This is a genomic window from Yersinia enterocolitica subsp. enterocolitica (genome assembly GCF_901472495.1).
GTDB lineage: Bacteria > Pseudomonadota > Gammaproteobacteria > Enterobacterales > Enterobacteriaceae > Yersinia > Yersinia enterocolitica.
In genome coordinates, this window is record NZ_LR590469.1 from 1 (window position 1) to 57,671 (window position 57,671).

Sequence of the window (57,671 nt, forward strand, 5' to 3'; positions counted from 1 at the left end):
TTTATGCGAGTAAGCTACATGATTGACGATATTGATGTATCTGTGGTTATTCCTGTCTATAACGCTGAGCGTTTTATTCGTACTGCTATTAGCTCGGTTTTATCTCAGGAATATGTAAATATTGAAGTGATAATAATTGATGATGGCTCTACTGATTCTAGCGGTAAAATAATACAATCAATAAATGATGACAGAATAAAATATTTCAAAAAAGAAAATGGAGGAATTGTATCTGCTCTTAATTTTGCGATACCTAAAGTTCATGCAAATATAATTGCTAGAATGGATGCTGACGATATAATGGAACCATTAAGGTTAAGAAAACAACTTGACTATATGGCAAGGTATAACTTAGACGTTGTTGGTGGGAATATTAAGTTAATCGATGAAAATGACCGTATTATTGGAAGAAAAAAATTCCCGACTAATCACTTCGATATAATATCATCATTACCTTTATTAACCCTCTTTGTCATCCTGCAACCATGATTAGGACGGCCGTATTAAAAAAAGCTAATGGGTATAGTTTAGGCACCGATGGAGCAGAGGATTTTGATTTATGGTGTAGATTATCGAGAGTATGTACTTTTGGGAGCGTCCCTGAGGATTTACTTTCCTATAGATTAACATCTAACAGTATATCTCAAACATTACATTTACATCGAATATCTTTATGTACTAATTCTATTAGAAAAATATTCCTAACGCTCCAATAGTTTTTTTATTCGTTTTCTTTGTATCTTTCAAAATCACTTGCTGTCCTTATTTATGCAGCTAAATATGCTTATATTACGAAATTTAAATCTTTCTATTATATGATTTCTGGATTTATCAGAGCATTAAATTTCTCATTTAAAATACATAAGGGAAAAAATGAGTGTTAACGTTCTTGTACAAGGGGGATTAGGTAATCAATTATTTCAGGTGGCATGGGCTTACTATTTGAAGGATAAGCTAAAGTTCGATGTTAATTTAAATGTGCATCTTTTTTATCAACAAAGGCAGCATTCTTCTGTCAGCTTTTTCTCCTTGCTGGAGAATTAGAAACTATTCCTATTTCAGAAGAAAGAATACTTACTTTTAATGATGACCTACTATCTAAAATTATTAGATTTTCACTAAGAAAAATGAAGATTAATCATGTGCCCAAATATTTTGATATATGATTATGATGCTTTAAGTAGTTTAGACGATTGTTTGAAGATACCAATGCCTAATTATCACTATGGATATTTTCAATTTCCAGATGCTGCGCTATATTCTTCGGATTTTTTGAGAGTTAGCATAGCGAATAAACATGGCAATCTCATGGGAGATATTTGGTAATAATATATCTGATCATGTTGGTATTCATATCCGCAGAGGTGATTTTGTTACATCCAGCAGCAAGTTACATGTTGCTAGTGATATTGAATATATAAGTAATGCAATTGAAAAGTTTCCGGGTAGACGTTTTATGGTTTTTTCAGATGATATTGATTGGTGTAAAAAACATTTACCGAAAATTAGTTCAATTGATTATTTTTCTGGGAAATCAGCAATCGAAGATTTTATTGGATTGATGTGTTGCCAAGATTATATCTTGAGTGGAAGTACTTTTAGTTGGTGGGCCGCCATTCTTAATGGAAATAAATCAACTAAAGTTATTATTCCAAATTCAGATGCCCAGTTTTATGTCTGAGCAATCTAATAAAAAAATCGGTTGGAATTATGAACGAGTGTAAAAGTGTTTGTATTATACAAAACTCAATAAAGACCGTTGTTGTGTTTAGGCTATCATATATTAAACAGTTACTATCTCGTGGGCATAAAGTATACTGTATTGCACCTAACGATGACAATGAGTCAGTTGATTGTCTAAAGAAATATGGTGTTATAGTTATTACTACGGATAATGAACGTCTTTTATATAGATATTTTTTTATTAACCTATCATTGCTGTGGGTTTTATTCAAAGAGAAGTTTAAATTAACTGTGTCTTGTCATTTTCTTGTTACATTTATTTTCTCTATCCCATCAATTTTCTTTGCAAGAAAGACTGTTTGTTTTATTGAAGGTATCGGGACTTTTTTTACAAAAAATAAAGGTTTTCTCAATATATTGAGATTATTGCTGACAAGAGGTGTTGGTAAAAGAATCTTCATGAACAAATATGAGAAGAATTTACTTGGTTGTGATGGTGATTTAGTGCTAGGTGGTATCGGCGTTGACATTGAGAGTTTTTGTTATAGCTATAAAATAAAAAAATGCTCGAGAAAAATAGAACTACTCTATGTTGGACGTTTAGTTGAAGATAAAGGTATTTTTTATATTATCGAGCTAATCAAGCATTTAAAGTTGGCTGGTGTAGACTTTACTCTTAATGTTGTTGGTGATACTTACCCTGCTAACCCATCCTCTCTGACAGAAGATGATATAGCTAATTTAAAAGCTGAGTTTGAGGAAGACATAATTTTTCATGGCTATTTGTCTGATCTTCGTCATATTTATGCAAAAACTGATGTTTTGCTTCTTTTGTCTAAACATGAAGGTTTTCCTGTCGTGGTTATGGAGGCTAACGCATGTGGTATTCCTGCAATATGTTATGCTGTGCCAGGCTGTATTGATGCCATTGAACATGGGGTCAATGGCTTCCTATTTAATGAGGGTGAAATCGAAGATATTGTGAAATTAATTAGCACTCAAAATTTTTCTTTATTGGCAACACAATGTCGTAATTATGCAGAAAAAAATTTCAATCAAGTAATCAAGAATAGAGCTATTATTGAGGCGATAGAATCGTTATGAAAAAGGCATTAATCACAGGTATTACTGGCCAGGATGGATCTTATTTAGCTGAGTTTTTGTTAGAAAAAGGCTATCAAGTTCATGGTATTAAACGCCGTTCATCTTCTTTTAATACAAGCCGTATTGATCATATTTATCAAGACCCTCATGAAGTAAACCCTCATTTCTTTTTACATTACGGTGACTTGACTGATACTTCTAATCTAATCCGCCTGGTAAAAGAAATTCAACCTGACGAAATCTATAACTTAGGTGCTCAATCTCATGTGGCTGTTTCATTTGAATCACCTGAGTATACCGCAGATGTAGATGCTATGGGTACATTGCGTTTGTTAGAGGCAGTACGTATCAATGGGTTAGAACATAAAACTCGTTTTTACCAGGCTTCTACGTCAGAGCTTTACGGCTTGGTTCAAGAAATTCCGCAGCGAGAAACCACACCATTTTATCCCCGCTCTCCGTATGCAGTTGCGAAGATGTATGCTTACTGGATTACAGTAAATTACCGTGAATCCTATGGCATGTATGCCTGTAATGGAATTTTATTCAACCATGAATCTCCTCGCCGTGGGGAAACGTTTGTTACTCGTAAAATTACTCGGGCTATTGCTAACATAGCACTCGGATTAGAAGATTGCTTGTATCTAGGGAATATGGATTCTCTGCGGGATTGGGGCCATGCGAAAGATTATGTTCGTATGCAATGGATGATGCTGCAGCAAGACCAACCTGAAGATTTTGTTATTGCAACTGGTAAACAGATTACGGTTCGCGAATTTGTTCGGATGTCTGCAAAAGAAGCGGGAATAGAAATTGAATTTTCAGGCAAAGGAATTGATGAGATTGCTACTATATCTGCAATCAGCGATGAGTATGCAACTTCAGCAAAAGTAGGTGATATTATTGTTCGAGTCGATCCTCGATACTTTCGCCCTGCTGAAGTAGAAACACTTTTAGGTGATCCATCGAAGGCCAAAGAAAAGTTAGGCTGGGTTCCCGAGATAACTGTTGAAGAGATGTGCGCTGAAATGGTCGCTGGCGATTTACAGCAGGCTAAGCAGCATGCTTTGCTCAAAGCCAACGGTTTTGATGTATCCATTACTTTAGAGAGCTAATACTGATGGTTATGAAGCGCGTATTTGTGGCAGGGCACCGAGGCATGGTTGGGTCAGCGATTGTCCGTCAGTTAAAAGGTCGTAGTGATATTGAATTAATTCTTAAAGCCCGCGCAGAATTAGATTTAATGTCTCAATCAGCTGTGCAGGCATTTTTTACTGCGGAGGCAATTGATGAGGTTTACCTTGCAGCGGCGAAAGTAGGAGGAATCCAGGCCAATAACAATTATCCCGCAGAATTCATTTATGAAAACCTGATGATCGAATGTAATATTATTAATGCAGCTCATATGGCGGGCATACATAAATTACTTTTCCTCGGTTCATCATGTATTTATCCCAAGATGGCGGACCAGCCTATGGAGCGAGTCGACACTGCTTACTGGCGTGCTGGAACCAACGAATGAACCTTATGCAATCGCCAAGATAGCCGGTATTAAATTGTGTGAATCGTACAATCGGCAATATAACCGTGATTACCGCAGCGTGATGCCAACTAATCTCTATGGTGAAAATGACAACTTCCATCCTGATAATTCTCATGTTATTCCTGCATTGTTACGTCGGTTTTCATGAAGCAAAAATGCGTAATGACAATGAAATAATTGTTTGGGAAGTGGTAAACCGATGCGCGAGTTCTTACATGGTAGATGATATGGCTGCTGCCAGCATCTATGTGATGGAACTGGCAGATGATATCTATGCTGCTAATACTCAGCCAATGTTATCGCATATTAATGTTGGAACGGGTATTGATTGTACTATTCGTGAATTAGCAGAAACGATTGCTCAAGTGGTTGGCTTTTCAGGTAAATTAGTTTTTGACTCAAGTAAACCAGATGGCGCACCTCGTAAGCTGATGGATGTAAGTCGTTTGGATAAATTAGGCTGGCGGTATCAAATTTCCTTGGAAAAAGGTTTAAAGATGACCTATCAATGGTTCTTGGATAATCAAAATAACTTTAGGAAGTAACTGCGCATGCTATTACCTGTAATTATGGCTGGGGGGGCTGGCAGCCGCTTGTGGCCGCTATCTCGAACCCATTACCCCAAGCAATTCTTGGCTCTTACGTCAGAGTTGAGTATGTTCCAAGAAACCTTACTTAGATTGGGAAATCTCCCCCATCTTTCACCATTAGTGATATGTAATGCAGAACATAGGTTTATTATTGCTGAGCAACTTAGGCAGCAAAATTTATTGCATAGCGGCATAGTATTGGAGCCTATTGGGCGTAATACAGCACCTGCAATTGCCTTGGCTGCGCTACTTGCCACATCAAATGGTGAGGACCCGATATTATTGGTACTAGCAGCTGATCATGTCATACAGGATAAGCCTGCATTCATTAGTGCTATTCAACTTGCAGAGCCTCTTGCAGAAATGGGTAAGTTGGTCACTTTTGGAATAGTTCCTAATACACCTGAAACTGGGTATGGCTATATCCGACAAGGTAAGCAGATCGAAGGAGGAGCTTTTCAGGTTGACTCTTTTGTCGAGAAACCTGATTTAGCCAAAGCAGAGCAATATTTATCATCTGGTGATTATTACTGGAATAGTGGGATGTTTGTATTCAAAGCATCTCGTTATTTGCAAGAGTTGGAAAAGCATCGGCCAGATATTTTTGAAGCCTGTAAAAGTGCCATTGCCGGACAACGCAAGGATCTAGATTTTATTCGCCTTGATGAGGCTGCATTTTACAGCTGTCCCGATGAGTCCATCGATTATGCAGTCATGGAAAGAACAAGCGATGCTGTCGTGGTTCCGATGAATGCGCAATGGAGTGATGTCGGGTGTTGGTCTGCGCTCTGGGAAATCAATGATAAAGATAGCCATGGTAATGTGGTTCGTGGCGACGTATTAACGGAAGATACAAACAATAGCTATATCTACTCTCAGAATAGATTAGTAGCCACTGTCGGTATTAATGATTTAATTATTGTCGAAACCAAAGATGCTTTATTGGTGGCGAATAAGAATAAAGTTCAAAGCGTTAAAGAAATCGTTGGGCAACTTAAACTTGGCTCGCGACTTGAATATCTCCAGCATAAGGAAGTCTATCGACCTTGGGGGTCGCATGATGCGATTGCTGAAGGTGTCCGATATCATGTACAGCATGTAACAATCAAACCGGGACAACGGACTGCGACTCAAATTCATCATCATCGAGCTGAACACTGGGTTGTCGTCTCTGGGACGGCCAGAGTATATAGAGACAACGAAAGTTATTTAGTGACAGAGAATGAGTCAACCTATATTGCTGTTGGAGTGGCTCACTCTATTGAGAATCCAGGAAAACTTCCTCTGGAAATTATAGAGGTTCGTACTGGAAGTTACTTAGAAGAAGATGATATTGTTCGAATTGAGCATAAAATATAGAGCTAGAAATCATGAGTGCACTAAGTTGTTTTAAAGCCTACGATATTCGTGGTCGATTAGGTGATGAATTAAATGAAGATATTGCTTACAGAATAGGCCGGGCATACGGCGAGTTTGAAAAGCCTAAGAGAGTAGTCGTTGGTGGCGATGTCAGATTGACCAGTGAAAGTCTAAAATTAGCACTGTCGCGTGGTTTACAAGATGCCGGTGTTGATGTATTAGATATTGGTTTATCTGGTACGGAAGAGATATATTTTTCAACTTTCCATTTAGATGTTGATGGTGGAATAGAAGTAACTGCCAGTCATAATCCAATCGATTATAATGGTATGAAGTTAGTTCGAAAGAACGCTTGCCCTATTAGTGGTGATACTGGTTTACGAAATATCCAGCATTTAGCAGAAATTAATAAATTTCCACCAGTAGAACCATCAATGAAGGGTAGTTATGATAAAATATCGATTATTGATGACTATATTGACCATTTGATGGGATATGTAAATCCGTCTTTATTTAAGCCCTTGAGGTTAGTTGTTAATAGTGGAAATGGCGCTGCAGGGCATGTAATTGATGCGTTAGAGAAACGCTTTACTGCTTTAGATATTCCTATTACCTTGATTAAAATCCATAACGAGCCAGATGGCACTTTCCCTCATGGTATTCCCAATCCATTATTACCTGAATGTCGGCAAGATACAACGGATGCGGTGTTAGCCAATGGTGCTGATATGGGGATCGCTTTTGATGGTGATTTTGATCGCTGCTTCTTTTTTAACCATAACGGGGATTTTATTGAAGGGTATTATATTGTAGGTCTTTTGGCTGAGTTCTTTCTTCAAAAAGATGGTTTTAGTAAGATAATTCATGACCCACGTTTTAACTTGGAATACAATAGATATTGTCAATTCTTCCGGAGGAAAAGCGATAATGTCTAAAACTGGCCATGCTTTTATTAAAGAGCGCATGCGGAAAGAAGATGCAATTTATGGTGGTGAAATGAGTGCTCATCACTATTTTCGTGATTTTGCTTATTGTGACTCAGGAATGATTCCATGGTTACTTATTTCAGAGATTATATCTGTCAAAGGAAAGAGTTTAGAACAATTAGTAAAAGAACGTATGAAGGCCTATCCTGCGTCAGGAGAGATAAATTCCCTACTAATTGATCCAATATCTGCGATTGCAAGAGTTCGTGCTGCATATGAAGCCAAGGCTATTAAGATTGATGAGATCGATGGCATTAGTATGGAGTTTGCAGAGTGGCGCTTCAATTTACGTAGTTCAAACACGGAATCTGTTGTTAGATTAAATGTTGAATCAAGGTGTGATACTAAACTAATGAACGAAGAAACTTCAAATATTTTACGCATATTAAGAGAGTGATTATGATTTCTATTTGACTTGTTGAATAATATTTTTGTATCAATGATAAAATAGGATATTTATGTCTATATTAATTACTGGTGGTGCTGGATATATAGGTTCTCATACAGTGCTTACATTGTTGGAACAAGGAAGGAATGTTGTTGTTCTTGATAATCTAATTAATTCATCAGCAGAGTCCTTAGCCAGAGTCTCAAAGATTTGTGGACGAAAACCTAATTTTTATCATGGCGATATACTTGATAGATCATGTCTTAAGCTTATTTTTTCAAGTCATAAAATTGATTCGGTTATCCATTTTGCAGGTTTGAAATCAGTAGGTGAGTCAGTTGAAAAACCTATTGAGTATTATCAAAACAATGTAGTTGGTTCTATTACTTTACTTGAGGAAATGTGTTTAGCTAATGTCAAAAAATTAATATTCAGCTCTTCAGCAACAGTATATGGTGAGCCTGAATTCGTTCCGTTGACTGAAAAAGCTAGAATTGGCGGGACGACTAACCCATATGGCACTTCAAAAGTGATGGTAGAGCAAATATTAAAAGATTTCTCTTTAGCTCATCCCGACTATTCAATAACAGCGTTGCGTTATTTTAATCCAGTAGGCGCTCATCCTTCTGGTTTAATTGGTGAGGATCCTAACGGAAAACCCAATAATTTATTACCATTCATAACCCAGGTTGCCATTGGCAAATTATCTAAACTATTAGTGTATGGTAATGACTACGATACACCAGATGGGTCTGGTATTAGAGATTATATTCATGTTATGGATCTCGCTGAAGGGCACCTTAGTACTTTAATTAACTTGACCTCAGGATTTCGTATATACAATTTAGGAACCGGAGTTGGCTATTCTGTTTTGCATATGATTAAGGAATTTGAGCGTATTACGGGTAAGAATATTCCATTTGACATTGTTAGCCGTAGGCCTGGTGATATAGCTGAGTGTTGGGCAAGCCCTGAACTAGCACATCTAGAGTTAGGTTGGTATGCAAAAAGAACTTTAGTTGATATGCTTCAGGACGCTTGGAAATGGCAAAAAATGAATCCTAATGGTTATAACTGTTAGTTATTATTTACAATGTTTTTCTTAATTTAATTGGTATGGGTAAAATTGATGAGTGATAGATCACAGGGTAATGATAAAAAACCATCCCCGTTTGGAAAGTATATATTGCCTTCAAATAAAGAAGAAGTAGACCTTATAGAGATAATTTCAATAATATTTAGATCATCCAAGTTGATCTTTATTGTACTCGCTATATTTACTCTTGTGGGTGGAGGGGTTGTGTTTTTTTCTCCAAAAGAATGGACTAGTTATGCAATAGTATCAGTTACTTCTGATGGTAAGATGCAACCACTTGAATCTATTGAGTCATCATTATCAGTGCTTAATATTGATTTGAATATTACCGCAGATGATCTGCTCATGGATTTCAGGAAATACTACTCTTCTAAAGATATGTTGAGTAAATATATGTCCAAAGAGAAGGTTAACGCTAATAATTTTGCTGGGGTTAAAGGCAAGAATATAAATTCAGATAGTGATGTTAAAGGTAATTACATTCTTACTTATAGTTCTAATTTAGAATATGGGTTAAAAGATGTTTTCACAGGTTATGTTAATTATATTAACCGGAAAGTTAATGATAATCTTAATGACCAAATTAAATTCACCATAGATACAGCTAAAAAGATGGCCACTGAAGAATATAATTTAGCTTTACAACAGGTTGAGAATGAACATAAAATCAGAATCCAGAGATTAGAATACGCAGCTTCGATAGCTAAAGCGGCTGGTTTGCAGAAGCCAGCTATTGGTGCATTTGATATTTCTGCTAGTAGTAATAATTATCCAATATCCATGGGGTATGATTTATTAAATAGGCAGCTAGAAATTGAGAGGTCTATAACTGATCTCACAAGTGTTAATGCTGATTTATTGAATAAAAAACTCTACCTGAATAAAATAACCGCATTACAACCTGTTGTTATAGATGTCCCAACATTTAATTACTTGCAGGAGCCATCGGATCCACTACAGCATAGTGTCCCATCTGAACCAATACTTCAAAATAGTAGAAAAGGTTTATTGACGATTATTTCATTTAGTTTTATTGGTTTAATTGGTTCTATTACATTTGTATTGATGCGTTTTTTTGTTCGTGAGCGTCATAATTCCAGATTAGAACCACCAAAAAAATAAATTTATTATGCTCAGATAAAGAACTGTCGTGTTATAAAATACTAATTTTTTCATACGTATGCTTAATCTATCAGCGTATATTATGCTTACTGTAACAGACTATTTTGGTATTACTACTTATGTATGCCAGAGATTTTATCTCTGGTCTCCTTTTTTTATCTTCCCATTTCAATTTTTTACTCAAAACAATGAAATTTCCTGGTAAACGCAAATCTAAGCACTATTTTCCTGTTAATGCTCGTGACCCTTTATTGCAACCGGCTCAGACAGAAAATGAAGTGAGCACCTCTTATATCGTTGGTATTGATCAGACGCTAGTTGATATTGAAGCAAAAGTCGATGAGGGCTTTATTGCGCGTTATGGTCTGAGCCAAGGGCACTCTTTGGTTATCGAGGACGAAGTTGCTGAACGCCTTTATCAGGAGCTAACCGCTAATGGCTTAATAACGCATGAGTTTGCGGGGGGAACCATTGGTAATACGTTGCACAATTATTCTGTTTTGGCTGATGACCGCTCTATTTTATTAGGTACGATGTGTAGCAATATCAAAATTGGTAGTTATGCCTATCGTTATTTGTGTAATACCTCTAGTCGCACTGATTTGAACTATTTACAGGCAGTTGATGGTGCGATTGGTCGCTGTTTCACTCTCATTACGGATAATGGCGAGCGCACATTTGCGATCAGTCCCGGTCAAATGAATCAGCTACGACCGGAAAGTATCCCTGAAGATATTATCGCAGGGGCATCGGCATTGGTTCTTACCGCTTATTTGGTGCGTTGTAAAGCGGGCGAGCCAATGCCAGCGGCTACAATGCAGGCCATCAGTTATGCAAAGAAATATAACGTTCCTGTCGTGATGACACTAGGGACAAAATACGTTATTGCAGATAATCCGCAGTGGTGGCGTGATTTTCTTAAAGAAAACGTCTCTATAGTGGCGATGAATGAAGATGAAGCTTATGAACTGACGGGGCTTAATGATCCGCTGATGGCCTCAGATATGGCTTTGAACTGGGTTGATTTAGTGCTTTGCACCGCTGGCCCTAATGGCCTTTATATGGCGGGCTATACGGAAGAGGCTAATAAACGCCAAACTCAGCACCCATTATTACCCGGTGCGATTGCTGAATTTAACTTGTATGAATTCAGCCGCGCGATGCGTAAAGAGCATTGTGATAACCCATTACGGATTTATTCGCATATTGCCCCTTATATGGGCGGCCCTGAGAAAATAATGAATACTAATGGGGCAGGGGATGGTGCTTTATCTGCGGTGCTGCATGACATTGCTGCCAATGGTTTTCATCGTAATAATGTTCCGAACTCGAGCAAACATGTTCGTAGTTACCTGAGTTACTCTTCATTGGCGCAAGTGTGTAAATATGCCAATCGGGTTAGTTATCAAGTGCTGAATCAGCATTCACCGCGTTTGACGCGTGGTTTGCCTGAGCGGGAAGACAGTTTGGAAGAGTCGTACTGGGAAAGATAATTGTCGTCAAATAGTGAACAGGGCCAGCATATGCTGGCCCTATTGGTTTATAACTTGCTAACACTGAGATGTTTTTAAATTGGGCAAAGCGGGCGTTTGTCTTCTTCGGTCAGCGTTTCTATCTTCAACATATTAAGCATACTGTTGGCAATTTCACGTTCGCCCATCACAACCTGGTTCGCGCCACGATCCGAGATATAAACCACTTCGTCGTCATAATGCGCGCGAGCAATTATCTCAAGGTCTGGCCGTTTAATTCTGGCGGAGGCGACAATTTCCCCAGCTTCGTAGCCATTCGGTATGGTCAGTAATAACCAGCGGGCACAATCCAAACGAGCCAGCGACATAATATCTGCACTTGCAGCATTGCCTAATACCGCATTAATGCCTTGTTCACGTAGCGCCTCAACTCTTGGTCGAGAGTTCTCAATGACCACTAATGGAATACCTTCCGCGTGCAGTTTTGCACCTAATAAACTCCCCACCCGACCATAACCGACTAACAGTGCATGATTGCACAAATCTACCGGGATCTGCTTTTCCTCTTCGACTGCCTCTTCCAGAATCAGATCTTCCATCGTCTCGTTTTTAGCCAAATAGCGATCTAATAATGTAAACAGTAGCGGGTTGAGCATAATTGATAAAATTGCGCCCGCCAGCACCAGATTACGGCCATGCTCAGACATTAAACCGAGAGAAATTCCAAGCCCGGCGAGAATAAAGGCAAATTCACCGATTTGCGCCAGGCTGACAGAAATGGTGAGTGCTGTACGTTTTGAGTGACCAAACATCCGCACTAATATAAACGCTGCTGCTGATTTGCCGAAGATAATGATAGCTAGTGAAGCCAGTACAGCTAATGGTTCACGTAGCAAAATCATTGGGTCGAACAACATCCCAACTGAAACGAAGAACAGTACGGCAAATGCATCACGTAGCGGTAAGGTATCTTGCGCCGCACGGTGGCTGAGCTCTGATTCATTCAATACCATTCCTGCGAAGAATGCACCGAGAGCAAAGGATACGTCGAACAGCCCTACAGCGCCGTAAGCAATACCAAGCGCTAATACCAGCACTGCCAAGGTAAATAGCTCACGGGAACCGGTACTGGCGGTTTTAGCCAGTATCCAGGGGACCAAACGACGACCGACAACAATCATCAGCGTAATGAAGGCAATGACTTTACCGATGGTTATTGCTAGTTCAGTGAATAACTGGCTGAGACTGGTGGTTTCGTTACCCATCACGCCGGCAAAGGCTGGTAATAGCACCAATGTGAGTACCATCGCCAAATCTTCGACAATCAGCCAGCCGATAGCAATTTGCCCCCGCTGGCTATCTATGAGTTGCCGTTCTTCTAGAGCTCGTAGTAATACCACGGTACTTGCTGTTGATAGACAAAGACCGAAGACAAAACCTGTCATCAAATCCCAGCCTAATAAATGAGACAGTCCCATTCCGAGTAAGGTGGCAACGGCAATTTGTGCCACAGCACCGGGTATGGCGATGGCTTTTACTGCGAGGAGGTCTTTAAGTGAGAAGTGAAGTCCGACACCAAACATCAACAAGATAACACCAATTTCAGCCAGTTCTGGTGCTAATGAGGTATCAGCAACGAAACCTGGCGTAAATGGCCCGGCCAGCACCCCTGCGGCAAGGTACCCCACCAGTGGTGAGATGCGCAGGCGGTGAGCCAAGGAGCCCAAGAGGAAGGCGAGAACAAGGCCTCCGACGATCGTGGTAATTAAGGGTGTTGAGTGGTGCATCCAGACTCCTTCTAGTTTGGCAGGGCGGCAAGCATTTCACAGCAATAACATCAGTTTATTGCATTTATGCGATCAATGCGCGATAAAAATTCATTTTTTATCGATAAAAGTCAGCTTTGGCACGGAAATTGTTTGAAGTGGTTGTTTGTGAGGGATTTGCTATTTCTATCTCTATTACGCAGGGAAATCGCCCAACTGAAACACATATCTCAGTCGGGATTATAGGGTTATTACTATTACTTATCTTCTATATTGGGCAGGAAGACCGTAATTATCCCCAGTAATGGTAAGAAGGCGCATATTTGATAAACCAGTTCAATACTGGTTAAATCAGCAACATACCCTAGTACAGCCGCACCTAACCCCCCCATACCGAAAGCAAAACCGAAGAATAGACCGGATACCATGCCCACTTTACCCGGAATAAGCTCTTGCGCATACACCAGTATTGCCGAGAAGGCAGAGGCAAGGATAAGGCCAATGATCACGGTTAAAACCCCGGTCCAATACAGAGAAACGTAGGGTAAAATAAGGGTAAATGGCGCAACGCCCAATATTGACCCCCAAATAACATACTTTCGACCTATCCTATCGCCAAGAGGGCCGCCAATGATGGTGCCAGCGGCCACTGCGAATAAGAAGACAAATAAATGTATTTGGGCATTTTGTACCGAAACACCAAACTTATGCATCAAATAAAAGGTGTAATAGCTACTAATACTGGTCAAGTAGAAGTATTTAGAGAATATCAGCACCATTAAGATAGCTAGGGCGCTAATAACCGTCTTTTTAGGCAGTATTTTGGCCGATGAGACTTTTACTACTTTGCCATAGGTTGCTCTTTGTTGTTGCTGATACCATTTACTGACCTGCAACAGCACCACAATAGCCAGCAGTGCCGCGAGTGAAAACCAACCTACATTGCCTTTACCGTAAGGTGCGATAAGGATCGCGGCTAATAGTGGGCCAAGGGCGCTGCCGAAGTTGCCTCCCACCTGAAAAATAGACTGAGCCATACCGTGGCGGCCACCGGATGCCATGCGGGCTACGCGGGAGGATTCTGGGTGGAAGACCGAAGAACCGGTTCCGACTAGTGCCGCTGCCAGTAAAACCACCGGGAAAGTCGTGGCAACCGCAAGCAGCAAGATACCTGATAAGGTGAAACCCATGCCAATCGGCAGTGAATAGGGCTGCGGATGCTTATCGGTATAAAGACCAATAAGTGGCTGTAATAATGAGGCGGTAAGCTGATAAGTGAGGGTGATTAATCCAATCTGCGCAAAACTCAGCGAAAACTCGGCTTGTAATAGCGGATAAATCGCCAGAATCAGCGACTGGATCATATCGTTAAGTAAGTGAGATACGCTAATAGCACCTAATATAGAGAAAGAGGTGCGTTTTACCTTGGTATTATCGAAGGGCTGGGTATTGACGGAGGGAGGGAGCTCCGTCTCAGAACGATCGGTCATAGTGAGTATTCGCCTAATAATTATCACTGTTAATAATATATTGGTAATGAATACATATTATGCAGATTGAATGATTTTTACTACAGCAGATACAATTTGATATATATTCAAATATTCTGAAATTCACCCATAGATCATCAGACTACAATACGAACTCTGTCACAGTATCATCTTGATTTATCATGATATTGGTATGTGTCACCCCATTTTCACTCATTAAACTGGCGCTGAACGGGCTGGTTTTAACGACAATATGGAGATTTGCGATGCGTTTTTCATTATCGACCACAGCAGCTGCTTTAGCTGTGTCGCTGGCGTTTGCTCCGGGATGGGCTGCCGCCTGGGAAAAAGATAAAACTTACGATATCACCATACTGCATACCAATGACCATCATGGCCACTTCTGGCAAAATGACCACGGCGAATATGGCCTGGCGGCACAGAAAACCTTAGTTGATGACATTCGTAAGCAAGTTGCCGCAGCAGGGGGAAGCTTGTTGTTGCTCTCCGGTGGGGATATCAATACCGGTGTTCCGGAATCTGATTTACAGGATGCTGAGCCTGATTTTCGCGGTATGAATTTGGTCGGTTATGACGCAATGGCTATCGGCAACCATGAGTTTGATAATCCACTGAGTGTGCTGCGCCAGCAGGAGAAATGGGCCACTTTCCCATTATTATCCGCCAATATTTATCAGAAAAGCACTCAACAGCGATTATTCAAACCTTACGCCTTGTTTGATAAGCAAGGTGTGAAAATTGCTGTAATTGGTTTAACCACCGATGATACCGCTAAGATCGGCAATCCCGAGTATTTCACCGATATCGAATTCCGCGTGCCTGCGACAGAAGCAAAGCAAGTTGTCGAGCAACTGAGAAAAACTGAAAAGCCTGACATTATCATCGCGGCGACTCATATGGGCCATTATGATGATGGCAAACACGGGTCGAATGCGCCGGGTGATGTCGAGATGGCGCGCAGTTTACCGGCGGGCTATCTGGATATGATTGTGGGTGGGCACTCACAAGATCCGGTTTGTATGGCCAGTGAGAACCATAAGCAGGCTGATTATGTGCCCGGTACGCCTTGTGCCCCAGATCGGCAAAATGGTACGTGGATAGTACAGGCGCATGAATGGGGCAAATATGTGGGGCGGGCAGACTTCAAATTCCGTAATGGCGAGTTGAAGTTAGTGAGCTATCAGTTAATCCCAATCAATTTGAAGAAAAAAGTCGAGAAAGCTGATGGCACCAGTGAGCGCATCTTTTATACACAAGAGATTGCGCAAGACCCGTCAATGCTGAAACTGCTAACACCTTTTGAACAGCAGGGCAAAGCGCAGCTGGATGTCAAAGTGGGTAGTGTGAATGGCAAGTTGGAAGGGGATCGCAGCAAAGTGCGTTTCGAGCAAACTAATCTGGCGCGGTTGCTATTGGCGGCACAAATGGAACGAGCGGGTGCTGATTTTGCGGTGATGAGTGGCGGTGGGGTTCGTGACTCTATCGATGCGGGTGATATCACCTATAAAGATGTTCTTAAGGTCCAGCCATTTGGTAATACACTGGTTTATGCCGATATGAAAGGCAGTGAAGTTGAGAAGTATCTGGCGGTTGTGGCCAATAAGAAAGTCGATTCAGGTGCGTATGCACAATTTGCCAATGTCAGCTTAGTCGCTGATGGCAAGGGTGTCAGTAACGTGAAAATACAAGGCAAACCGTTAGATCCGAATAAAACCTATCGTCTGGCAACCTTGAATTTCAATGCGCTAGGCGGTGATGGTTATCCGAAGATTGATACTTTACCGAGCTATGTAAATACCGGTTTTATCGACGCAGAAGTGCTGAAACAGTATATTGAAAAGCACTCACCGCTGGATGCCAGTCAGTATCAGCCGAAAGGCGAGATTGTTTATAAATAATAAATGAGATAAGGAGTCACTATAGTCAGTGACTCCTGAGGTTAATGACAAAGTGCCCGTAACGGTGAAAACAGGCAGATCGTAAAGACGCCGTAAACCCCTCCCTGGGGGCTCGAGCCGCGCCGTCCTTGGCGCGGACGCTTTACTCTTCTACCTGCCTTCACCTTGCAAGATCGAGTTATCGAGGTTTGTCAGCAGTCTGAGGAGTCACTATAGTCAGTGGCTCCTATTATATAATCCTGATTGCTATTGGTTATATATAGAAATCAAGATGCATTAAGCGAAAAATATTTTTTGTTGATGTGTTGTTTATATTTGTGTTCATAAAATCTATTTACCTAAGTGAGATAATATCACTGGGGCTAAGCCAAAGATGGTAAGTAAGTTACTTGTTATTTATTGGATATTAGATTCAGGAGGCTCACTATGCGCTTTCATAAAATAGTTATTATTTTTTCAATGCTCACCGCACTGCCTGTTGCGAGTGCACTCGCGTGTTTCCACCAACCTAGCTGTTTCACACGATGTGCTCAGTTGCCACTCTGGGAGGTGCCTTTCTGTGATCTTGGCACCATGCATACGCCGGCTTTGCAAAATGGAAATTTAAAAAATCCAATTGCATTATATTCCTCATCTAACATTAATCACAGTAATGAGGGTTTATTTAACGTAAAAGAACTTTATAGACAATAAGTTAATTATCGATGAAAGGGCTATTTTAGCCCTTTCATATTGGTGATAACTTAATCCCGCTTGGCGATATCAGCAAAGGTGCCTTGTAGTAATCGGCATAAATCTGTTGCCGCCAATTCAATATCTAACCCCCGCTTTCCGCCGGAAACAAATATGGTGGCATACTCTTGTGCTGGGCTATCAATGACCGTGGGTAAGCGCTTTTTCTGCCCCAATGGGCTGATGCCGCCAACTAAATAGCCGGTGCTACGTTGCGCTAATTGCGGGTCTGCCATCTCGGCTTTTTTTGCTCCCAATGCACGTGCCACTTTCTTGAGATCAAGTTGGGTGGCCACCGGTGTGACCGCAACCGCCAGATTTTTGGCATCGCCATTTAACGCAACCAGTAAAGTTTTATAAACTTGATCGGCATTGAGGCCCAGTTTTTTTACCGCTTCATCACCGAAATTGGTTTCTGTGGCGTCATGGTGATAGGGGTGCAATGTGAAAGGAACTTTTTGTTTTTCCAGCAAAACGACTGCAGGTGTCATAATAAACGTCCAATTTAAAATGAAAATTTATTCAGTGGGAATATCCTACACCCAATTTTTGTCGCAGGACTAAAAATTAACCTAATAAAATCAGCACAATGATCCGATGCGATACGATATATGATGAATGTCAGTTGCTAATCTAATCGTCAGGTTGCTACCCTATACTGGCTGCTCATATTTTCCGCAAGGAATGTGAGGGCTTAATAACTAAAATAATGAAAATTCCTCTTTGACTGGCCGATAGAGATATCGGCCATTTTTTGTGCACAGAAAACCTCCAGCTAGGCTGGAGGTTCCGTAAAGCTTTCAGCTTTGAGCCAGTTATAAAAACCCCTTTTGATTTGTTAAAACACCTTGCGGTCTGGCAACTGCAATGGTCAAACAAGAAATCAAAAGGGGGTCCCAATGGGGGACGAAAAGAGCTTAGCGCACACCCGATGGAACTGTAAATATCACATAGTTTTCGCGCCTAAATACCGAAGACAGGTTTTCTACGGCGAGAAACGCCGGGCAGTGGGGAGTATCCTAAGAAAGCTGTGTGAATGGAAAAATGTGCACATTCTGGAAGCGGAGTGCTGTGCAGATCACATCCATATGCTTGTGGAAATCCCGCCGAAGATGAGCGTATCAAGCTTCATGGGGTATCTGAAGGGCAAAAGTAGCCTGATGTTGTATGAGCAATTTGGAGATTTGAAATTCAAATACAGGAACAGAGAGTTTTGGTGCAGAGGGTATTATGTGGATACGGTGGGTAAAAATACCTCGAAGATCCGGGACTACATAAAGCACCAACTGGAGCAGGATAAACTGGGGGAATAACTATCAATTCCGTACCCCGGTAGCCCGTTTACGGGCAGTAAGTAACGAATTTGGATGCAAATGTCAGATTGCTGTGCGCCTGTTAGGGCGCGGCTGGTAACAAAGCCTTACAGGCGCATATGAAAAACCTCCGGCTATGCCGGAGGATATTTATTTGTATTTTTTACCGATGGTCGGGCTGCAAGAGTTCAGGGAGATTCCCTTCGCCATATAAATGTAATGCACCCACCGCTACTACATAGTGGCCGGCTGGCAGTTGTTCAAGCTGCTGCTGCCAGCGTTTATTGCGCTGTATCATCAGTACGTCGTACAACCCCTGACTAAAGGTAGGAGCCAGAGTGGATAGCTCATTGGCCGGATGATGTTCCAACCACCAGCCAATCATGGTTTGCAACAGGCGAGCGTTGGTGTGCCAGTGAGTTAAGGTATCGAGCAGTAAAGACATGCCGTTGTCGGGCAGTGTTTCCAGTAAATCGAGCTGCATTTGTGCACCTTCCAGCTCAATAATGGTTTTCTTCTGCGCTGTGGCCGCTTTCAGTAATTGATAATCGATGCCGTATTCGCCGCGTAATCCCAAACGTTGTGCCTGGCGGGCCTGAAGCATCAAGGCGGCTTGCCAGGCGGGCAGAAAGGCCATGGACTGCGGATTGTGATCGAGTTCTTCGCAGCGTTGCAACAATTGTTGGTAGTGCTCTTCAGATAATCGGTCAATCAACGGATCAGCCAGATTTTCGTTACCAAACGGCGGGCTTGCGTCCGTGATATCCGCTTCTACTATCAGTGCATCAGCTTGATTCAATTTATTCAGCAATTCGTGAGGGAGGGGAAACATACCTTCGGTTCCCATATGGATGCTGCCGACCAGATGCAAGTGGCGTTCACCGGCTAAGGTGACATCTAAAGCGGGGTAGGAGTAAGTAGCTGGAGCACCAACCCCTAAAAATTTTGCGATGCGGCGTAATAATTGGCCCATGCCTATATGCTTCTCTTTTAGCGTTTTCTGTATCCTAAACGCTTAGTGGCGCACAAGAAAGTGTTGTGCGCCACCGAGTTTTTATTGTTTAGGTTTAAAACGCAATAAGCGGTTAGCGTTGCTGACTACGGTAATAGAGGACAGTGCCATCGCCGCACCCGCAACTACCGGGCTGAGTAATGTGCCGGTGAACGGGAATAGAATACCCGCCGCAATCGGGATCCCCAGCGCATTGTAGAAAAATGCGCCCAGCAGGTTTTGCTTCATATTGCGCAATGTGGCTTTGGACAGCTCCACTGCATCAGCCACTCCGTGCAGACTATGGCGCATCAAAGTAATAGCCGCAGTTTCAATCGCAATATCACTGCCGCCCCCCATAGCAATACCGACATCAGCTTGCGCCAGTGCCGGTGCATCATTGATACCATCACCAATCATGGCCACTTTATGCCCGGCAGCTTGCAGTTGCTTGATAGCTTCAGCTTTGCCATCAGGCAGGACACCGGCGATCACCTGATCGATACCTGCTTCTTTGGCAATGGCATTGGCAGTAATAGGGTTATCACCGGTCAACATCACCAAGTTGTATCCTCGCTGATGTAAACGTTGCAATGCGCTGATACTGTCACTGCGCAGCGGGTCGCGTATTGATAGCAGCGCCGCAGGCTTACCTTGTGCCGTCAGAATAACCGGAGTTGTACCACTTTCAGCTTGTTGCTGTATTAATGATTGCAACTCACTGGTATCAATCTGTTGCTCTTCCAGCAGGCGATTATTCCCCAGTAATAGTGCCACGCCATCAACCTCGCCACTAACACCTAAACCACGTAATGTGCGGAATTGGTTGACTGTCGCCAGTGTCAGCCCCTCGGCACGTTGTAAAATAGCGCGTGCCAGCGGGTGATTAGAACCGGTTTCCAGCGCGGCAGCCCACTCCAGCGCTTGCTGCTCACTGACCCCGTTAAAGGTATGAATAGCGACCACTTGCGGATGCCCTTCGGTCAGCGTGCCGGTTTTGTCGAACACTAAAGTGTCGAGGTTGCTGGCTTGCTGCAATGCATCGGCATCTCGCACTAATACCCCAAATTCAGCCGCCCGACCCACACCGGAGATAATCGACATCGGCGTTGCCAGCCCAAGCGCACAAGGGCAGGCGATAATCAGCACTGTGGTGGCGACCACCAGGGTATAGATCAATTGCGGTTGCGGGCCGAAGAAATACCAAATCAGCCCAGCAATAACGGCAATGGCGACCACCGTTGGCACAAATACCGCGGAGATCCTATCGGCCAGCTTACCAATCTCTGGTTTACTGCTTTGGGCCTGACGCACCAGCTTAATGATTCGCGCTAATGTTGTTTGGCTGCCGATAGCATTGGCGCGAAACAGCACCGTGCCATCCTGTACTTGTGTCCCGGCATGGACAACATCACCGGTGGACTTCTGTTGTGGGATAGGTTCGCCAGTCAACATGGCTTCATCCATCCACACCTCGCCTTGTACAATCTCACCATCAACCGGCACGCGGTCACCGGTGGTCAAACGCAAGGTCATACCCAACTGCACATCGGCCAATGGGATGAGTTTTTCACCTTCATCGGTGACCAGCCGGGCTGTCGGCGGTGCCAAATCCAACAAGCGCTCCAGCGCATTGGAAGAACGTTGTCTGGCGCGTTGTTCCATCGCATGACCAAGGTTGATCAGACCGATAATCATGGCACTGGCTTCATAATAAAGATGGCGGGCTTCCATCGGGAAGACATCCGGCCAGATATTCACCGTGATGGAGTAGATCCACGCCGCACCGGTACCTAGCGCTACCAGGGTATCCATGGTGGCACTACCATTTTTTAGGCTGACCCAGGCATTACGATAAAAATGCCCACCGGCAAATATCATCACCAGCAGAGTGATTATCCCAACTATCAGCCAGGGCGTTTGAGTCTCAGGGGTTAGCGTCATACTACCGCCAAATAACCCCCATCCCATCAATGGGATACCCAATAACAGCCCCAGTGCCGCTTGCCACTGAAAACGCTTCATACTGGCTTGCGACATTTGCTGTTGGCGCTCGCGTCGCTCTGTTTCATCTTCAATAATTTCAGCACCATAACCGGCATTTTTGACCGCTGCAATCAATGCCTCAGTGCTAGGATGACCGGTGACTAATGCACTGCGCTCCGCCAGATTGACTCGTGCGACCTCAACACCATCAACACTTTGTAGTGCATTTTGTACTTTAGATACACAACTGGCACAGCTCATCCCGGTCAGTAATAGCTGAACACTGTCATTATCAGCAGGTTCTGCAACCGGCTGGCTGGGTTGTGTATTTTTAATGTCAGTTGTCGCTGCCGGAATGGTTGAAGAGGCCGCTGCCAGATATTCCGGCGAAGATGGGGCTGAGTCAGTCAGCGGCTCAGTTTTTGGGGATTGCGCCCCTGGCAGTGTGGCGTGATAGCCTGCTTGCTCCACCGCATCAATTAACGTTTGTGCTTCAACTTTGCCATACACTTTGGCATTGTCGAGGGAGACATCTGCTGCAATCACACCGGGAACGGCTTCCAGTGCTTTACGCGTAGATTCAGTACAGTGCCCACAACTCAAGCCTGAGAGCTGTAATTCAATATCAGGAGTTTGAGCTTCTTCTGCCTGATAACCCGCTTGTTTAACTGTATCAATCAGTGTTGTGGTTTCGGCTTCGCCCGTCACCTTGGCATAGTGAACATTCACTTCTGCATGATGAACATCTTCACGGCTTTCTAATGCCGTTTTTACGCGTTTGGCACAATTCATACAGGAGAGGCCGTGTAAGGCCAGTACTGTGGTTTGCAACATAGTTGACTCCTTATCGAGTAGGAACCTATCCATAAATTTGTCGGGATAAGTTTAGTCGGTATTCCCAGTCATAACGCTTATTTAGGGCAATAACGGACTTTGATCTGTACAGGTTTTATTCCGCTTGACTGTCATCCTTCCTTTCACTAATTATAGAGGTTAAACCTTACAGCAAGGGGAAGGTCAAGGGGGAAGAATGAATATTAGCGATGTCGCAAAAAAAACCGGTTTAACCAGTAAGGCCATTCGTTTTTACGAAGAAAAGAAACTGGTGACACCGCCTATCCGCACGGATAATGGTTATCGAAGCTACAGCGCCAAACATATCGAAGAGTTAACACTGTTGCGTCAGGCACGGCAGGTCGGTTTTACCTTAGATGAATGCCGCGAGCTGCTGGCATTGTTTCATGACCCCGCACGCCACAGTGCGGATGTGAAAGCTGCAACGTTGCAAAAGGTAGCGGAAATCGAGAAACATATTAATGATCTTAATCAGATGCGGTTACGTTTATTGGCTTTGGCAGACGAGTGCCCAGGGGATGACGGTGCAGATTGCCCGATTATCAATAACTTGGCGGGGTGTTGTCACGGGAGTGAGAAACAAAAAGTTGGCTAATGTTATGTGAAAGGCGTATCAAAATAAATACGCCTTTTCAATGTGTTAGTGATGAACAGCCCTGACGTGCAAGGTATTGCCTTCCACTAAAATGACTTCAACTTCGGTGCCGACACTTAGCTCATTAGCGCTATAAATGCGCCAACTGCTATCACCCACTTTCATACGGCCGTAGCCATCAACTGTCGGTTCCGTCAGGGTAGCCCGCGTTCCCAGCAATTGATGATTACGTTGATTCAACATCGCGGGTTGCGGCTTGATACGCTTACTGAGCCAATACCACCACAAGATGGCTGATACGACTGTCAAAACAGCAAACAGTACGCCTTGCATCTCCCAGCTAAAGGGAAAAAGCCAGACCAGAATACCGACCACCACGGCTGCGACGCCGCTCCACAGCATATAACCACTGGCTCCTAGCATCTCGGCTGCCAGTAATAGGCCGCCGAGTGATAGCCAAAACCAGTTTGGATTTGCTGCAATTTCCTCCAGCATGGTTATTTACCCCGGCTGTTTTTACTCTCACCAATCAGCTCTGCAATACCACCGATAGCACCCATCAGGTTGCTGGCTTCCAGTGGCATCATAATGACTTTGCTATTATTGGCTGAACCAATGTGTTGCAGGGCGTCGGTATATTTCTGTGCCACAAAGTAGTTAATGGCTTGAATATCACCGGCAGCAATAGCTTCAGAAACCATTTTGGTTGCCTGAGCTTCCGCTTCTGCCGCACGTTCACGAGCTTCTGCTTGCAAGAATGCAGACTGACGTTCACCTTCGGCTTTCAGAATTTGTGATTGTTTCTCACCTTCAGCCCGCAGGATGGCCGCCTGACGAACCCCTTCGGCTTCCAGAATATCTGCACGTTTAGTACGTTCAGCCTTCATCTGGGCATTCATCGCAGAAATAAGTTCGGTCGGTGGGCGCACATCACGGATTTCAATACGGGTAATCTTAATGCCCCACGGGTTGGTGGCTTCATCGACGATATGCAGCAGGCGGCTGTTGATGTTGTCGCGTTGGGACAACATTTCATCCAGTTCCATCGAACCCAAAACAGTACGGAAGTTAGTCATGGTCAGGTTGACGATAGCCAGTTCCAAATTGCTGACTTCATATGCGGCTTTCACCGGGTCAATAACCTGAATAAAGCAGACCGCATCAATTGCCACATTGGCATTGTCGCGGGAAATGATTTCTTGGGATGGAATATCCAGAACCTGTTCCATCATATTGATTTTACGACCAATACGATCCATAAATGGCACAACGATATTCAGGCCAGGCATCAGTGTTTTGGTATAACGGCCAAAACGCTCGACTGTCCATTGAAAACCTTGTGGGACGATTTTGATTGAGGAAAAGACCACAATCAGAGCTACAACGATAAGAACAGGGATAACCGTAAACATATTTAACTTCCTGTCAGCAATGATTTTTGTTTCTTAATATTACGTGACGGGGCGTTAAATGCCTAACGAAAGGCAGGTAAAAGCATGTAAATGAGAGAAAGGTAGGTTGGGGGCAGAATAAAACAGCGCGGGTTGGCCCCGCGCAGCAGCAAATAATGGTAACAGGTAGGGCGAAAAATGATCGTTAAGAGCGCCTGTTAGTACAGCAATGCATAAAGCTGACGGCGGTATTTAGCCGCCAGTGCATCGCCAGTGCCTAATGCGGCCAAAATATCCATTAATGTCTTACGCGCAGTACCGTTAGCGGCGGCCAGATCTTGCTTCAAGTGGCCTAACAACAACTCCAGCGCCTCTTCGTTACGGCCGACCTGATGCAGTTGCAGCGCTAACTGAACTGCCAGTTCGACGTTATCCGGTTGTTCAGCGACTTGTTGTTGGAGTTGCTGGATTTCTGGTGTGTCAGCGGCTTGTTTGAGCAACTCGATTTGTGCAATTAGCCCCTGATAACGGCTATCACGGTCTTGCAGTGGTATGGTCGCCAATACGCTTTCGGCATCTTCGCTACGGTTGAGCTGAATTTGCGCTTCAGCCAGTTGCAGCGCAGTATCGCTGGTTTGCGGGTTATGGCTTTGTTGCATTAACTGCCAGGCATCTTTCAGCAGTGGTAGTGCTTCTTGTACCTTACCTTCGCTCATCAACTGTGCCGCTTCGGCCGCTTTCAACTCCTCAGGCTTCGGTAATACCCGTTGCAATAATTCGCGGATAACTTCTTCTGGCTGTGGCCCTTGGAAGCCATCAACCGGCTGCCCGTCTTTAAACAGATAAACGGCCGGAATTGAGCGCAAACCAAATTGGGAAGCCACCATCTGCTGTGCATCGCAATCGACCCGCGCCAGAATGAATTGGCCGGCATACTCAGCGGCCAGTTTATCCAGCACGGGAGTGAGTTGCAGACAGTGCTGGCTGCGTTCAGACCAAAAATAGAACAGCACCGGTACTGTCATGGACTGTTCTAAGGTCTGATGTAGGTTCGCTTCAGTAATATCAATCGTTGTCGGTGTTAGCATAAATTATTTCTCTCATCCGTTTAAGCAGTAGATGGGGGCTAATTATGTTGCTTCAACCCTCATCACTATTATCAAGAATTGCCACGCAGGACTTTATCTAACATTCTGCCCGGTAATATGCGGCGCAGTATCGTCAATGCATGGGCCACTAAGGTGACCGGATATCGCAATTGCGGGCGCGGGCTTTCCAGCGCGTGACGCAATTTCGGCAAAATCGCTTCTGGTGGCAGTGTAAAACGCTGCGCAATACCGGGGTTACTCACCGGCTTATCAACTTGGGCCTGATTCACATTTTGTGTGAAATGGGTGCTTATCGGGCCGGGTTCAATCAAACTGACATGAATTCCGCTGTCATGCAGTTCCATTCGTAACGCATCCGACCAGGCTTCTAACGCATATTTACTGGCGGCATAGGCACCACGGCCAGCAGTTGAAACCAATCCCATCACTGAACTGGTTTGAATAATGCGCCCTTCAGCATGAGGTAGCATGGCGGGCAGTAAAAGCTGCGTCAATTGATGGGTGCCAAACAGATTGGTGGAAAATTGTTTTTCCAACTGCTGGCGTGAAATTGTCTGTAATGGGCCGTACAGGCCAAAACCACCATTATTAAACAAACCATACAAGTGCCCACCAGTCAGCCCAATAACTTGTGCTGCCGCGCGTTCGACACTGGCGCTGTCATCCAAATCCAGTTCAATACCTTCCAGACCCAACAGTGTCATCTTTGCCACATCGTCGGGCTTACGGCAGGCGGCGAGGACGCGATAGCCTCGGTTTTTCAAGTCTTGTGCCGCAATCAGGCCAATGCCGCTGGAGCAACCGGTAATTAATACTGTTTTTTGCATAACTTTACCTGGTGAGTGGTTCTATTTATCTAAACAAGTGGTTAACTAAGACTTATTGGTTACTAACGGTTTAAGTTGTTGCGCCATCCAATCTGCAATGAAAGGTTGCGCCTGTGCGTTAGGATGTAACCCATCATCCTGCATCCACTCTGGCTTCACAGCAACTTGTTCCATAAAGAAGGGTACCAATGGGATGCCAAATTGCTGTGCCAGTTGTGGATACATCGCACTGAAGGCATCAGTATAACGGCGGCCGTAGTTAGGTGGAATGCGGATTTGCATCAACAAAGGTTGCGCTTTTGCTTCTTTTATCAGATTGATAACTTGCGTGAGATCCCGTTGAATATCCTGCGGTGGGAAACCGCGCAGGCCGTCATTGGCACCTAATTCAATCAGTACCCAGCGGGGCTGATGTTGTTTCAGCAAGGCAGGCAGACGGGCTAAGCCCTGGGCCGCCGTATCACCACTGATACTGGCGTTAACCACCTTGGGTAATGATGGGGTGGCCTGCCATGTTTTATCCAGCCGTGAAGGCCAGGCTTCGGCAATCGGCAGGCGGTAACCGGCGCTTAAACTGTCGCCGAGAATTAAAAGTGTATCGGTTGCGGCGGCACGCAAACTGAATAATCCCAATAGTAATAGGAAGGGAAGATGCCAGCGGAAAACGTTCTTGAAGTTCATCATCTTAATAAACACGTCGGTCAGGGTGAGCAACAGCTCTCCATCCTTACCGGAGTTGAGCTGGTTGTCAAACCCGCTCAGACAATTGCGCTGATTGGTGAGTCAGGTTCAGGTAAATCAACTTTGCTGGGAATTCTGGCGGGCCTCGATGATGGCAGTAGCGGCGAAGTGAGTTTACTCGGCCAGTCTTTGACCGCGATGGATGAAGAGGGGCGAGCGCAGTTGCGGGCAAAAAATGTCGGTTTTGTTTTCCAATCATTTATGTTGGTGCCGACACTTAATACATTGGAAAACGTACAGCTTCCGGCGCTGTTACGTGGTGAAAGTGAGCGCGAGAGCAAAGTGCATGCCATTGAGCTATTAAAGCTGGTGGGCCTTGAGAAGCGCCTTCACCACCTTCCTGCCCAACTCTCCGGCGGCGAGCAGCAGCGGGTGGCGCTGGCTCGGGCTTTTAGTGGGCGGCCAAAAGTGTTATTTGCCGATGAGCCAACCGGCAATCTTGACCGCCATACCGGTGACCGTATTGCCGACTTACTCTTTTCTCTTAATCGCGACTATGACACTACGCTGATACTGGTAACCCATGATGTGCAACTGGCTGGCCGTTGCCAGCGTCGGCTGCGGCTACAAGACGGTAAATTGTGGGAGGAAGCATGATTTGGCGTTGGTTTTGGCGTGAATGGCGCTCGCCCTCACTGCTGATTGTCTGGTTGGCATTAACTCTGGCTGTCGCTTGTGTACTGGCGCTAGGGACTATCAGCGATCGCATGGAAAAAGGGCTTAGTCAGCAAAGTCGTGATTTTCTGGCGGGCGATCGGGTGCTGAAAACATCTCATCCAGCCCCGGAAGAGTGGTTATTGGAGGCGAAACAGCAGGGATTGTCTGTCAGCCGCCAGCTTTCATTTATGACCATGACTTTTGCTGGTGATCGCCCACAACTGGCAGATGTAAAAGCCACAGATTTAGCTTATCCATTGTATGGCAAGCTGGAAACCTCACCGACACAAGTTAAACTTGAGCCGGGAACCGCGCTGGTGGCCCCGCGGTTGTTGGCGCTGCTCGGCGTTAAAGTCGGCGACACATTAGAAGTTGGTGATACTTCGCTGAAAATCATTGGCGAAGTGCTGCAGGAACCTGATTCGGGTTTTAATCCCTTCCAGACCGCGCCGCGAATTTTAATCAATCTGGCTGACGTGGAAAAAACCGGTGCAATACAACCGGGTAGCTGTTTGAGCTATCACTATATGTTTGCTGGTTCGCCGCAAGCTATCACGCAGTTCAGTGACTGGCTGACGCCGCAATTGAAACCGGATCAGCGCTGGTATGGTTTGCAAGAGTCGGGCGGTGCGCTGGGGAAATCCCTACAGCGCGCGCAGCAGTTCTTGCTGTTATCGGCGTTATTGACGTTATTGCTCTCCATTGCCGCTGTTGCCGTGGCGATGGGGCATTATTGCCGCAGTCGCTATGATCTGGTGGCGGTGCTAAAGACATTAGGTGCCGGGCGCAGTGCGTTGCGGCGGTTGATTATCGGCCAATGGCTCTCGGTTTTAGTATTGGCAGGGCTGTGCGGCAGTGTAATTGGTTTATTGTTCGAGAAAATATTAGTTCGTTTGTTATCCCCAGTATTACCTGCCGCATTACCGGCAGCTGGCGTATGGCCATGGGTATGGTCAATGGGATCGCTGATATTGATTTCTCTGCTGGTGGGTATTCGCCCATACCGACAACTGCTGGCGACTCAACCGCTACGAGTACTGCGCCGTGATGTCTCCGCTAATGTCTGGCCGCTGCGCTACTTTATTCCGGTGATGATCGTCATTGTGGTAGGGCTATTAGCCTTACTGATGGGGGGGAACTCCCTGCTGTGGGCGATCCTCGGCGGCATGGTGGTACTGGCGCTGTTGTTAGGGGTGATAGGCTGGGGCGGTTTATTATTATTGCGCCGCCTCACAGTGACTCGCTTATCATTACGGCTGGCTATCAATCGATTATTGCGCCAACCGTGGATGACCTTGACTCAACTGGCCGCATTTTCTCTTTCATTTATGCTGTTGGCACTGTTATTGGTGCTGCGTGGGGATCTTTTGGATCGCTGGCAACAACAGTTGCCACCAGATAGCCCGAATTATTTTTTGCTGAATATGACGCCGCAACAGGTGCCGCAAGTCACGGAGTTTCTCACTCAGCATCAGATAACGCCGTCGACTTTCTATCCGATTGTTCGAGTGCGTTTGAGTGAGATTAATCAGCAACTGGCGACTGAGCGGGTCGCAGAAGATGCACCCGGCGGTGAGGCGGTTAATCGGGAGCTGAATCTGACCTGGCAGCAGGATTTACCGGCGCACAATATTTTGACCGCAGGCCAATGGCCGCCCAAGGCAGATGAAGTATCAATAGAGCAGGGGATTGCTGACCGACTGGGCATTAAAATCGGCGATAAGCTGACATTCAGTGGCGATACGCAGTCATTTGGTGCCACGGTGAGCAGTGTTCGTCAGGTGGACTGGGAAAGTCTGCGCCCTAATTTTTACTTTATTTTCCCGCCGGGCGCGCTGGATGGGCAACCACAAACCTGGCTGACCAGCTTCCGCTATCACGGGGATGGCGAGGTTTTGACGCAATTGAATCGCCAGTTCCCGACGCTCAGCTTGCTGGATATCGGCGCGATGTTGAAACAGGTTGGGCAGGTGCTGCAACAGGTTAGTCGGGCACTGGAAGTGATGGTGGTATTGGTGATTATTTGTGGCACCTTGCTGTTATTGGCGCAGGTGCAGGTCGGTATGCGCCAGCGCCGTCAAGAACTGGTGGTTTATCGGACACTTGGTGCAAGTAAACGCTTACTGCGCGGCACATTGTGGTGGGAGTTTGCCTTATTGGGGCTGGTGGCGGGGCTGGCGGCTGCCATTGGTGCCGAAGCCGCACTTTGGGCATTGCAGCGCTTAGTGTTTGATTTCCCATGGCAACCTAACTGGGTCATGTGGTGGTTATTGCCACTAGCGGCAGCACTGTTGCTGTCACTGTGCGGTGGTTGGCTAGGGGCGCGGTTGTTGCAGGGGCGGGCGCTGTTCCGCAGTTACTAGATTTAGCATTGGTGAGTGAAGGGGTGACCGCACCTCGGGGCGCTCCGATGGCTTATGCCATTACGACCCCAACGGAACTTTTCCCCTTCATTTGGTTTTGTCAGTAGTCTCAAGTCACGGTTAGTACCGTGACTTATTTATGCTTTGATTGAGTTATAACTTAGCTTGCGCCCAGCGCAGGGCGTTTTGGTATTCCGCTGGTAACAGCGGGGTCAGTGCCGCCAAGGCTGTACTTAATGCCGCACCATCGGGATCATTTAAATTCAAATGACCCACTTTACGGCCTTCGCGCACTTCTTTTTCATACCAATGCAGATGCACCAAGGGCAGTGACAACCACTCGGTATTCACTGACGTACCAATCAGATTGACCATCGCAGATGGAGTATTGACCACCGGCGTGGGTAGCGGCAAATCCAAAATAGCGCGCAGATGCAGCTCAAACTGGCTGATAGAAGCACCATTTTGTGTCCAATGCCCACTATTATGTACCCGTGGTGCCAGCTCATTGATCAACAAACCGTCGCCGACGATAAAGCATTCCATCGCCATCACACCAACATAATTCAGCTTATCCATAATGGCAGACAGCATTTTTTCTGCTTGCTGCTGTAGTTTGCTATTGGGTTGTGGCAAAGCCACACTCATGCGCAGGATGCCATCTTCATGCAGATTATGGGTGAGTGGATAAAAGACCGATTTACCTTGATGGCTGCGCGCACCGACCAGTGAAACCTCGCCAGAAAAGTTAATGCCCTGCTCGACAATACATTCGCCGTAAGCATCGGCGGGTAAACTCTCTTGTTCACCGGGGCGTAGACGCCACTGACCTCGGCCGTCATAACCGCCAACCCGGCGTTTTACGATGGCTAATTCACCCAGCGTGGCAAAAATGTGCGGCCATTCACTGGCGCTTGCCAATAATTGCCAGGGAGCGGTCGCCAAATTCAGGCTATCGAGCAATTGCTTTTGCGTCAGACGATCAGCCAACTGAGGAAAAATATCGCGGTTAACGAAAGCCGTATGAGTGGCGAGTTCGCGGGTTAACGCAGTTTCTGGCCAGCGCTCAATCTCGGCGGTAATCACACTATTCTGATAGGGCACAGCTTCTGGCTCGGCATCTAAACCCACCGGATAAACGGCAATACCTAGCGGCTCACCGGCCTGACGTAGCATGCGCCCTAACTGACCATTGCCTAATACGCAAACAGGTTTCATGCTTCCACCCGCGGATCTGGATTATCTAACACTTCGTCGGTTTGGCTTGTACGCCAATTAGCTAAACGTGCAGCCAATTCAGTATCATGCAGTGCCAGTATTTGCGCCGCCAACAAGGCCGCATTCGCTGCACCCGCTTTACCAATCGCCAGGGTCCCCACAGGAATACCGCGCGGCATCTGCACGATGGAATACAGGCTATCGACCCCACTTAATGCCGCACTTTGTACCGGCACACCCAACACGGGCACCAGTGTTTTAGCTGCCAGCATACCCGGCAAGTGAGCTGCACCACCCGCACCTGCAATAATGACATGTAAGCCATTAGCATCGGCTTGTTCGGCAAAGCTGAACAGTTTGTCAGGGGTTCGGTGCGCGGAAACAACTTCGACATGAAACGGGACATTGAGCGTGGTGAGCACGTCGGCGGCGAACTGCATGGTGGCCCAGTCACTCTTGGACCCCATTACGATAGCGATTTTAACCCCGGCTGCATAAGCCGAATCGAGGTTAGCTCCCATGAGTGTAAAGCTCCTGTGATTGCGCAAGCGTCGGCCAGAGCGATTTTCTATAAATCGTGACTGGCGAAGAGGGCGTAGAGCATATCATGAGCCACAGGCAAGGAAAACGGTTGCGTAGCTGCTTTTAGCGGGTTTTATTCGTTTTTTTTCGTGGTTCATGAGGTAAAACGTGAAGGCTAAAACGGGAATTTAATCAATTCAACCTTATCGGCTGTGACTTTAACCATTGAGCCTTCAACATGCCAGGCGCCCAAAACCACCCGGTGTGCGGTTGTCGATGCTAATTCAACAGTATGAACAGCAGGGCGATGGGTATGCCCATGAATCATCCAACTGACACTATTCCGCTCGAAAGTCTCAACTACCGCGTGTGGATTAACATCCATAATCAGTTGCGATTTGCCGCTATTATTTTGTTGGCTTTGATTGCGCATATAAGCAGCAATGCGTAACCGAAAGCGCAGCGGCAGCCATAAGAATAATTTTTGGATAATTGGGTTGTGTACTCGACGGCGAAAATGCTGATAGTCAGCATCATCAGTACACAGGGTATCGCCATGTAAAATAACGATTTTACGGCCATATAAATCAACAACTTTCTCTTCCGGCAGCAAGGTCATACCGCTTTCAACAGCAAAGCGTTTGCCAAGCAGGAAATCGCGATTACCGTGGATAAAGTAGCAAGGCACGCCGTGTTGTTGGAGTGATTTTAACGCAGCAGCGATTTGCCGATATAGCGGTTCGGGATCATCATCGCCAATCCAGGACTCGAATAAATCGCCTAGGATATATAACGCGTCAGCATGAATTGCTTCACGCTGGATAAAATGCAGAAAACCGGCAGTGATTGCCGGTTCCTGAACGCTAAGATGCAAATCTGCAATAAAAAGCGTGCTCATTAAGCCGTTATTACTCGCTTACAGTAACGCTTTGAATGATCACATCTTCTTTTGGCACATCTTGATGCATACCGCTGCGACCGGTAGCAACGTTTTTGATTTTATCAACCACGTCCAAGCCTTCAGTCACTTCAGCAAATACACAGTAACCCCAACCATCCGGGCGTTCTGAACGGAAGTTCAGGAAGTCATTGTCTGCAACGTTAATAAAGAACTGAGCTGTGGCAGAGTGTGGATCGTTGGTCCGCGCCATTGCCAGAGTGCCACGGGTATTTTTCAAACCGTTGTTGGCTTCGTTCTTGATTGGAGCATCAGTCGTTTTCTGGTTCATGCCTGGCTCAAAACCACCGCCCTGAATCATGAAACCATCGATAACACGGTGGAAGATAGTGTTATCATAGAAACCTTTACGGCAGTAGTTCAGGAAGTTTTCAACGGTAACCGGCGCTTTATCCGCGAAGGTGTTGATGACGATATCGCCGTGATTAGTATGAAAAGTGACCATAATAATGTTCCTGCTAGTGTAATAAGTGTATTCATAAATGAGTCGTGACTCTTTAGACGGCTCTTATATCATATCTGCGAGATTGAGTCAGCACTCGAAACACCGTCTATATGGGCGAAAAAGTGCTGTATCGTTGGCTGATTTACCGCATAATCTGATGATATCTTTTTAAACCATGCGTTTCGCAAAAACAAAAACCACGGAATGTCCCGATGCTAAAGATTTTTAATACACTGAGTCGCCAAAAAGAGGAATTCAAGCCTATTCATGCCGGTAAAGTAGGTATGTACGTATGCGGGATCACCATTTATGACCTGTGTCACATTGGGCATGGGCGTACTTTTGTCGCGTTCGACGTTGTTGCGCGCTATTTGCGTTATTTAGGTTACTCTCTGACGTATGTCCGCAATGTCACTGACGTTGACGACAAGATAATTAAACGCGCGCTCGAAAATAATGAAACTTGCGAGCAACTCACCACGCGCATGTTGGTGGAAATGCACAAAGATTTTGATGCATTGAACCTCAAACGCCCAGATTTAGAGCCGCGCGCCACCCATCATATCCCTGAAATTATAGCATTGACTGAGCGCTTGATCGCCCGTAATCACGCCTACGTGGCTGCCAATGGGGATGTTATGTTCTCCGTTGAAAGTGATCCGGATTATGGTCTGTTATCTCGTCAAGACTTGGATCAGTTGCAGGCGGGAGCGCGTGTTGAAGTTGCTGATGTTAAACGCAATCCGATGGATTTTGTTCTGTGGAAAATGTCCAAACCAGGGGAACCTAGCTGGGAATCACCTTGGGGGCCGGGCCGCCCAGGCTGGCATATTGAATGTTCCGCAATGAACGGCAAGCAGCTCGGTGCGCATTTCGATATTCACGGTGGTGGCTCTGATTTGATGTTCCCGCACCATGAAAATGAGATTGCACAATCTACCTGTGCGCATGATGGCCCATATGTTAATTACTGGATGCATTCCGGTATGGTGATGATTGACAAAGAAAAAATGTCGAAATCATTGAATAACTTCTTCACTATCCGTGATGTGTTGGCGTATTACGATGCGGAAACTGTGCGCTATTTCCTGATGTCTGGCCACTATCGTAGTCAGCTGAATTACAGCGAAGAAAACCTCAAGCAAGCGCGTGCTTCATTAGAGCGTTTATATACTGCGCTGCGCGGTACTGACGCGAATGCAACGCCGGCAGGTGGCGCTGAGTTTGAAGCGCGTTTCCGTGCGGCAATGGATGATGATTTCAATACGCCAGAGGCCTACTCGGTGCTGTTTGATATCGCGCGCGAAGTGAATCGCCTTAAAACTGAAGATATAACTGCGGCAAATGCGTTAGCGGCAGAGTTGCGTAAACTGGCGCATGTGCTGGGATTATTGGAACAGGATCCAGAACTGTTTTTACAAAGTGGTGCGCAAACGGACGACGATGAAGTGGCAAAAATCGAAGCTCTTATCAAGCAGCGCAACGATGCCCGCAGCAGCAAAGATTGGGCGCTGGCAGATTCTGCTCGTGATCAATTGAATGAATTGGGTATTGTGCTGGAAGATGGCCCGCAAGGGACGACCTGGCGTCGTAAATAACACGTAGTTTAGGCGCTGTTAACCTAAATAATTCGAGTCGCAGGAAGGCACATGCAGCTTGAAGTCTGACAGGTAGAAGATTAAAAAAATTGCGGTTCTGGTGTTCGCCAGCAACCGCATTTTTTTGCCCATATCTTGTACTTTTCACTACTACAACGGCAGTTTTTTGCAATAACCAGCTAAAACTCGCCGTTGCTGAGGTTATTAGGCTTTAACCTGTACTTTCATACCTTGAAACTCAACAATTTGGTCAGCCAGGATTTTGCAGCGCTTACGCGTTTCAACATTTCCGTCGACTTTTACCTGCCCATCAGCGATGGCGGCTTTTGCTGATGCTCCGCTATCGTTCCAACCTTGCAACTTTAATAAGTCACACAGTTCGACGTGCGGGTGTTTTTCCAAATGAAAAATGTCCATTACTGTCCTTTCACTCTATTTTCGTTGATGTCGTGATATTCCTCGCAGGCTTGCAAGGTATTTTGTATCAGTGTTGCAACGGTCATCGGCCCGACGCCACCGGGAACCGGTGTAATCCAACCCGCACGCTCAACAGCGACATCAAATTCTACATCGCCGACTACTTTACCACTTTCAAGGCGGTTAATGCCGACATCAATCACGATTGTGCCGGGTTTAATCCACTCACCGGGAATAAAACCGGGTTTACCGACGGCGACCACCAATAAATCCGCATTTTCGACATGCTGGCGCAGATTTTTAGTGAAACGATGCGTGACGGTAGTGGTACAGCCAGCCAGCAATAACTCAAGGCTCATCGGGCGACCAACAATATTGGATGCCCCCACGACGACAGCGTTCAGACCGTAAGTCGGGATGTCGTAACGCTCCAGCAGTGTCACTATACCGCGTGGGGTGCAAGGGCGCAGTTTAGGTGCGCGCTGACACAAGCGACCCACGTTGTAAGGATGGAAACCATCGACGTCTTTATCTGGATGAATGTGTTCCAGGACTTTGACATTATCAATCCCCGCGGGCAGTGGCAGTTGCACCAGAATCCCATCGATTTCACTATCGTTATTCAGTGAATCAATTAAGGCTAACAGCTCGGCTTCCGTGGTGGTCATCGGCAGGTCATAAGAACGGGAAACAAAACCCACTTCTTCGCATGCCTTACGTTTACTGGCGACATAAATTTGTGAAGCTGGATTTTCACCTACCAACACAACAGCAAGGCCGGGAGCACGTTTACCCGCGGCTAAACGTTTCTGTACCAACGCAGCTACTTCGTTTCGTACCTGCTGCGCAATCGTTTTACCATCTATAATTTTCGCTGACATCAGTGGAAGGGTCCATCAATTAAAAAAGCGGGAATCTGCCTATTTTGTCAGAAGCGGGCCGTGCTGTCAGGCGTATAATAACGATTAATTAACGATTAAATAGCCAGTTGATAAACCATAAGGCGAAAACCCATTGACTCAAAAGCGACTGCCCGTATAATCCAACCCGCAACTGACTACCGGCAGCGTTCTATGCTGCGGTAAATATCAAATGCGCCCTTAGCTCAGTTGGATAGAGCAACGGCCTTCTAAGCCGTAGGTCACAGGTTCGAGCCCTGTAGGGCGTACCATTAAAATCAATCACTTATCAAAACCCATTACCTCCAAAGTTTCCAACTGGGACATATTTGGGACATCGTGACCCAAAATGGCGTCAATTTGTTGTGCGTGTTTGGTTAGGTGGTTTGGTGCCAAGTGCGCATAGCGGCGTACCATTTCTATACTTTCCCATCCCCCCATTTCCTGTAAAATTGAAAGTGGAACTCCGGCCTGAACTAGCCAACTTGCCCATGTATGTCGCAGGTCATGGAAGCGGAAATTTTCTATCCCTGCTCGTTTAAGAGCCAAACGCCATGATGAGTTAGAGTCGACTCGCATCTTTCTCACCGCTGGTGTTAGTGTTCCATCTTGGCGTGTTCTGGCCTCGGTATGAACAAAAACCCATTTATGGTGCTTTCCAAGTTGGGCACGAAGAACTTTGCAAGCCGTGTTATTCAAGGCTACGCCAATAGCTTTACCAGACTTGCTATCTTCAGGGTTTATCCATGCCACTTTGCGCTGCATATCGATCTGTTGCCACTCTAAATCAATGATGTTGGAGCGACGGAGACCTGTTGCTAAGGCAAAAATCACAGTAGATTTCAGTGGCTCTGGGCATTCATCGACGAGGCGCTGAGCTTCTTTGGGCGTTAGCCAACGCACTCGCTTATTCCTGACTTGAGGCACTTTGATCTCGGGGGCTTTTTCTATCCACTTCCAGTCTCGCTCGGCTGCTCTGAGTAATGTTTTCATTAATGCAAGATGCTTGGCCTTTGTTGCTATCGATACTTGTTTGTCGATAAACGCGGGAACCTCCTTTCCTTTCTTCTCTCGTGATGCTGATTGTGCTAGCCAGTTGGCAGCATAGCGACGATTCGTCATTTTACTTACCGCTGTATATATTTTCGCCTCAGTTATATCTTTAAGCCTCATTCCTTCGAAGTGCATTAGCCAGAATCCCATCCGGCTTTTATCATCATCCAGTGATTTTTTGCTTGCTTTTTCTTCTATCCAACGCAGGCAAGCTTCTTCAAATGTTACGTCTGGGAAATCCCCAAGGCGTTCTATTCGCCATAGCTCAGCTTTTCTGCGGTCGTACAGCTCCTGCGCTTGGCGCTTGTCCTTTGTACCAAGTGACTCCTTAATACGTTTGCCACCTGGCGTCGAGTAGCTGCCGTACCATATTTTACCTCTGCGGAAGAGTGACATTTAGATTTATCTCCTGTCGCATCAACCGCGCTCACAGGCACAGTTTGGATCGGATTATTGAGTGCTGCAATACACGCAGCGTGGGTAAACAAGTAGGGGGAATTTTTCTTGGAGGAATTTTTCTTTGTATAAGCGATACGTCCAGATTTACACCATTGGCTTAATCACCATGCAATATCCAACAGTATCAGTAAATGGTGTCTCCGTTCGTATTGACGAAGAGGGTACGATGAGAACATGGGGACGTATCACCGATCAGAACGGTAATAAAAGATGGGTAGTTGTTGAGTCAGACGTAAATGGAGATTTCTCCTACGGTTGGCTGACAACACTGATCCAAACGCTCAAATTGGGATTGGGGGAGTCGCGTTTTACGCCAATTACGGTATTCCTGCGCAACAGTGCATTGTCCAGCAGATTTACCCTGACTATTACGTGAACATGGTTCAACAGCAGTTTGCTGGGTACTTTGCTTCATTGGCTATTACGAAAGTTGATGGGGCAGATAACCCCACATATAACATAGATGTGGTTTTTTATAACGGCACCAGCTACCGCACACAGGTTCCTGTGTGAGAGATGCCTAGCATCAGTTGAGCTAGTGGAGGCTTGAATCTGTATTTAGGATGAATAAAATTTAATCGCCTGTTTTTGAAGGAGATTATGGATGATTAAGCTTAGAACTTTTTTATTTTCTTTCTTTTTGTTGCAAATGGGCATTTCGCATGCAGATTCATTAGAGGTGGAGGTTAAGCGAGAAGGGGGGGGGATATATCAATCTATCCGCGAGGGAAGACGAAAGTTCTAGATATTGTAATATTTATACTGGTGCATTAAGAATTACATCTTTGCAATATGGAAATAGTGATCGACCAAATAAGATCGAGTTTACCTCCGCTTCAGGGGATATATTGGTTTTTGATTTCAACACAGACAAAATGAATATATGGTCATTAAGCAATGCTGAGAGGAACGCTCTATATTATTTTCCAGAAAGAAATATAAATTATTTTATAAAATTCCAGCAATGCTCTGGCGGAAATGGCGGGGAGATGGAGCGACACCTTTTAGAAATGTATAAATTTAATTGAATATAATCTCAGATATTCATACCCGCTCCGGCGCTGAGGGATCCCCAGTAAATCAGCGCTAATAAACCAACACCATACTTCGGTAGGTTCTGGCGAGGTGGTTAAGAACGGTATCCAGTGCCGTTCGCATTAAAATTAGCGGAGAGTGTCGCAAGATATTCTCCGCTAATGTCAAATAAGATATAACCCGTCGTGACTTAAGGCTGTTGGCCTGATACCTCAGATGTAATCCTTTATTTTCAGCGTGATAGCCCAGAAGCCACAGCACAATTGTGCTCAGTGTCGCCAGCAGGCTCAGCACCAGCATTCTTCCTGTTGAACGGCTGTAGCTAGCACGCAGGCCGAACCCGAAGCGTTCGCTTTTTTCATCCCGAAAGTTTTGCTCGATCTGCATTCGGCGACTGTATAACTTCATGACTTCTCTTGGTTTAAAGTCATTTGTGCTGCTGAAGAGCAGCCACGGTTCTGTTGCAGCGGAGCGCGCGTCTTTTATTTGTGCTGGTCTGGTTATGTCACAACGAGAGCGCTTATTTTTTCTTCCTTTTGATGTTTTTTTATGAAGATAAAAATGGCCGTCACACTGGGCATACACTGCGCGGGCAAGTGTTCCGGGGCCCAGATATTCCGGTTTACTGCTGGCCTGTAATTCCTGACGTTTGAACCAGTATTCGCCTTTGCTGCCTAGCCGCATTTGGGTATTGCCCCTGATACGCCCTATAAAATCCCATCCGAGTGATTTTATATGCCGGAACCAGGCATTCTGGAACCCCGCGTCAGTGACAATGATGACTCTGGCCTGCGAATTCACTGCACTGGCAAGAGCATTGAGGAAGTCTTTTTGTATCTGCGTATTTTGCTGTTTTTTTGATGGAACAACCCAACTTAATAAAGGTATCGATCGCCCGTCGCAGATAAGGCTGGCGCGAAGCACGTGATTCTCCTGAGACGGATAGCCACTCCAGTCAACGGCAATAACACAGAGAGAGAGTTTCCGTGTCAGCATCGAGATAATATTTTTAAAAATCAGAGGAATATCACGATGTAGTGATTCATTGCCCAGCAGACGATCAATACGCTTGATTTTATTTTTGACCTGAGCCGCACCGGGTAAATAACGTCCGATACTGGTCAGTGTCAGCGATGCGCCATTGATTAACGCAATGGTGGCATCGAGCAAAGCATTTTGTCGGTATTTGTGAAAGGGAGCTAAAGCATCACGGAAGAAGTTCTGACATACTTGGCGAGCAGGCATAGAGGTGATCTCATTGAATTGGTAGCACAATCAGTAGATCACAAAACTCTATGCCTGTCTTTTTTACCCGCCCATTACTGGGGATTCCTCAGCGCTCCGGCGGGTTAATGAGATGGTCACCCCCACCCTGTGAGCGGTAAGCTGACAGGGTTTTCTTTTTGGAGGGATCATCATGCAAAACGTTACGCTCATCGGCATCGACCTTGGTAAGAATTCATTCCATATTCATTGCCAGGAAAAACACGGCAACACATTATTACGCAAGAGGTTTTCCCGCATTCAACTCACCCAGTTTCTCGCCACCTGCCCGCCTTGCATTGTCGCGATGGAGTCCTGTGCCGGGGCGCATTTTATGGCCCGTCATATCAGCCAGTTAGGGCATCAGGTCAAACTCATTTCTCCGCAGTTTGTCCGACCCTTTGTTAAAAGTAATAAAAATGATTTCATCGACGCTGAGGCCATATGCGAAGCCACTTCCCGTCCCTCCATGCACTTTGTGACACCCAGAACCGAAGACCAGCAGGCCATGTCGGCTCTGCATCGTGTCCGCGATGCACTGGTGAGGGAGCGGGTCAAAGCCACCAACCAAATGCATGCTTTTTTACTTGAGTTTGGCATAAGCATGCCACGCGGTATTGCGGTGATAAAACGACTGGCGACTGTGCCTGAGGAGCACGAGCTACCGCCTTATTTGGTGCGACTGCTCACCCGACTTCATCAGCATTATGGCTATCTCTGTGAACAGATCGAAGAAATCGAAAGAGAGTTAAAAAACCATCTGGCCGATGATGAAACAGCACAACGCCTGCTCACCATTCCCGGTATCGGGACAATCACTGCCAGTTTGCTCGCCACCAAACTGGGAGATGGGAAAAACTACCTCAGCAGCCGGGATTTTGCTACGTCAACGGGATTAGTACCCCGCCAATACAGTACCGGCGGGAAAAGTACCCTGATGGGCATCAGCAAGCGGGGGGATAAAAATCTGAGACGGCTACTGGTGCAGTGCGCGCGGGTCTATATGCAACGGCTGGAGTATCAGTCAGGACGACTGGCGGAGTGGGTTAATGGGCAACTGACACGACATCACTCGAATGTGGTGGCCTGCGCATTAGCGAACAAACTGGCGCGAATAGCCTGGGTAGTCACCACACAAGGAACCGTCTTCAGTAAATAAAAGAGCCAACAGTAAATCTACTGTCAGCTCAATGAGTTACCAAGTGACTTTCTGGTTTTGCGACGACTGATTATTGATGACATGAACGGCACAGCGGCCTGATGATGAACCTGACACAAAAAATGGCTCTTTGAAGCCGACGGGTTTTTTAAGGTTCATCAGGTGCGGAACTCATCATGGCGCGGACATTTTTGTCCACCAGACGCCGAATAGATTTAAGCAAGCCCATCATAAATCAAAATCGGTGTTGCAAAAACGGGGGTGACCATAGATTTTTATGGGGTAAATATGTCAGAAATACCAATTATTATGACCAACGCGGGAGCACAACCAACCCCTCCGCAAACCTTGCTTGCAAATCTTATCACCAGAGTTTCTGAGAAAGTACCCGGATATACGGCTAACCTGCCAGCTGGATTGATAACAGGTTTAGCCAGTACAGCGGTTGGGGCGCTGGCATTAATAGATCAAGCACGAGTTGATCTTATTAATTCGGTCAGTCCTTACGGTGCAAATATTCCGCTATTGATGCAGCTTGGTAATATATATGGCGCGCAGCGTGGAGAGAGTACAAATACATCTGTTTATGTCGTGTTCTCCGGGCTTCCGGGATTTGCGATCCCCAAAGGGTTCACCGTTTCTGACGGGAACTATCAGTATGTTGTTACTCGTGATACAGCTATTCCAGATAGCGGACAAACGGAGCCTGTTTATTGCTTAGCGACGATTTCAGGATCTTGGGCTGTTCCAGAAGGAACGGTGACACAAGTCATCACTTCCGTACCCAAAGGACAGCCAGTCACCTGTACAAATATTATGGCCGGATTACCGGGGAGGGAAGAACAGTCCTGGGCTTCGTATCGCGCTCAGGTTATGGCATCAGGGATGTTAGGGGTACAGGGCACACCAGATTGCCTGAGAGCATTGCTAAAATCTGTCAGCGGTGTTCAGGATAATCTCATTTCATATCGACAGTCATCACTGGGGAAATGGGTTGTTGTTGTCGGTGGTGGTGATCCCTACGAAGTGGCCTATGCCATCTATAAATCGGTGCCGGATATTTCAGTTTTGACTAATGATGTCAGTAACCCCTCTGGGACATCGGTAGAGAAAAAAACGGTTTCACTGACGGTTTCCCCTGATGTTTACCAAATTCCTTATGTTATTCCGACCTCACAGAACGTTATTGTCATTATTACGTGGAATACCGTATCTGAAAGTTATGTTGATCCGGCGGGAATTTCTCTGGCTGTACAACAGAATGTTGCGGATTATATCAATGCGATAGAAGTCGGTAATCCAATTAATCTACTTCAGATTCAGGATATTTTCAGGGATTCGGTTAAACAGCTTGTTGATGCATCCTTAATATCCATGATCGACGTACAGATAGGAATTAACGGCAATATTGTTTCGCCTACAACAGGTTCGAGTTTGGTCTTCACAACAATAACTTCGCAAATTCAAGTTCAGAAACATGCATTTACTGATTGATAAAATCATTCCTGCTTATCCTTTTATTCAGTACCGAGACGATCCGAATGTTGTCGCATTCTTTGAGGTTTATAACGAGATTGCGCAAGAATATCTGGATTCACTGAATAATCTTGCTTTGCCTTGTTGGACGTCCGAGTCAATAACAGGTTTGTTATTGGATTGGGTCGCTTTAGGAATTTATGGTGCTGAACGGCCATTACTTCAGGTATCGGAAGAGGCTATTGCACGCGGAGTGTATAACACTATTGAATATAATGTGATCCCTTATGCCGTTATGAGAAATTATGTTCCCGGTTCATCTTCGTATGTTCCGGATGATTACTTTAAACGCATCCTGACATGGGATTTTTATAAAGGTGATGGTTCTCATTTTTGTCTCGATTGGCTGAAGAGACGTATTGCGCGATTTATTCATGGTGCTAATGGAATTGACCCACCTTTGCAAAGCACATTTGATGTCAGTGTGACGGTGGCGAACGGAGTTTTTGCAATTGTGATTCCTGACTACAGAAATGGTGTGGGTTATTTCCTTAAGGATGCAATAGATCAGCAGCAGGTCAAACTTCCATTTATTTATAAATATTCGATAACGGTGATTGAAAAATGATTATCGGTTTTGGGAATAATGTCGTTTCCTCGTTAGCATCGGATATTACAGCATCACAAACCCGAATTGCTGTAATGCCAGGAACGGGAAAGATATTTCAAAAATTATTAACAACGGATATATCAAACGATAGTATTTCCCATAATATTTACGCAAAAATAACGCTGACAGACAGTCAGCAATCTGTATATGAAATTTGCCATCTTATCGCTGTATCGCAGGACATATTGACAGTTGTTCGGGGTCAGGAGGGAACCACGGCCAAAGGTTGGTCTTTAAATGATGTGGTAGCAAATTTTGCCACTCGCGGTTCAGAGCAACATTTTATCCAGGTTGAGCAATTACAGGCCGGTGATTACCTTTCGGCAGTGGCCGGTGGCACAGAGAATAATTTGACAATATCGCTTCCATCGACATCTCCTGCAAATGACTGGGTGCTTAGGTCGCCAATTATTGTCTTGCCGACAAAAACCAATACAGGGAAGGCAACTTTAATGGTGACGCTTGCAGGGAGAGTCATGGGAACTTATCCCTTATGTAAGGGGAATAATATTCTGTTGTGGGCTGGTGATATTATAAAAAATGTTCCAATAGTGGTTGTCTTTGCACCAGAACTGTCTTCATTCCTAGTTTTAAACCCCGGTAATGGGGTTGTAGATGAAGGATTATTTCTGAAGAAATCAGCTAATGGCGAGGATATTCTGGATAAACCTCAATTTGCTCATAACATAGGTGTTTACACTCAGACGGAGAGTGATGAACGCTATCATTTACCTGTAGGTATTCAATTACCATGGCCTTCAGATATCCCTCCTGAAGGGTGGACAATTAGTGCCGGTCAATTATTTGATACAACGCGCTATCCCAAGCTGGCGTTAGCCTACCCCTCAGGCCTTCTGCCCGATATGCGCGGACAAACCATCAAGGGTAAACCGGATGGGCGCGATGTTCTGTCAACCGAACAGGACGGGAATAAATCACACACCCATACCGGGAGCGTTTCAGAGACCGATTTGGGGCGGCGTCAGACCAGTACCTTTGATTACGGCACCAAGGGCACCACAACCGGTGGACGACATGTTCATGGTGTGCCACAAGGCCACCGCCACGGCGGCAGTGGTATTTACACATCGGGAGATGATGAGACATCTACTGCGTTTAACTGGCCCCCCTCTCAAGAGGCTGGAGACCATGCCCACTCAACGCATATCGGCCCACACAACCATTTTGTCGATATTGGCCCGCATGGTCATGACATCACCATCCATGCTGAAGGGAACAACGAAACCACCGTGAAAAATACTGCCTTTAACTATATCGTGAGGTGCGCCTGATGACCTTTAAATTTGCCAACCATACCCGAACCCTCAAGGTTTATAACTTCCGCAGCGATACGCAGGAATTTATCGGTGCCGGAGATGCTCATATCCCCCCCCATATGGGACTACCGGCCAACTGCACCACAATTGCGCCACCGGATGCGCCAGAAGGACAGATTGCCGTATTTGATCTCGAGCGTGAGTCATGGTCGCTGGTTGATGACCATCGCGGTCTGCGGGTATACCACACCGACAACGGGCAGGCCATGCTTATCACTGACCTTGGCCCACTGCCCGAAAACTGCACCCAACAGGCCCCCAATAGCTCATTTGACCGTTGGGAAGGTTCACGGTGGGTAAAAGATGAAGAAGCCGAGAAAAAGCACCATCTGACCGAAGCAGAGCAGAAGAAACGGGCTTTGCTCAACGAAGCAAGTGATAAAATTCAGATATTGCAGGACAGTATTGAGCTTGGGCTGGTCACAGAAACCACCAAGGCCGAATTACTGGCGTGGCGCAAATATCGAGTTTTGATTGATCAACTGGATATTTCAAATGTACCAGATATTAACTGGCCAGTTACACCAGTATAATAGGAGCTTAGAACATGAAGAGAGAAATTTCAATTTCATCTATTTCAAAGAAATTATGAGTGGTTTAAAATACCTTAGTGTTACTAATAATATTACAAGGTATTGTTGTTTATGGGTTACATTCAGGTTAGTGTTATTATTCCTGTCTTTAATTCTGAAAAGTATCTCCCTGCATTGTTTGGTTCTCTTCAACAACAAAAGGATGTTTTCTTTGAAGTGATAGCTATCAATGATGGTTCTACTGACTCTAGTTTAGAGTTGCTGAAACATTATGAGTTATTAATACCTAATATGATGGTTATTAACCAGAGGAATATGGGGCTTTCATGTGCAAGGAATGTGGGTATTAAGCAGGCCCAGGGCAAATGGATTATGTTTATGGATAGTGACGATATCCTGATGCCCAATACAATAGTAGCATGGCTTAATTACGCAGAGAATAATCAGTTGGATGTTCTTATTGGTAATGGTTTTAGATTTAATTCTTTTCCAGAAGATATGGGAAAAATACCAATAACATCTTTTCAACCTTATGGTGATATTATTACAGGTAAGCAATGGATTGAATATGCTGTCATTAATAATGAATGGCCTCATTATGTTTGGCTCCAGATGATTAAATTGGATATCTTGAAAACTAAAGGGCTTAGATTTATTGCTGGGCAATTACATGAAGATATATTATGGACTACTCGGCTTGCACTAGTTGCTAAAAGAGTTGGGTTTCATAAAGAACTGCTTTATGGCTACCGTAAAAATAATAATTCAATTATTAATACTTTGTCGCAGGAGGTGATTTTCCGACGCATTGAGTGTTACATTAATATTATTAATGAGTTTGTTATTATTTCCAATGAGTATGAAAGTGAACCAAAGCTATATAAAGCACTATTAAGGCAAGCAAATCGTGAGTCAGGGCATTTTAGAGGTTTGTTGAAAAATGTACTTTTCGATAAAGTCAAACAAAGACAATTCGCTATAAAATTCCTTCAATTAAATATATTTCATCGCTTGTTGGTTGGTGCTTACGGGGTTGGTGATGTATGGAGAGTGGTGAGGTTATATTTAACTTTGTTATATCTTTCATTCCGAAAGTTGTAATGGAAAAACTGTTTTAAAATTAACGATTTTTGAGATAATTTAATTTGGTTTGTAATACATTTTTATGATTCCGCTTAGGTGTTGATAGGCTCCTGCAAATCAGCGCTTCAGCGGTTTTTTCATTTGGAGCTGAACATGTCAGTGAAAATATCTGGTGCGCTAATTGATGGTGCAGGCATCCCTATGTCTGGATGTCAGATTATTTTAAAAGCGCGAGTGAATACCTCAGAAGTAGTGATGCGCACTATTGCAACAATTACCACGGATGGGAATGGGGAGTATTCATTTGATGCACAAGTGGGAAGGTACTGTGTTTATCTACGGCATGGATGGGGTAATGAATATTGTGTCGGTGATATTTCGGTTTATGACGATTCGAAACCTGGCACACTGAATGATTTTTTGATTGCTTTGGACGAAGGCGATTTAAAACCTGATGTTGTTAAACGATTTGAAGAGCTGGTTGCACAGGCACAACAAAGTGCGGATATGGCCGCCGAAAGTGCTCAACAGGTAAGGCAAGATACACTGGCGGCAACAGAAGCTAAAAATGATGCTGAGAGTTACGCTGCTGCTGCGCAAGAAAGCGCGAAAAATGCCGCTGCCGACCAGATGGCGGCAGAAGAAAGTGCCAGGCAATCATTTGCCAGCGGTGAGGGTTCAGCCATTAGTGCGGCTCAGGCTCTCGCATCGGCAAAAGTGGCAGCTGAGAGTGCAATTTCGGCCAGTCAGAACCGAGAGGCGGCGCAGCAACATGAAAGTCATGCCTCTCTATCTGCGGCCAAAGCTGCGGAGAGCGCAGAACAGGCTCTGGTGTGTGCACAATCTGCCGCATCTTCAGAAAATAATGCAGCCACGAGTGCAACAGCAGCAGTAGAAAGTCAGAACGCCGCTGCAGAGAGTGAAAAGCTGGCTACATCAAGCGCACATTCTGCAACACAGTCAGCGCAGAACGCGCAGGAGAGCAAAGAAGGAGCACAACAGGCAGCCGAAATGCACAGAATTACTGTAATAAAGCCGAAGATATAGCGAACAGCCTGACAGATGAAGTACAGACGAAAGCCCCTCTCGACAGCCCCGTATTGACAGGTACTCCCACCGCCCCCACACCCGATATATCCGCGACAGGGGGAGAAGTGGCAACGGCTGAATTTGTCAGACGAGCGGTATCGGCACTGGTTGGTTCTTCTCCCGAAGCACTGGATACACTGAATGAGCTGGCTGAAGCGTTGGGGAATGACCCGAATTTCGCCACCACGATGACAAATACGTTGGCAGGAAAGCAGCCCTTAAGCGCAATTTTGACATCACTGTCCGGCTTAGCGACAGCCGAGAACAAACTCCCCTATTTCAGCAGTAAAAATATGATGGCTCTCGCCAACCTTTCAGCGGTGGGGCGGGTGATTATTGGCCAGAATTCCAAAAATGAGGTGCTTGAATATCTGGGGCTGAAAAAATACGTCGCAGATGCTCTCCGTGCTACCACCGGTAACGCGTGGGGTTCACCAAATGTTGGTGTTCTCATCTTTGCGGCTTACTGCGGTGAGTCAGATGATGATAACAATAGAACGTTGATTAGGGGAAAAGTTATACCTGGTTCACGGTTGAGTATGATCACCCTTTCAGGCTTGTATAGTACAACAGGTACGTACCAATCCACACCGCAACTGTCGGTTGTCACACCGAATAATTATCCGCAAGCAGGTACTTTCGTTGCATTGTCGGGTAATACCATGAATTCAGGTGATAAGACAACTGCCCTGATTGGTTTGTTTATCCGAGTTGCTTGAGGTACGAATGAATATCAAAGAAATTAAAAACGCCCGTTATCTGGAAAGCGGTGCGATCGATTGCGAGGTGTTATTTGAAGAGATGGAGGAATATTTGCCCTATACCGCCACAGAAATAGACACGGCAGAAACCGGCCAAATCATTTGGCAGGCACTGATACAAGGGGAATATGGCGAGATTGCCCCTTTTGAAGTCAGCCCCGCGATGTTACAGGCAGCCAAAGAGCAAAAATGGCAGGAAATCAACATGTGGCGACTGGAACAGGAGGCACAAAGTATCACCTTTGAATATGCTGGTCGGACATGGAGTGCTGACCAACAGTCAATGGCGCGTTTATCTCCTGTGGCCGCTATTGCTAACACAAACTCGCGTGATGTGATGTCGTGGGGTGATGTGAATAATAAATCAGTACCACTGAGTATGGAACAACTCAAGGGACTTAGTGAGGCAATGGCATTGGCCTTGATGGAACATAGTGACAGGATTTATCAGCGACAACGGGAAATGAAGGATGAGGTAGCAGGGCTAACGGATTTGAAAGCTGTACGTGATTTTATTTGTATTCAGTGCACTTGATCCTACCCGTGTAATATGGACACAGCCCTAAGCGAGGTTCTGGTTTTCAAATTGTTCCGGACTGAGTCCGCCACAGGCACTGTGACGGCGCCACCGATTGTAATCACACTCGATATAATTAAACACCGTTGCTCGCATTATTTCCCTGCTGGCAAAGCGCTCTCCGTGGATACATTCCACTTTCAGCGAGTGGAAGAAGCTTTCCGCGCAGGCATTGTCGTAAATGACATTTTCCGGGCGTTTACGTTGCCACAGCGCCATTTGTAGCGCATCGCAGACAAGCCGGAACTGCTGTCGTGGGGTTATCTGATGACGGCGCAGACGCCAGGCATACCAGCCGCTGCGGGCAACCCGAAGTACACGACACATGGCTTTGACGCTAAACTCAGCCCGATGTTTTTCGATAAAGACATACTTCATTTCAGGCGCTTCGCGAAGTATGTCGCGGCCTTTTGGAGAATGGCCAGTTCCTCGTCCCGCTCCGCCAGTTGTCGTTTCAGGCGGGCGATTTCGACAGACATTTCCTGTTCGCGTTCGGAAGATGAATGCTGACTCTGCCGTTTGCTGCGCCAGGCATAGAGTTGTGACTCATACAAACTGAGTTCGCGGGCAGCGGCAGCAACACCAATGCGTTCAGCGAGCTTCAGAGCTTCGTGACGAAATTCAGGTGTGTACTGCTTGTGGGGCTGTTTTTTGATTGATGCTGCTTTTGTCATGTGAGCTACCTCTGGGTTAAGAGTTTACTCACTTAGTTCCATGTCCACTATTGCTGGGTAAGATCACACCATAAAATTCCCATTTATTAGGGCGTAGAGGAGATCAATTGAGATCATTCATTGGTACCCAATCTTAATTATTACATCTTGCGATTGATGTCACGTTTTTATAGCGTTGGTCTTATTATCTGCTGGAAAGACTATGCTGACATACCACGTATTAAAAATGCATAGTTTTACTCATAAATTCGATTCTTATTCTCGCCACTAATACAAGTTATCCTGTCGTTAGTGGCGATTTTATATTGGTTGGCTGTGATTTATTAAAGTAGCCAGAAGGTGAGTTAATGGTGATTAAAAAGTCTTGGCACTTGGCCTCATCTAATTAATTCACTCACTCTATAGTGTTTAGAAAACAAATGTTACAGCTCCTGTTATGTATGAATAATCTTTTCCGGTTTTAAATTCCGAGGATACTTTGTTGAGTGAAAGCGTTAAAGCAACAGGATAATAGCCCACTGTGGCACCGACCCGATATTCATCAACAGTTTTATTCATGGTGATAGTTTCGGTATTAGTTAGAAGTGTCTTGCCTTGTAAAGTATAGTTATGGTCGACTTCACGCCGTTCCATCCCAGCAAAAAATTTGTATATAAGTCCATCTTTTTGGGAGGTATGCATTAACCCACGCCGGTCAAGTAGGCCAAACCCGTTATCTGAGTTAAAGGTTTTATCATTTCCTAGTGCAAATGTTGCACCATAGCCAATGTACTGGAACAGATTACCACTTACCGCAGACAGTTCAGGGTATACACCGATATTTGTGCCCCAGAAATCCATATTTGGGGTGAGGGAAAGCATACCTTTAACAGTGTAGCCGTAGCGGTTCTCGATTTGGTCATCCCATGCTTGATACTTTTCGGCATTAATAAATTGATGGGCTTTGTTTTGGACTTTTTGACCTCCAGCATCAGGTCCTATCACTCCAAAGTCTGTTCCTAAGCGGTAGCGAAACCAATCATTTGCTAAAGAGTTCCATTCAATTCCTGTGTGCAGATATGCACTAAAAGCCCTGTCACCTATTACAGCAGTTGGTAGTCTTTTATTAATACCTGATGGGGAGTAAATATCTTGTGCTATATGAACAGATAGTTGACTTGTATCAGTAATATCTCGACTATAACCTAAGAATAGTCCCTGAGAATAATCATCACGATCTCCATCTGCATGACTATATAGTTTATCTAATGTTGGTTGAAAAATACCTGCATCATCATTTGATAAGGATAACGAAATACTATCAGCTTTGGCTATAGATGATGCGATTATAGCTGAAAGGACTGCTCCATAGTATATATTCTTGTGCATGGTACTATCTCATTTTAACTTAATTGTTTATTTAGGATATGGTGCCATATAATGACGTTGCTCAATGTAAATAAAAAAACTGTAAGTGAGCAATTACTTTGTATTTATTAAGTACGACTTATATCCCAGCTCTGAAGGATGGGGGAATATCAAGGGTAATATGATAACCATTGGGACAAATTTGGGACAGGTAAGTACAGACCACCAACCATATGCCTCCGTAACTTTCCGTGAATTGGGACGTGTGAGCGCCGTATAATGCGATAACTTATTGGTTTAAAATAGAATTCTATGAACTTCTAAGCCGTAGGTCACAGGTTCGAGCCCTGTAGGGCGTACCATCTTTACGTCTCCTGAAGTCTATCTAAGTCCATAAATCCCTTATATAATCAGTATCTCTGGAACTTCCTAGTATCCCTACGCTTATCCGCATCTACTGATTTCTATAGATAGTTGGGGGGTATAAATGGGGGTAAGTCTAGGTTCAATGGAATGAGATACCCCCACAGAAACTAAACGCCCGGCAAGTGGATACCGCAAAGCGAAAAGAGAAAAGAGAAACCTTATAAGCTCTCCGACGGCGGCGGATTATTTTTATTAGTAAACACAAATGGTTCACGTTACTGGCGGTTGAAGTATCGGATTGCTGGAAAAGAAAGCTGCTATCAATAACGGCGGTGTAACTGGCCTGGCATCCGTCAATTCTATCAGCAGCCAGTTAGCTATCTGTGCCTGACTCATCGCGGGGTGGAGACGCGAAATGCGCTCAATCAACTCCCTGATACTGATAAATTCCTGCTGCTTTGCCTTGAGCTTTTCCGCTGGATTTATCATGAGATTACTCCTGTTATCTCTGGTTGGCCCTGCTTTGAATGATACCGAACATAATGGTTCAAAGTGAAAGTAGTAGGGGGATGGTGTTGATTTAGGATGTGAATTGGGATTTATAGGGTTAACAAAAATCTATACCCAGAGTTTTTATCAAGCAATAATAAACGAGCATTTGAGTAATAGAAACGCCCGAGTTAGCGTAATCAGGCGTATTAAATCGGGGGATTTAGATAATAGATTTGGTTGCGGCCAAAACGTGATTATTGTGATTACGCCATGATGGTGTAAAGCCCAACGTCTCCAGATTGCTCAGTTCGACATTATCTGGGTTTCCCCAAACAGAATCAGCAATTTCCAGTAAAGATTTTCTATCACCCTGAAAACTGATTCTTTCGCCGTGTTCGTTAATTTTATAATCCAATGTATGACCATCCACATTTAGAATGGTTAACTGGATGCTGTCATCTTTAGACAGACCAAACAGCCAAAGTACCATCCCGCCCTCAGTCTGATAAGTATCACTTATTACAGCACCGTAGTGGTCAATAATGGCTTTATAGGTGGCAGTAGACACGCCCCCGCCTTGATATTCTTGTGAGACATAAGCTGATTCAACTTGGGGTAAACGCTGGCCTAAATCCACTGGTGGGGTGAGGTCGAAAGTCAAAACATAGCTTGCTATATGCTCAGCTGAAAGTATCTCTTTGATATGAAGATGGGCCATATTGCTACCATCATCTTCAAGTAATGCTTGAAAGAGGTCACCATTCGGGGTTTTAAATTCAGGCAGCCATAAAAAATGGCCGGGAGCTAAATCATTAACTTCCGGCCATTTTAATATTTTATCGTGTTCAGCAATTAAATTGGGTGACATGCAGATAGAGTTCCTTTCTTACTGAAGAACAAATCAACCGCCTTTTGTGAGAAATCGATAGAGGTATCCTGCAAATCATTCCAGAAAAAAGCTTGGTTAACTGGACGAGACTTACCGTTTTTATCAATAACGATTTCAGATACTGGGCGTATTTGTTCATAGGCAGCGGCTTTTTCCCAGCCGGTACGAACGACCATCAATAGGGGACGTTCTTTACGATTCTTCATGCTTCTCACTTCAAAGCCACCCAAAACACCAGGTACGGTAAAACACCCAATACGCTCGGTTCTGTTAGCAATAGTATGTGGCGAATGTGTGATCATATTCAGGCCCCAAACAGTGAGAATTAAGTGGTTATAGTTTAAGCGTAAAGAGGCCGGACGTCCACCCACTTCTACTGATATCTCATGGTGTCAGCACGTTATCTATCTTTGATTCATGGGGAAAATAGTTGTCTGGAAATGATGATTTTGATGGTTGAGTACATGATAAGAATGGCCCGAGGTTCCCGTGATTTGCATGTTTCTTTAGCTGCGCTGAGAGACACAAAATAATTTGGGGGTATATGGAGAATTGAAAGAGGCAAATAAATGCGCCTCAGAAGAGAGGCTAAAAAATTAGCACCACAAACGGAATCCGATATTAGCCGTTACCGGTGAAACCATTATTTAAGCTAATTCTATTAATGGCGACTGTATTGATTTTGATAAACTCATGGGCAATAGCCAGTTTAATGTATGGTTTGATCGCCATTTATTCGGGGTATAAGAGGCCGCCAATATTGCCCCTAATTTACCTTGCATACTATCCGCCTTAGCTATATTCGTTGATTTACTTAACTTTATCACTCTAAAAGTAATGTAGAGTTTATGGAACAAGTATTCGGAACAAAACGCTATTCACATTGATACCTCATACCGTGAACATAGGTGAAATTTCTGAATACAGGTAGGTAAAAATGGAAAAGCTATTTACACCACTTAAAGTCGGTAATATTACTCTGAATAATCGCGTCGTTATGGCACCTATGACTCGTTCGAGAGCCAGAAAAGGTGATATTGCAGATGAGTTGACGGCAGAGTATTACGCACAACGGGCATCTGCCCTGAGGGATCCCCACAAAATCACCATTAATAAACTAGCACCATATTTCGGTAGGCTCTGGCAAGGTGATTAAGTGCACTATTCAGTGCTATTCGTCGCAATATTAGCGGAGAGTGTCTTAAGACATTCTCTGCTAACGTCAGATAAGATATGACCCGCCTCGACTTCACACTGTTAGCCTGATACCTCACATGTAATCCTTTATTTTCAAAATGATACCCCATTAACCACATCACAATTGTACTTAACGTTGCTAACAGGCTCAGGACCTGCATTCGCTCCGTTGTTCTGCTGCGGCTTGCACGCAAACCAAATCCAAAGCGCTCACTTTTTTCATCACGGAAATTTTGCTCTATTTGCATTCTTCTGCTGTATATTTTCATGACTTCACGGGGCCTGAAGTCGTCGCTACTGGTAAACAGTAGCCAGGGTGTTTTGGCTGATGAGCGGCCGTCACGCTCTTGTTTGTAGCGTTTTATCCTGCCACGGGAACGTCTGTTTTTTCTACCTTTAGGGGCTTTCTTATAAAGATAAAAATGGCCTTCGCAGCGGGCATATTGAGTACGTGACAACGTACCCGGCCCCAAATATTCGGGCTGGCTTCTGGCCTGAAGTTCCTGTGGTTTGTACCAGATATCACCCTCCCGATGCAGTCGAAGTCGTGTATATCCCCTTATTCTTCCGACAAAATCCCAGCCTAATGATTTTATATGTTTGAACCAGGCATTTTGGAAACCTGCATCGGTAACAATAATAACTCTGGCATCGGGATTAACGGCTCGGGCAAGTGCATTTAAAAATGTTTTATGAATTTGTTCGCTCTGCTGTTCAGCCGACGGAACAATCTGACTTAACAAAGGAATGGAGCGGCCATCACAAATTAAACTGGCCCGGAGAATGTGGTATTCATGCGAGTGATATCCACTCCAGTCAACAGCAACCACGCACAGAGATAATTTCCGGGTCAGCATAGCTATAATATTATTGAAAATCAGTGGAATATCACGATGAAGAGACTCATTTCCCAGCAAACGGTCCACGCGTTTAATTTTGTTTTTAACCTGAGCCTGACCCGGTAAGAAACGGCCGATACTGGTTAGAGTGAGTGAAGCTCCATTGATTAAAGCAACAGTGGCATCCATCAGGGCGCTTTGCCGGTATTTATGAAATGGTGCTAAGGCATTCTGGAAAAAATTTTGGCATACTTTACGAACAAGCATAGCGGTAATCTCATTGAATTGGTGGAGCAATCAGTAGATCACATCACGCTATGCCTGTCTTGTTTTCTGGGGATTCTTCAGGGCATCTGCCGGATTAATTGTTACTGAAGGCGCTCAAATTTCAGTGCAGGGGCAGGGCTACCTTTTTACTCCTGGCATTTACAGTCAGGAGCAAGTAAAGGGATGGTCGTTAACGACTCAGGCTGTGCATGAAAAAGGCGGAAAAATCTTCCTGCAATTGTGGCATGTCGGTCGCATTTCCCATACCAGTCTACAAAATAACGGTGTTGCTCCGGTCAGCAGCGTCGCAGTAAAAGCCGAGAGCAGTCACTGTTATGCACTGGATCAAAACGGTAACCCAGGTCAGGTACCCGTTTCAATACCACAAGCTCTGACGATTGATGGTATCAAAGCCATTATCAATGATTATGTTATGGCAGCGGAGAATGCGATTGAAGCGGGTTTTGATGGCGTCGAAATTCATGCTGCAAATGGTTATCTGTTGGAACAATTTATTAATGGTGGACTGAATACCCGCAATGATGAATATGGTGGTGAAAGCCATAGCAATCGTATTCGCTTCACTCTTGAAGTGACCGATGCTGTATCAAAAGCGATCGGAAGTGATAAAACGGGCATCCGGTTGGCTCCTTTTGGTCGTCTTTTCGATATGCACGCTTTTGAAGGTGAGGAGCAGACATGGCTACAACTTGCTGATGAACTAAACACTCGCTCGCTGGCGTATGTGCATCTCAGTGATCAGCAAACCCTGGGTCAGCAAGCTATTCCCGATGGATTCATTCAAAAATTCAGAGCCGTATATCAGGGTATTTTGATTATTGCCGGAGGGTTTGATAAACAGCGGGCAGAGAAGTACCTACAGGATGGATGCGCTGATCTGATTGGTTTCGGGCGGCCCTACATTTCCAATCCTGATTTGGTGGAAAGAATGAAAAATGACTGGCCGTTAACTGAACCTGATCGTGCTACGTTCTATGGTGGCACAGAAGTTGGTTATACAGATTATCCGTTCTACTCAGCACAATTGGATAATCAATAAAATCAGTCGAGTAATCCCGCATCAGCGGCTCTGACCAATTCATCCACCACATAACGGATTTTGGGCAGTAACTGACGATTTTTCGGCCATAACGCGCTAGCGGGCATTTCACCACCGGAATGTCCGATAAGAACTTCTTTTAATCCCCCACTTTGCAAGTATTTACCAACTAGCCAGAGCGGTAACTGACATAGACCACATCCCGCCAGCGTGGCGGCCAGCATCGCATCACCATCAGCAAATTCATGTGTTGGCGTTGGGGTATAGCGGTGGATTTGTCCGGTATTGTCTTTTAGTAACCAGGATATCGGCTGGTTGCGTCGAAAACCGACCACACACTTATGCTGGCTCAACTCTTCTGGTTGGACGGGTTCTGCATTATGCAATAGGTACTCCGGTGAGGCGCAAATTACCAGCTTTTGAGTTGTCAATCTGCGGGCAACCAGACCACTGCTATCAGCCAGTTCACCGATACGTATAACCAGATCAATACCTTCTTCAATAGGATCAACAAATCGCTCACTGAATGTCACTGTCAATGTCAACTCGGGATACTGGCGGGTAATATCAAGCAGGATAGGCAAGACACGCTGTCTGCCAAATGCAGCCGGCAAATCTACCCGTAAGCGCCCGGCGGGGTGGGTAATATGGGCGGTCAATTCTGCTTCAGCAAGCTCCAGAATATCTATTGCACTTTGACAACTGGCAAGAAACTTTTCACCATCAGGTGTGAGGCTAAGCCTGCGTGTTGACCGTTGAAAAAGCTTCAGCCCCAATCGGTCTTCCAGACGACTTACACTCTTTCCCACCGCTGATTTTGTTAGCCCGAGCCGTTCCGCAGCCGCAGTGAAACTGCCGTGTTGAGCCGTTGTGACAAAAGCAGTAATACCGCCGAGATGATCTGTTTTTCTCATATTTACACTGGTCTGTTCAGGTTGTTGAAAGTATTTTTCGAAATGAAATACTGACCCCATATCATCAGAAAATATAACGATAGCGTGCTTTGGGGTATCTGATTGTAGAATTTATGTCTATAAAGATGATAGTAAAACCATATTTATCGCCTCAATGGAATCAATCATAGTATGCACCAGAATTAATGTTTCGCCTTGGGGCGACAACACTCACTCTGGATACTGGAGATAACCATGACCGAAGTTAAAGGCTTTAAACACGTAGGTTTGCTGACAAAGAAAAAAGATCAGAGCTTTGACGATTTTGTCGAACACTGGAAGGAGATACACACGGCTATCACCCTTAAATTACCCGGTCTTCGTGCTTACGTGTTGAATCCAATCGACCGGCGTGTATATCCAGACTCACCTATTGATGGTTTTTCAGAATTATGGTTCGACTCGCTTGAAGATGCCGTTGCTGCGTTTGATTCCCCGATAGGAAAAGCTGCATTTATCGACGTACCTAATTTTGTCGATACAGTGGTAGTCACTTATGTCACTGAAATTAAAAAGCTGTGAAGTGATTATTCATAAATAAGATGTTGAATGGGATGGCGTGAAAAAACGGCCGCCTACATATTCTGAATAAAACATCAGTTTCTGAATAAAATATCAGCGACACCTTACTGGCGTCGCTGATTGTGATTTAAGACATTATACCGAGCGGGTTAACAGTATCAGACATCGAGTTTACGACCGGTTAGCCATTCCACCATAGCAGGGTCACGGTGAGAGAAGAAGGCGCTGGTTGCCGTATCCAGAGCAGTGATTTGTAGCATTTCCTCATGGCTAAGCTCGAAGTCCAGCACGTTGATATTTTCGGCCATCCGCTCTTTTCGCACCGATTTTGCCAGTGAGACAATGCCGCGCTGGAAGATCCAGCGCAAGACAACCTGTCCCACGCTTTTACCGTATTTTTCGCCGATTGCAGTTAATACCGGATGTTGGAACAGA

Annotated in this window: 49 protein-coding genes, 1 tRNA gene and 9 pseudogenes (1 of these 59 running past the window's edge); 32 read left to right on the top strand and 27 right to left on the bottom strand. The window is 45.0% G+C overall.

Translation table 11 applies throughout. The features are described from left to right. The 11 genes and pseudogenes from FGL26_RS21570 to FGL26_RS00050 form a co-directional block, all read left to right on the top strand. The coding region (locus FGL26_RS21570) for a glycosyltransferase family 2 protein (RefSeq protein WP_241999468.1) at window positions 1-489 on the top strand (489 nt) is incomplete at its 5' end. Window positions 490-873: 384 nt separating this feature from the next. Further along, window positions 874-1,166 (top strand): annotated as a pseudogene (locus FGL26_RS21750) (alpha-1,2-fucosyltransferase). Continuing rightward, window positions 1,141-1,681 (top strand): annotated as a pseudogene (locus FGL26_RS00010) (alpha-1,2-fucosyltransferase). Before FGL26_RS21750 ends, FGL26_RS00010 begins: the two co-directional pseudogenes overlap by 26 nt. Window positions 1,682-1,710: 29 nt before the next feature. Next, window positions 1,711-2,787, top strand: coding sequence for a glycosyltransferase family 4 protein (locus FGL26_RS00015; RefSeq protein WP_005167739.1), 1,077 nt, complete (start codon window positions 1,711-1,713; stop codon window positions 2,785-2,787). Next, window positions 2,784-3,902: a GDP-mannose 4,6-dehydratase gene (gene gmd, locus FGL26_RS00020; protein ID WP_005167740.1), complete on the top strand. Its 1,119-nt coding sequence runs from the start codon at window positions 2,784-2,786 to the stop codon at window positions 3,900-3,902. Before FGL26_RS00015 ends, gmd begins: the two co-directional genes overlap by 4 nt. 5 nt (window positions 3,903-3,907) lie before the next feature. After that, window positions 3,908-4,875 (top strand): annotated as a pseudogene (gene fcl, locus FGL26_RS00025) (GDP-L-fucose synthase). A 6-nt stretch (window positions 4,876-4,881) separates the two neighbouring features. Next, complete coding sequence (locus tag FGL26_RS00030; RefSeq protein ID WP_005167742.1) at window positions 4,882-6,279, top strand: mannose-1-phosphate guanylyltransferase/mannose-6-phosphate isomerase; 1,398 nt, start codon at window positions 4,882-4,884, stop codon at window positions 6,277-6,279. A gap of 11 nt (window positions 6,280-6,290) precedes the next feature. Further along, window positions 6,291-7,662: pseudogene (cpsG, locus tag FGL26_RS00035) on the top strand (phosphomannomutase CpsG). Between the two features lie 61 nt (window positions 7,663-7,723). Further along, window positions 7,724-8,734: a UDP-glucose 4-epimerase GalE gene (gene galE, locus FGL26_RS00040; protein ID WP_005167749.1), complete on the top strand. Its 1,011-nt coding sequence runs from the start codon at window positions 7,724-7,726 to the stop codon at window positions 8,732-8,734. Window positions 8,735-8,782: 48 nt separating this feature from the next. Further along, on the top strand, window positions 8,783-9,871 hold the full coding sequence (locus tag FGL26_RS00045; protein ID WP_005167751.1) for a Wzz/FepE/Etk N-terminal domain-containing protein: 1,089 nt from the start codon (window positions 8,783-8,785) through the stop codon (window positions 9,869-9,871). Window positions 9,872-10,059: 188 nt separating this feature from the next. Further along, entirely contained in the window at window positions 10,060-11,364 is a 1,305-nt protein-coding gene (locus FGL26_RS00050; RefSeq protein ID WP_005167753.1) for an inosine/guanosine kinase, read from the top strand. A 74-nt stretch (window positions 11,365-11,438) separates the two neighbouring features. Here the strand turns inward: FGL26_RS00050 and ybaL are convergent, their stop codons facing one another. Then, window positions 11,439-13,130, bottom strand: a complete 1,692-nt coding sequence (gene ybaL, locus FGL26_RS00055) for a YbaL family putative K(+) efflux transporter (protein WP_005158223.1) — start codon at window positions 13,128-13,130, stop codon at window positions 11,439-11,441. A gap of 236 nt (window positions 13,131-13,366) precedes the next feature. After that, on the bottom strand, window positions 13,367-14,599 hold the full coding sequence (gene rosA / locus FGL26_RS00060) for an MFS transporter RosA (protein WP_005167755.1): 1,233 nt from the start codon (window positions 14,597-14,599) through the stop codon (window positions 13,367-13,369). A gap of 266 nt (window positions 14,600-14,865) precedes the next feature. On the opposite strand from rosA, the gene ushA reads away from it, so the two are divergent. Further along, window positions 14,866-16,518 carry a bifunctional UDP-sugar hydrolase/5'-nucleotidase UshA gene (gene ushA, locus FGL26_RS00065; protein WP_005167760.1) on the top strand — a complete coding sequence of 551 codons (1,653 nt, stop codon included), beginning with the start codon at window positions 14,866-14,868 and terminating at the stop codon, window positions 16,516-16,518. 743 nt (window positions 16,519-17,261) lie between these two features. Here the strand turns inward: ushA and ybaK are convergent. Beyond that, on the bottom strand, window positions 17,262-17,741 hold the full coding sequence (ybaK, locus tag FGL26_RS00075; protein WP_005167764.1) for a Cys-tRNA(Pro)/Cys-tRNA(Cys) deacylase YbaK: 480 nt from the start codon (window positions 17,739-17,741) through the stop codon (window positions 17,262-17,264). Window positions 17,742-18,149: 408 nt separating this feature from the next. Between ybaK and tnpA the strand changes: the two genes are divergently transcribed. Next, complete coding sequence (gene tnpA / locus FGL26_RS00080) at window positions 18,150-18,563, top strand: IS200/IS605 family transposase (RefSeq protein ID WP_005172776.1); 414 nt, start codon at window positions 18,150-18,152, stop codon at window positions 18,561-18,563. Between the two features lie 163 nt (window positions 18,564-18,726). Here tnpA and FGL26_RS00090 read toward each other — a convergent pair whose 3' ends face one another. Continuing rightward, window positions 18,727-19,536, bottom strand: coding sequence for a TraB/GumN family protein (locus FGL26_RS00090; protein WP_005167766.1), 810 nt, complete (start codon window positions 19,534-19,536; stop codon window positions 18,727-18,729). Between the two features lie 81 nt (window positions 19,537-19,617). After that, the gene (gene copA, locus FGL26_RS00095; protein WP_032912633.1) at window positions 19,618-22,374 is read right to left on the bottom strand and encodes a copper-exporting P-type ATPase CopA; all 2,757 of its coding nucleotides are present in this window, start codon (window positions 22,372-22,374) and stop codon (window positions 19,618-19,620) included. A 196-nt stretch (window positions 22,375-22,570) separates the two neighbouring features. Here copA and cueR point away from each other — a divergent pair, with 196 nt between their 5' ends. Continuing rightward, entirely contained in the window at window positions 22,571-22,990 is a 420-nt protein-coding gene (cueR, locus tag FGL26_RS00100) for a Cu(I)-responsive transcriptional regulator (protein WP_005158240.1), read from the top strand. Between the two features lie 45 nt (window positions 22,991-23,035). Here cueR and FGL26_RS00105 read toward each other — a convergent pair whose 3' ends face one another. The 5 genes from FGL26_RS00105 to tesA form a co-directional block, all read right to left on the bottom strand. Further along, the gene (locus tag FGL26_RS00105; protein WP_005167770.1) at window positions 23,036-23,485 is read right to left on the bottom strand and encodes an NfeD family protein; all 450 of its coding nucleotides are present in this window, start codon (window positions 23,483-23,485) and stop codon (window positions 23,036-23,038) included. A 2-nt stretch (window positions 23,486-23,487) separates the two neighbouring features. After that, window positions 23,488-24,402 (bottom strand): SPFH domain-containing protein, encoded by a 915-nt coding sequence (locus tag FGL26_RS00110; protein WP_005158246.1) that lies wholly within the window; start codon window positions 24,400-24,402, stop codon window positions 23,488-23,490. Window positions 24,403-24,599: 197 nt separating this feature from the next. Next, window positions 24,600-25,469, bottom strand: a complete 870-nt coding sequence (locus FGL26_RS00115) for a co-chaperone YbbN (RefSeq protein ID WP_005167772.1) — start codon at window positions 25,467-25,469, stop codon at window positions 24,600-24,602. A gap of 71 nt (window positions 25,470-25,540) precedes the next feature. Next, a complete protein-coding gene (locus tag FGL26_RS00120; RefSeq protein ID WP_005167774.1) occupies window positions 25,541-26,317 on the bottom strand; it encodes an SDR family oxidoreductase in 777 nt (258 codons plus the stop codon). 45 nt (window positions 26,318-26,362) lie between these two features. After that, window positions 26,363-26,998, bottom strand: a complete 636-nt coding sequence (gene tesA / locus FGL26_RS00125) for a multifunctional acyl-CoA thioesterase I/protease I/lysophospholipase L1 (protein ID WP_005167777.1) — start codon at window positions 26,996-26,998, stop codon at window positions 26,363-26,365. Between tesA and ybbA the strand changes: the two genes are divergently transcribed. Next, a complete protein-coding gene (gene ybbA, locus FGL26_RS00130) occupies window positions 26,969-27,655 on the top strand; it encodes a putative ABC transporter ATP-binding protein YbbA (protein WP_005158259.1) in 687 nt (228 codons plus the stop codon). The genes tesA and ybbA overlap by 30 nt on opposite strands. Continuing rightward, complete coding sequence (gene ybbP / locus FGL26_RS00135) at window positions 27,652-30,078, top strand: putative ABC transporter permease subunit YbbP (protein ID WP_138060206.1); 2,427 nt, start codon at window positions 27,652-27,654, stop codon at window positions 30,076-30,078. The genes ybbA and ybbP overlap by 4 nt, the downstream gene beginning before the upstream one ends. Before the next feature lie 153 nt (window positions 30,079-30,231). Here ybbP and purK read toward each other — a convergent pair whose 3' ends face one another. From purK to ppiB, 4 genes are all read right to left on the bottom strand, one after another. After that, window positions 30,232-31,296, bottom strand: a complete 1,065-nt coding sequence (gene purK / locus FGL26_RS00140; RefSeq protein WP_005167783.1) for a 5-(carboxyamino)imidazole ribonucleotide synthase — start codon at window positions 31,294-31,296, stop codon at window positions 30,232-30,234. Next, the gene (gene purE / locus FGL26_RS00145) at window positions 31,293-31,817 is read right to left on the bottom strand and encodes a 5-(carboxyamino)imidazole ribonucleotide mutase (RefSeq protein ID WP_005167785.1); all 525 of its coding nucleotides are present in this window, start codon (window positions 31,815-31,817) and stop codon (window positions 31,293-31,295) included. Before purE ends, purK begins: the two co-directional genes overlap by 4 nt. A 176-nt stretch (window positions 31,818-31,993) precedes the next feature. Beyond that, window positions 31,994-32,716, bottom strand: a complete 723-nt coding sequence (locus tag FGL26_RS00150) for a UDP-2,3-diacylglucosamine diphosphatase (protein WP_005167787.1) — start codon at window positions 32,714-32,716, stop codon at window positions 31,994-31,996. A 10-nt stretch (window positions 32,717-32,726) separates the two neighbouring features. Next, on the bottom strand, window positions 32,727-33,221 hold the full coding sequence (gene ppiB, locus FGL26_RS00155) for a peptidylprolyl isomerase B (RefSeq protein ID WP_005158275.1): 495 nt from the start codon (window positions 33,219-33,221) through the stop codon (window positions 32,727-32,729). A gap of 212 nt (window positions 33,222-33,433) precedes the next feature. Here ppiB and cysS point away from each other — a divergent pair, with 212 nt between their 5' ends. Then, a complete protein-coding gene (gene cysS / locus FGL26_RS00160; RefSeq protein WP_005167789.1) occupies window positions 33,434-34,819 on the top strand; it encodes a cysteine--tRNA ligase in 1,386 nt (461 codons plus the stop codon). Window positions 34,820-35,023: 204 nt separating this feature from the next. Here the strand turns inward: cysS and ybcJ are convergent, their stop codons facing one another. Both ybcJ and folD read right to left on the bottom strand, forming a co-directional pair. Next, complete coding sequence (gene ybcJ / locus FGL26_RS00165; RefSeq protein WP_004390634.1) at window positions 35,024-35,236, bottom strand: ribosome-associated protein YbcJ; 213 nt, start codon at window positions 35,234-35,236, stop codon at window positions 35,024-35,026. After that, on the bottom strand, window positions 35,236-36,117 hold the full coding sequence (gene folD / locus FGL26_RS00170; RefSeq protein WP_005167791.1) for a bifunctional methylenetetrahydrofolate dehydrogenase/methenyltetrahydrofolate cyclohydrolase FolD: 882 nt from the start codon (window positions 36,115-36,117) through the stop codon (window positions 35,236-35,238). Before folD ends, ybcJ begins: the two co-directional genes overlap by 1 nt. 213 nt (window positions 36,118-36,330) lie before the next feature. Here folD and FGL26_RS00175 point away from each other — a divergent pair. Then, window positions 36,331-36,407: transfer RNA gene (locus FGL26_RS00175), tRNA-Arg, on the top strand. 10 nt (window positions 36,408-36,417) lie between these two features. On the opposite strand, the gene FGL26_RS00180 is transcribed toward FGL26_RS00175, so the two are convergent. After that, window positions 36,418-37,584, bottom strand: coding sequence for an integrase (locus FGL26_RS00180; RefSeq protein WP_005167794.1), 1,167 nt, complete (start codon window positions 37,582-37,584; stop codon window positions 36,418-36,420). A 124-nt stretch (window positions 37,585-37,708) separates the two neighbouring features. On the opposite strand from FGL26_RS00180, the gene FGL26_RS21880 reads away from it, so the two are divergent. Further along, window positions 37,709-38,023, top strand: coding sequence for a hypothetical protein (locus tag FGL26_RS21880; RefSeq protein WP_227745783.1), 315 nt, complete (start codon window positions 37,709-37,711; stop codon window positions 38,021-38,023). Window positions 38,024-38,733: 710 nt separating this feature from the next. Here the strand turns inward: FGL26_RS21880 and FGL26_RS00190 are convergent. After that, on the bottom strand, window positions 38,734-39,927 hold the full coding sequence (locus FGL26_RS00190) for an IS4 family transposase (RefSeq protein WP_005170564.1): 1,194 nt from the start codon (window positions 39,925-39,927) through the stop codon (window positions 38,734-38,736). Window positions 39,928-40,099: 172 nt separating this feature from the next. Between FGL26_RS00190 and FGL26_RS00195 the strand changes: the two genes are divergently transcribed. The 9 genes from FGL26_RS00195 (at window position 40,100) to FGL26_RS00235 (ending at window position 48,588) form a co-directional block, all read left to right on the top strand. Beyond that, window positions 40,100-41,104: an IS110-like element IS1328 family transposase gene (locus FGL26_RS00195; protein WP_083171310.1), complete on the top strand. Its 1,005-nt coding sequence runs from the start codon at window positions 40,100-40,102 to the stop codon at window positions 41,102-41,104. A 288-nt stretch (window positions 41,105-41,392) separates the two neighbouring features. Then, window positions 41,393-42,598 carry a baseplate J/gp47 family protein gene (locus tag FGL26_RS00200; RefSeq protein ID WP_071530591.1) on the top strand — a complete coding sequence of 402 codons (1,206 nt, stop codon included), beginning with the start codon at window positions 41,393-41,395 and terminating at the stop codon, window positions 42,596-42,598. After that, the gene (locus FGL26_RS00205) at window positions 42,582-43,208 is read left to right on the top strand and encodes a hypothetical protein (RefSeq protein ID WP_005167804.1); all 627 of its coding nucleotides are present in this window, start codon (window positions 42,582-42,584) and stop codon (window positions 43,206-43,208) included. Before FGL26_RS00200 ends, FGL26_RS00205 begins: the two co-directional genes overlap by 17 nt. Next, window positions 43,205-44,542: a phage tail protein gene (locus FGL26_RS00210; RefSeq protein ID WP_005167806.1), complete on the top strand. Its 1,338-nt coding sequence runs from the start codon at window positions 43,205-43,207 to the stop codon at window positions 44,540-44,542. The genes FGL26_RS00205 and FGL26_RS00210 overlap by 4 nt, the downstream gene beginning before the upstream one ends. Next, window positions 44,542-45,120, top strand: a complete 579-nt coding sequence (locus FGL26_RS00215) for a tail fiber assembly protein (protein ID WP_005167808.1) — start codon at window positions 44,542-44,544, stop codon at window positions 45,118-45,120. The genes FGL26_RS00210 and FGL26_RS00215 overlap by 1 nt, the downstream gene beginning before the upstream one ends. A gap of 111 nt (window positions 45,121-45,231) precedes the next feature. Then, a complete protein-coding gene (locus tag FGL26_RS00220; RefSeq protein ID WP_005167810.1) occupies window positions 45,232-46,221 on the top strand; it encodes a glycosyltransferase in 990 nt (329 codons plus the stop codon). Window positions 46,222-46,356: 135 nt separating this feature from the next. Then, entirely contained in the window at window positions 46,357-47,250 is an 894-nt protein-coding gene (locus FGL26_RS21580) for a prophage tail fiber N-terminal domain-containing protein (RefSeq protein ID WP_005167812.1), read from the top strand. A 107-nt stretch (window positions 47,251-47,357) separates the two neighbouring features. Then, window positions 47,358-48,011: a hypothetical protein gene (locus FGL26_RS21885; protein WP_005167814.1), complete on the top strand. Its 654-nt coding sequence runs from the start codon at window positions 47,358-47,360 to the stop codon at window positions 48,009-48,011. 7 nt (window positions 48,012-48,018) lie between these two features. Next, a complete protein-coding gene (locus tag FGL26_RS00235; RefSeq protein ID WP_005167816.1) occupies window positions 48,019-48,588 on the top strand; it encodes a DUF4376 domain-containing protein in 570 nt (189 codons plus the stop codon). Window positions 48,589-48,615: 27 nt separating this feature from the next. Here FGL26_RS00235 and FGL26_RS00240 read toward each other — a convergent pair. Both FGL26_RS00240 and FGL26_RS00245 read right to left on the bottom strand, forming a co-directional pair. Next, window positions 48,616-49,304: pseudogene (locus tag FGL26_RS00240) on the bottom strand (IS3 family transposase). A gap of 408 nt (window positions 49,305-49,712) precedes the next feature. Continuing rightward, window positions 49,713-50,672, bottom strand: coding sequence for a lipid A deacylase LpxR family protein (locus FGL26_RS00245; RefSeq protein WP_005167824.1), 960 nt, complete (start codon window positions 50,670-50,672; stop codon window positions 49,713-49,715). A 531-nt stretch (window positions 50,673-51,203) separates the two neighbouring features. Here FGL26_RS00245 and FGL26_RS21805 point away from each other — a divergent pair. After that, window positions 51,204-51,329 (top strand): annotated as a pseudogene (locus FGL26_RS21805) (Arm DNA-binding domain-containing protein); the annotation flags it as partial. Here FGL26_RS21805 and FGL26_RS21375 read toward each other — a convergent pair. From FGL26_RS21375 to FGL26_RS21810, 4 genes and pseudogenes are all read right to left on the bottom strand, one after another. Continuing rightward, window positions 51,288-51,506, bottom strand: a complete 219-nt coding sequence (locus tag FGL26_RS21375; RefSeq protein WP_005167826.1) for a hypothetical protein — start codon at window positions 51,504-51,506, stop codon at window positions 51,288-51,290. The pseudogene FGL26_RS21805 and the gene FGL26_RS21375 sit on opposite strands and share 42 nt — an antisense overlap. A gap of 223 nt (window positions 51,507-51,729) precedes the next feature. Further along, window positions 51,730-52,227 (bottom strand): hypothetical protein, encoded by a 498-nt coding sequence (locus FGL26_RS00255; protein WP_227745811.1) that lies wholly within the window; start codon window positions 52,225-52,227, stop codon window positions 51,730-51,732. A 134-nt stretch (window positions 52,228-52,361) separates the two neighbouring features. Then, window positions 52,362-52,700 (bottom strand): hypothetical protein, encoded by a 339-nt coding sequence (locus tag FGL26_RS00260; RefSeq protein ID WP_005158316.1) that lies wholly within the window; start codon window positions 52,698-52,700, stop codon window positions 52,362-52,364. A 325-nt stretch (window positions 52,701-53,025) separates the two neighbouring features. Beyond that, window positions 53,026-53,198: pseudogene (locus tag FGL26_RS21810) on the bottom strand (autotransporter outer membrane beta-barrel domain-containing protein); the annotation flags it as partial. Window positions 53,199-53,335: 137 nt separating this feature from the next. On the opposite strand from FGL26_RS21810, the pseudogene FGL26_RS00270 reads away from it, so the two are divergent. Further along, a pseudogene (locus FGL26_RS00270) lies at window positions 53,336-53,482 on the top strand (oxidoreductase); the annotation flags it as partial. 25 nt (window positions 53,483-53,507) lie between these two features. On the opposite strand, the gene FGL26_RS00275 reads toward FGL26_RS00270, so the two are convergent. Further along, on the bottom strand, window positions 53,508-54,701 hold the full coding sequence (locus FGL26_RS00275) for an IS4 family transposase (RefSeq protein WP_011816240.1): 1,194 nt from the start codon (window positions 54,699-54,701) through the stop codon (window positions 53,508-53,510). A gap of 79 nt (window positions 54,702-54,780) precedes the next feature. Here FGL26_RS00275 and FGL26_RS00280 point away from each other — a divergent pair. After that, window positions 54,781-55,761: pseudogene (locus FGL26_RS00280) on the top strand (alkene reductase); the annotation flags it as partial. A gap of 2 nt (window positions 55,762-55,763) precedes the next feature. On the opposite strand, the gene FGL26_RS00285 reads toward FGL26_RS00280, so the two are convergent. After that, the gene (locus tag FGL26_RS00285; protein ID WP_032912941.1) at window positions 55,764-56,675 is read right to left on the bottom strand and encodes a LysR family transcriptional regulator; all 912 of its coding nucleotides are present in this window, start codon (window positions 56,673-56,675) and stop codon (window positions 55,764-55,766) included. A gap of 234 nt (window positions 56,676-56,909) precedes the next feature. On the opposite strand from FGL26_RS00285, the gene FGL26_RS00290 reads away from it, so the two are divergent. Continuing rightward, a complete protein-coding gene (locus FGL26_RS00290) occupies window positions 56,910-57,236 on the top strand; it encodes an EthD family reductase (protein ID WP_032912639.1) in 327 nt (108 codons plus the stop codon). A 158-nt stretch (window positions 57,237-57,394) separates the two neighbouring features. On the opposite strand, the gene FGL26_RS00295 is transcribed toward FGL26_RS00290, so the two are convergent. Beyond that, window positions 57,395-57,671, bottom strand: the end of a protein-coding gene (locus tag FGL26_RS00295; protein WP_005167842.1) for an aldo/keto reductase. 575 nt of this gene lie beyond the right edge of the window; 277 of the gene's 852 nt are visible here — the last part of the coding sequence; the start codon falls outside the window, past its right edge; the stop codon is at window positions 57,395-57,397.

Bases quoted from the DNA above. Each gene is read 5' to 3' on its own strand.
- FGL26_RS00015 (WP_005167739.1), top strand. From the start codon at position 1,711: ATGAACGAGTGTAAAAGTGTTTGTATTATACAAAACTCAATAAAGACC.
- gmd (WP_005167740.1), top strand. From the start codon at position 2,784: ATGAAAAAGGCATTAATCACAGGTATTACTGGCCAGGATGGATCTTAT.
- FGL26_RS00030 (WP_005167742.1), top strand. From the start codon at position 4,882: ATGCTATTACCTGTAATTATGGCTGGGGGGGCTGGCAGCCGCTTGTGG.
- galE (WP_005167749.1), top strand. From the start codon at position 7,724: ATGTCTATATTAATTACTGGTGGTGCTGGATATATAGGTTCTCATACA.
- FGL26_RS00045 (WP_005167751.1), top strand. From the start codon at position 8,783: ATGAGTGATAGATCACAGGGTAATGATAAAAAACCATCCCCGTTTGGA.
- FGL26_RS00050 (WP_005167753.1), top strand. From the start codon at position 10,060: ATGAAATTTCCTGGTAAACGCAAATCTAAGCACTATTTTCCTGTTAAT.
- ybaL (WP_005158223.1), bottom strand. From the start codon at position 13,130: ATGCACCACTCAACACCCTTAATTACCACGATCGTCGGAGGCCTTGTT.
- rosA (WP_005167755.1), bottom strand. From the start codon at position 14,599: ATGACCGATCGTTCTGAGACGGAGCTCCCTCCCTCCGTCAATACCCAG.
- ushA (WP_005167760.1), top strand. From the start codon at position 14,866: ATGCGTTTTTCATTATCGACCACAGCAGCTGCTTTAGCTGTGTCGCTG.
- ybaK (WP_005167764.1), bottom strand. From the start codon at position 17,741: ATGACACCTGCAGTCGTTTTGCTGGAAAAACAAAAAGTTCCTTTCACA.
- tnpA (WP_005172776.1), top strand. From the start codon at position 18,150: ATGGGGGACGAAAAGAGCTTAGCGCACACCCGATGGAACTGTAAATAT.
- FGL26_RS00090 (WP_005167766.1), bottom strand. From the start codon at position 19,536: ATGGGCCAATTATTACGCCGCATCGCAAAATTTTTAGGGGTTGGTGCT.
- copA (WP_032912633.1), bottom strand. From the start codon at position 22,374: ATGTTGCAAACCACAGTACTGGCCTTACACGGCCTCTCCTGTATGAAT.
- cueR (WP_005158240.1), top strand. From the start codon at position 22,571: ATGAATATTAGCGATGTCGCAAAAAAAACCGGTTTAACCAGTAAGGCC.
- FGL26_RS00105 (WP_005167770.1), bottom strand. From the start codon at position 23,485: ATGCTGGAGGAAATTGCAGCAAATCCAAACTGGTTTTGGCTATCACTC.
- FGL26_RS00110 (WP_005158246.1), bottom strand. From the start codon at position 24,402: ATGTTTACGGTTATCCCTGTTCTTATCGTTGTAGCTCTGATTGTGGTC.
- FGL26_RS00115 (WP_005167772.1), bottom strand. From the start codon at position 25,469: ATGCTAACACCGACAACGATTGATATTACTGAAGCGAACCTACATCAG.
- FGL26_RS00120 (WP_005167774.1), bottom strand. From the start codon at position 26,317: ATGCAAAAAACAGTATTAATTACCGGTTGCTCCAGCGGCATTGGCCTG.
- ybbA (WP_005158259.1), top strand. From the start codon at position 26,969: ATGCCAGCGGAAAACGTTCTTGAAGTTCATCATCTTAATAAACACGTC.
- tesA (WP_005167777.1), bottom strand. From the start codon at position 26,998: ATGAACTTCAAGAACGTTTTCCGCTGGCATCTTCCCTTCCTATTACTA.
- ybbP (WP_138060206.1), top strand. From the start codon at position 27,652: ATGATTTGGCGTTGGTTTTGGCGTGAATGGCGCTCGCCCTCACTGCTG.
- purK (WP_005167783.1), bottom strand. From the start codon at position 31,296: ATGAAACCTGTTTGCGTATTAGGCAATGGTCAGTTAGGGCGCATGCTA.
- purE (WP_005167785.1), bottom strand. From the start codon at position 31,817: ATGGGAGCTAACCTCGATTCGGCTTATGCAGCCGGGGTTAAAATCGCT.
- FGL26_RS00150 (WP_005167787.1), bottom strand. From the start codon at position 32,716: ATGAGCACGCTTTTTATTGCAGATTTGCATCTTAGCGTTCAGGAACCG.
- ppiB (WP_005158275.1), bottom strand. From the start codon at position 33,221: ATGGTCACTTTTCATACTAATCACGGCGATATCGTCATCAACACCTTC.
- cysS (WP_005167789.1), top strand. From the start codon at position 33,434: ATGCTAAAGATTTTTAATACACTGAGTCGCCAAAAAGAGGAATTCAAG.
- ybcJ (WP_004390634.1), bottom strand. From the start codon at position 35,236: ATGGACATTTTTCATTTGGAAAAACACCCGCACGTCGAACTGTGTGAC.
- folD (WP_005167791.1), bottom strand. From the start codon at position 36,117: ATGTCAGCGAAAATTATAGATGGTAAAACGATTGCGCAGCAGGTACGA.
- FGL26_RS00180 (WP_005167794.1), bottom strand. From the start codon at position 37,584: ATGTCACTCTTCCGCAGAGGTAAAATATGGTACGGCAGCTACTCGACG.
- FGL26_RS00190 (WP_005170564.1), bottom strand. From the start codon at position 39,927: ATGCCTGCTCGCCAAGTATGTCAGAACTTCTTCCGTGATGCTTTAGCT.
- FGL26_RS00195 (WP_083171310.1), top strand. From the start codon at position 40,100: ATGCAAAACGTTACGCTCATCGGCATCGACCTTGGTAAGAATTCATTC.
- FGL26_RS00200 (WP_071530591.1), top strand. From the start codon at position 41,393: ATGTCAGAAATACCAATTATTATGACCAACGCGGGAGCACAACCAACC.
- FGL26_RS00205 (WP_005167804.1), top strand. From the start codon at position 42,582: ATGCATTTACTGATTGATAAAATCATTCCTGCTTATCCTTTTATTCAG.
- FGL26_RS00210 (WP_005167806.1), top strand. From the start codon at position 43,205: ATGATTATCGGTTTTGGGAATAATGTCGTTTCCTCGTTAGCATCGGAT.
- FGL26_RS00215 (WP_005167808.1), top strand. From the start codon at position 44,542: ATGACCTTTAAATTTGCCAACCATACCCGAACCCTCAAGGTTTATAAC.
- FGL26_RS00220 (WP_005167810.1), top strand. From the start codon at position 45,232: ATGGGTTACATTCAGGTTAGTGTTATTATTCCTGTCTTTAATTCTGAA.
- FGL26_RS21580 (WP_005167812.1), top strand. From the start codon at position 46,357: ATGTCAGTGAAAATATCTGGTGCGCTAATTGATGGTGCAGGCATCCCT.
- FGL26_RS00235 (WP_005167816.1), top strand. From the start codon at position 48,019: ATGAATATCAAAGAAATTAAAAACGCCCGTTATCTGGAAAGCGGTGCG.
- FGL26_RS00245 (WP_005167824.1), bottom strand. From the start codon at position 50,672: ATGCACAAGAATATATACTATGGAGCAGTCCTTTCAGCTATAATCGCA.
- FGL26_RS21375 (WP_005167826.1), bottom strand. From the start codon at position 51,506: ATGATAAATCCAGCGGAAAAGCTCAAGGCAAAGCAGCAGGAATTTATC.
- FGL26_RS00255 (WP_227745811.1), bottom strand. From the start codon at position 52,227: ATGGCCCATCTTCATATCAAAGAGATACTTTCAGCTGAGCATATAGCA.
- FGL26_RS00260 (WP_005158316.1), bottom strand. From the start codon at position 52,700: ATGATCACACATTCGCCACATACTATTGCTAACAGAACCGAGCGTATT.
- FGL26_RS00275 (WP_011816240.1), bottom strand. From the start codon at position 54,701: ATGCTTGTTCGTAAAGTATGCCAAAATTTTTTCCAGAATGCCTTAGCA.
- FGL26_RS00285 (WP_032912941.1), bottom strand. From the start codon at position 56,675: ATGAGAAAAACAGATCATCTCGGCGGTATTACTGCTTTTGTCACAACG.
- FGL26_RS00290 (WP_032912639.1), top strand. From the start codon at position 56,910: ATGACCGAAGTTAAAGGCTTTAAACACGTAGGTTTGCTGACAAAGAAA.